The sequence below is a fragment of the Glycomyces sp. NPDC049804 genome (assembly GCF_040674615.1).
Lineage (GTDB): Bacteria > Actinomycetota > Actinomycetes > Mycobacteriales > Micromonosporaceae > Glycomyces > Glycomyces niveus.
This window is the reverse complement of record NZ_JBFAMQ010000001.1, coordinates 57,672-103,287: the sequence shown is the minus strand read 5'-3', so window position 1 is coordinate 103,287 and position 45,616 is coordinate 57,672. Positions and strand designations below refer to the sequence as shown.

Here is a 45,616-nt window from a genome sequence, read left to right as displayed (position 1 = left end):
GCGCCGACATGATGCCCCCGCAACTCGCGAACCACCCTCACATGTCACACCCCCATGCGACCGTGGACCTTTTCGGTTGGTCGGCAGGCGGATGCGGGTGGGAAGGGGCACGCCCTACGCGCCCAGAGCGACCCCGCCGCGCGCGGCGCGGCAGGACGCAAGACGCCGCGCGACGGGCCGCCTCCGCCGCGCGACTCCACCGCACGTTCTAGTCGAACCTCGTCACTACGGCTCGAGAACCTGGCGGCCCTTGTACTGGCCGCAGTGCGTGCACACGTGATGCGGCCGGATCATCTCCTGCCGCGGGCACGGGCACACCTGCAGCACAGGGGCCTTCGCCTTCCACTGCGAGCGGCGTTTGCGGGTGTTGGAGCGCGAGAGGCGCCTTTTCGGAACTGCCATGCCGCGATCTTAACGACAACGATTTTCATTAGCAAAAGAGGGTCCGGAAAACGCCGAAGGGCCGCCCCGGCGGCAGGGCGGCCCCTCTTTCTCGGTGCGAATCCTGGGTTGCCCCCGCCCTAGCAGTCGCGCGCGGCGATCGCCAGGTCCGGGAAGTCGCTGAAGACCGCGTCCACGCCCAGGTCGTAGAACAGCTCGAACTCGGCCTCGTAATCGCCCCACGCGGCCGGGTCGGAGCCCTCGCGCAGGTTCGCCGGCAGGAACGAGTTCTCGGCGCGGAACGTCCAGACGTGCACGTCCAGCCCTCGCTCGTGCGCGCGCTCGACGATGTCGGTCGGCTCCGAGATCGAGCCGTCCGCCGCGCGCGGGAAGATCCGGTTCTTGTTGAGGCTCACCGTGTCCAGCGTCTCGGCGTACTCATCGAGCTGGGCGTCCGGGATCGCGCCCTGGCCGTCGATGTTCAGCCCGATCCGGTTGTCGACGCGCTCGTCGATGTTGAGCAGGCTCTCGTACTCGAACGACTGGATCCACACCGGCGACCGCTTCTTGTCGAGCTTGCGCTCCTCGAGCAGGTCGGCCAGCGCGTCCTCGATGCTCATGCCCTTGTCCTCGTAGTAGGACGGGTGCTTCATCTCGGGGTAGGTGATGACCTTGCGGTCAAGGGTCGCCACGTAGTCGAGGACTTCGTCGTACGTGACCAGCTCGAACTCGCCGTCGTGCTCGGCGCTGCCCGGGCGCAGGGCCGTCAGGCGCTCCTCGGCGCGGAGGGTCTTGAGCTCGGCGAGGGTGAAGTCGTCGGCGAAGAAGCCGGTGACGGGCTTGCCGTCGATGAGCTTGGTGGTCTTGCGGTCGGCGAACTCGGGGTGCGCGGCGACGTCGGTGGTCTCGTCGAGGACCGGCTCGTGGCGGGCGAGGAGTTCGCCGTCCTTGGTGAGCACGAGATCGGGTTCGATGACGTCGGCACCCATCTCGACGGCGAGCGCGTAGGCCTCGAGCGTGTGCTCGGGCAGGTAGCCGCTGGCGCCGCGGTGCGCGATGACGAGGGGTTCGTCGTGGTGGGGCTTGGCGGCGGCCGGGGCGGCGGCGAGGCCGGCGAGGGCTCCGGCGGCGGTCAGCACGGCCGCGCCGCGCAGGAGCACGCTCTTGAGGGACATGAAGGTCCTTTCGTGGGGACGGCGCGGCCTTTCGGCGCGGCTCCATCGGGGATGGGCCTTCAGTCAAGCGGCCGCGGTCGTCACCCGTTCGGCGCGAACATGAACGGTGCCTGAACGATGCCAGAAATCCGGCGCGCGGCGGTGGCGGACACGCGGCACGGGCCGTGCGGGAGGCCGTCGCCTCGGCGGTGGTGGCCACCCCGGCATGCACCACCCTGACCATCGGTACGGTCACCGAGGCGACGGCCTCCCGTTCGACCCCTCCCGGCCGGTCCGATCCCGGCAGGATGCCGCGATCCGATGCCCGGGACGCGAATCCGCAGGTATCGGTTTCTAGATCGACGCTCCGGAAGGGAATCCGGGAAGGCTGGACCTCCCCGAAACGATCCATATATTGATAGGAACCGTTTTCTAAGACATCTTGGCGCATCCGCGCCCGCACGTCAAGCATCGAAGCACTCGAATGTCTCCGGTAGCGCCGAGACGGGCGCGAGGTTGCGCGCAGATTGCCTGCGGCGGAACAACAGAAGTGGCCTCTTCCAGCACTTCCGTACGCCGCCCCGGTCCTGCACACTGGACATTTTCGCGCCCGCAACCGGAACGGAGCCCCCATGGAGCCGACCTATTCGCTGATCGGCTGCTGCGTCAGCCGCGACGCCGCCGACCTCGGCCGCGACCCGCTGCCTCCGCCCGTGCACTTCGTCTCGCGCACCCGCATCCAGAGCCTCGTGTCGACCCCCACCCCCCTCGATCCCGACGACATCAAGCTCGACTCGGCCTTCCAGCGGCGCACGATCGTGGAGGACCACCAGAAGACGGCGCTCGACCCGCTCGCCGGTATCGACCACCCGATCGTCATCGACCTCATCGACGAGCGCTGGCAGCTCATCGACACCGGATCGGGGCTGGTCACCTCGACGATCTACTTCCGCAACGCGGGCCTGGAAGAGCGGCCCGGCAACACGCTCGTGCCCAACGACACCGACCTCGCCGACGACGGCCCGTTCGCCACGGCCACAATGGAGTTCGTGAAGCGGCTCCCCGCCCGCCCGGTGCTGGTCCACCGCGCCTTCTGGGCCGCCCTCGACACGGCGGGCAAGCCGGTCAGCGACCTGCGCCGGACCCGCCGGAACAATGCCTGGCTCGGGCGCGCCTACGACATCCTCGCAGCGGCCCTCGGCGACCGGGCCCTGCCGCCGGTCGAGGTCGACGCATCGCTGCGCGTCGCCGATCCCGGCCACCGCTGGGGCATCGGCCCGTACCACTACGTCGACGAGTACTACACCGAGCTCGCCGACCTGGTCCGCAAGGCGCTCGCCAACGCCCCCAGCCGAAGCTGAGCAGCCGAAGCCGAGCCGCCAGAGGCGGACCCGGCCGGCTCGCCCGCGCAGCCATCGCATCGCCGTGCGGCGCTCCGATACTCGCGGCGCCGGACCCCGGTCGGGGTCCGGCGCTCGCCGGCGCTTTTCCTAAGCGGCCGTGAGCAGCTGCGACGCAGCCAGGTCGCGGTACAGCTCGTCCTTCTCCACCAGCTCCGCGTGCGTGCCGACGGCCCGCACGAGCCCGGCGTCGAAGACCACGATCTGGTCGGCGCTGGTCACCGTCGAGAGCCGGTGGGCCACAACGAGAACGTTGGTGCGCTCCGCCGCGTCGAGCATCACCTGCTTGAGCGCGGCCTCGTTCGCGGCGTCGAGCTGCGAAGTGGCCTCGTCGAGCAACAGCAGGCGCGGCTTGCGCAGCAGTGCCCGCGCGATCGCGACCCGCTGGCGCTCGCCGCCCGAGAGGGTCGTGCCGCGGTAGCCGATGCGCGAGTCGAGCCCGTCCGGCAGTTTGCCGACCAGTTCGGTGAGCCGCGCGACCTCCACGACCTCGTCCAGGTCGGCCTCGCTCGCGTCGGGCGAGGCCATCACGAGGTTCTCGCGGAGTGTGCCGTCCAAGACGGGCGCGTCCTGCTCGACGTAGCCGATCAGGCCGCGCAGTTCCTCGAGCGGCCAGTCCGCGACGTCGACGCCGTCGACCTTCACCGAGCCGGTGGTGGCCGGGTAGAACCGCTCGATCAGCGAGAACACGGTCGTCTTGCCGGCGCCTGAAGGGCCGACGAGCGCGGTGAGCCCGCGCCCGCTCGATGCGAACGAGACGCCGTGGTGGACGTACGGCAGGTCGTCGGCGTACCGGAAGGTGACGTCCTCGAAGACCACCTGCGCGGGCCCGGAGCTCACCGGGATGCGCACGGCCTCGGGCAGGTTGCCCTCGGAGGAGGAGTCCTCGGCGTCGAGGTTCGCGACCTCCTCGACGCGGTGGATCGCGGCCAGGCCGGTCTGCAGCTGCGAGAGCGACGCGACGAGGCCGTTGATGGGCCCCATCAGGTAGAACAGCAGCAGCAGGAAGCCGATCAGGGTGCCGACCTCCATGGCCCCGGAGGCGACGCGCGCGCCGCCGACGCCGAGGACCATGAGGAACGCGATGTTCACCGGCAGGAACGCGACGACGCCCGCGAGCGCCTCCCAGAAGGAGGCCTTCACGCCCGTGTCGCGGGCGACGGTGGCGGCGCCGTTGAGGCGCTCGATCTCGCGGGACTCGGCGCTCGAGGCCTTGACGGTGCGGAACGCGCTGAAGATGCGCTCCAGCAGGGATCCCATGTCGCCCAAGGCCTTCTGCGAGGCGACGGTCGCGTTCTGGATGCGCGGCATGATGAACAGCATCATGACCGTGACGAACACGACCATGGCCATGGTGGTGCCGAACAGGGCCAGGTCGAGCCAGGCCATGAGGGCGATGCCGCCGATGATCATGAAGGAGTCGGTGACGCCGCCGATCACGGTGGTGCTGGCGACGGTGCGCAGGAGGTTGGTGTCGGAGCTGAGCCGGGAGACGAGGTCGCCGGGCTTGAGGCGGTCGACTTCGGCGACCTCGAGGCGCACGAGCCGGTCGATGAGCTGCTTGCGCACGGTCAGGACGACGTCCTGCCCGGCGATCTGCATGAGGTAGGGGCCGAGGGCGCCGAGCGCGCCGCCGACGAGGACGACCGCGCCGAGGTAGAGCAGCGGTCGGGTGAGCGATTCGTTCGCCGCGAGGGTGTCGATGACGTCCATGGCGATGAGCGGCTGGACGAGGCCGACGAGGCCTCCGGCGAAGGAGAGCGCGCCGCCGATGATGAGCAGGCGCAGGTGCTGGCGGGCGTAGGCCCACAATCGGGTGATCGGGGCCCGCGCGGGCGGCGCTTCGGCCGCGTCGGGGGCGGGTGTGGTGGTGTCGGTCATTTCCTGTTTCCTCCGCTGGGTGCTGCGGTCTCCATCGAAGTTACCTGCGGCCCCTGACACCGGCATCGGCCGAAGGTCATAAGCGTCCTACGACTATGGTCGTACGCCGGTCGGGTGACGGTGACCGTCCGCGACGAGAGCCGCTCCCGACCGGCGCGCCCGTTTCAGTCCTCGGCGAGGACGATGACCTTGTCGCCCGGCTGCAGCATGAACTGCACGCCCTTGTCCGGGTTGAGGTGCACCCCGTAGTCCGGGGCCTGCTTGGAGAGGGCGGCCACGCGGTAGCCGATGGCCGTCTCGCCGCGGCGGCGCGCGGACTCGGCGACGGTGTAGAAGTTGACCGGTACCCCCGGGCGCACGTAGTGCTCGGCGGGCTTGAGGTAGATCTCGGAGCCCTCCGGGCTGAACAGCTGCCCGAAGACCTGCGAGAGGTGCGGGTTCTCAGCCGTCTGGGTGAGCAGGAGGCTGATGAGCTTGTCGCTGACGATGAAGTCGTCGGCCTGCGTGACCTGGGCGAGCGTGCGGTTGCGGTCGTCGGCCATCTCCGAGACGACCTTGAAGCGGCTGTTGCTGCGCTGGGCCATGTCGCGCAGGTGCAGCAGGGTCACGAGGGTCTTCGAGTCGGCGAGCTGCGGGGCCACGTCGTCCGAGCACAGGGCGATGATGTGGTTGTACGAGCCGGGGTTGAGCGATTCGAGGAGGACCCGGTCGGTGGTGTCGTCCTCCTTGAAGTTGAGGCCCTGGACGCGCATGGTGGGACCGATCTTGCGGATCGCGTCGGGCGCGTCGGGGTGGTCGGAGACGACGTCGGTGACCGAGCCGGGCGCCACGTACTGGTCGAGCTGCTCGAGGATCATGCGCGACATGGCGTTCCAACCGAGGATGAGGGTGCGCTCGGGCCGGTTCCCGTTCTCGGCGCGGGCGACGATGACGCTTTCGTCGATGACGGGCCGGGAGCCGTCGAGCTGGATCGCGGAGTCGTCGGCGGCGATGAGGATGAGCTTGTCGCCGGGCTGGAGCGCGGCCGAGGACGGCGGGTTGATGATGCAGCGGCCCTCCTTGGTGAGCACGCCGATGAACGACGACGTGCGGTAGGAGTGCAGGGCCTGGCTGAGCGGGCGGCCGAAGAGGCCGGGCTCTTCGACCATGTAGATCTCGTCGCCCCCGAAGTCGAGCAGGTCCGTGTAGACGACGGAGAGGCCGGACTGGCGGCAGGTCTGCACCATCAGGCGGGCCATGAGGTCGTTGGCGTCGACGATGTGGGCCGCGCGGCCGCCGGCGAGGCGGGCCGCGGGGAGGTTCCGGCCCTCGACGACCGCGCCCACGACGTGGCACTTGATGCCGTTGCCGCCCTGGGTGACGGCGAGGAGCGAGCGCACGAGCTGCGCGTCGGGGTCGTCCTCGGCGGAGGTCAGGATGATGACGCTCTTGGCCTGCGAGGCGTTGACGAGGGCGATGCTGTCGGGGTCGGCGGGGTCGCCGGTGCGGCAGACGACGTGCGTGGACTTGAGGTTCGGGATCTTCGTGCGGATCTCGTCCTCCATTTCCACTTTGTCGCGGTCGGCGAGGATGGCGATGACGGCGCGCTTCTCGCTTTCGTTGGCCTCCACCAATTCCGAGATGACGATGAAGACCTGATCGGACCATCCGAGAATGACGGTGTGATCCTTCTCGACGACGAGCGAGCGGCCTTTCCGGAGGTCCTCGAGTTTCGCGTCGAGACCGGTGGTCAGCACACCGACGAGTGACGACAGGATCACCAGGCCGCCGATCGTGGTGACGAACATGACGACCATCGCGGGGCCGCCGTCCTCCTCGCCGGTAATGGTCCCGGCGTCGAGGATATGGATGAACGACTTCCACAATGTACCGCCGAAGCCGTCGGCTCCTCCGGCGACCGCGAGGAATAGCGCGCCTATCGCAGTGAGCGCCAAGGTGATTACGGTCAGCCAACCAATGAGCGCTTTCGTGCCCTTCGACATGGTGTTGTCGAACCAATAGCGTGCCCGCTGCTTGAACGTCGGCTCGGACATGGGGCGTCCTTTCTGGGAACGGCTTTCGACCGGCCGACTCGGGGCGGAGGCGAGTGGGGCCGGGAGTATTTCCGGGGCGTCAGCCACTATTACTGCATTGCATCCACTGCGACCGGTCGCAGCGATGTCGCTACACGGGGTCGCCCGGTCCAGAGGGGGGCGCCAGGGGGTGGACGCGGCGGGAGTCGGGCGACGACGCCTTCCCACCCTAGTTCGAACCGTAAGGCGGGGAACGGGAGGGTTGCGGACAGCCGCTCAGATCGATCCGCCCGCACGGCGCGGGCAACCGCCGCAGCCGCCAATCCTCAAGCGGCCGTGCGAGTCTCGTCCGCTACTCGAGGCCGTTCCCGTCGAAGGCCACCTCGATCGCGAGGCGGGTGTGCCGCTTCGGGACGATGAAGCGCGGCTCGACCTCCGGGCCGGTGCCCTTGCGGTAGGCGGTGATCTGGAGGCTCACGCCGTCGCGGCATTCGCGGTCCCACAGGCGCACCTCTTCGGCGACGCGCGCGGCGAGCGCCGGGCCGTGCGGCCCGTGGCCGCGCACGCCGATCTCGATGCCGCCCCCGGTCCTGCGGCACACCAGGTACGCGAAGTCCTCGCCCTCCACCACGGCCGGGTTCGCCCAGCGCAGCAGCAGCCGCTGCAGGCCGTGGTCGCCGAAGGGCGCGCTCATGCGGCCGTACCCGGCGAACGCGCAGGCCAGCCACAGCGAGAGCTGGGTGGCGTCGTCGTTCACCTTGAGCTGCACCGGGGTCCACACCGTAGTGCCGCGTCCGTCGAGCACGCCGCGCACGCCGTCCGCCTCGACCTCGTGCTCGACGTGGAAGGTCATGATGCGGCCCTCGGAGAGCTCGACGGTCTGCCCCTCCTGGCTGCCGAGGCCGCGCATGGGCATGAAGCCGCAGCTCACGATCGAGCGGCTGCGCATCGCGCCGTCCGCGTAGTCGAACGCGACCGAGTGCTCGCACCCGCGGATGCTCAGGGGCGCAACGAGTCTGCCGCCCTCGGCGAGCTGGTCCCACCAGGCCGGGGGCAGGTCCCAGGTGCCGACGGTGGCGATGATGCGGTCGTACGGCGCGTCGTCGACGAACCCGAGTTCGCCGTCGCCCTGCACGACCCGCACGCGCCCGGAGCCGACCTCCTCGAGCGCCTTGCGCGCCCGCCCGGCCGTCTCCGCATCGATGTCTACAGTGGTCACGGCGCCTTCGGGGCCGACGAGCGCGTCGAGCAGGGCGGCGTTGTAACCGGTGCCGGCGCCGATCTCGAGCACGCGGTGACCCGGCCGCACGTCGAGCTGCTCCAGCATCTCGGCCACGATCGCAGGCTGCGAGGCGGAGCTGACGGGCTCGCCGTCGCGGTTGCGCTTGGTGACGTACACGTCGTCGGCATAGGCGATGCGCAGCGGCGCTTCCGGCACGAACCGGTGGCGCGGCACGGCGAGCATCGCCGTCTCGACCGCCTCGCTCCGGATCACCCCGCGCGACCGCAGGCTCCCCACGAGGCGGGTGCGCAACTGGTGCGCCTCGTTACCGGAAGTATCGGTGTGATCACCCACATCTTCCAGCGTACGTCCGATGTGCCATGTCCGCCTCCCCCAGTTCCAGCGATTGGAACGGTTCCACCGCTCACTCCCGCTCGGCGCAGCGGGCGTCGAGCATCGCCCACAGCGCCTCGCGGCGGTCCTCCTGCACGTCGATCGGGGTGGCGACCGGTTCGCCCCCGTCGATGACGATCCACGCGGTGAACCCGAACGGGTGCTTCGCGTCGCCCACCACGTGCCCGTCGCAGCGGTGCGCGTCGAACATCAGCGGCATGGAGACGCCGCCGCCCGCGAGGGGCTCTGACGCTTCCGCGCGGATCTCGAACAGGACACTGCCGCGCACCTCTGACACATCGAGTGCCGCCTCCCCCAGCGGCGTCACGTTCAGCCTCCCTTCGAGGGTGCCGTCCGCGGCCGCGGCCAGCTCCCCCAGTTCGACGCGGGCGTTCGCGGCCACCGCCTCCGCCGCGCACGCCTCCCGGACCAATCGGTCAAGTGTGCCGTTCGGGTACGACAATTCCAGGGTCACGGTGTGAACCGCCCGGTCCTCGGTGGCGACCTCGAGGACCACTGAGGAGGGGTCGGCCTTCGAGGCGGTGCCGTCGGGGCAGCGGGCGTCGCCGTACTGCACGAAGAGGTCGCGGGCTGCGGCATAGGGCGGGACCTCGGTGTCGAACTCCTGGACGCCCAACGGTGCGAACGACTCCGTGACGACCTCGGCGCTGAGGACCCGCACGGGCGCGTCGCCGCCGTTGGTCACCGCGACCGCGAACTGGCCGGGCTTCATGAACATGCGGCGGATCTCGGCCGTGGCGGAGAGCACGGGCGGGTCGGAGACGACGGCTGGCTCGGCGCCGCGCGGGCTCGCGAGCGTCCCGGCGAGCGCGGCCGAGGCGGCGGCCAGCACGAAGACGCCCACGATGGCGATCCGAACCCAGCGCATGTGGCCTCCCGGCGAGCCGATCCGAAGGCCCGCAGGGGTGCGCGAGCCCGATCGATCTCAGTCTGGCACTGAGGAAGACCGGTGTGAAGAGGTCTCGGACGGTGCCCCCGGGGTCGGGTGTGTCGAAACGCGGCGCCCCCGATCACCAAGGGTGCCTCGCGGGTACGACGTAGTTCGCGGGCGGGCTTGCCGTCGGCACCCCGGGGTCGGGTGTGTCGGAGCGCGACGCCCCCGGTCTTCAGGGTGTCTCAGGGTACGACACTGCGCGGCCCGCAGGTCGGGCCGCGAACGCCGTCAAGCGTTGGGGACCAGGCGTTCCTTCTCGTCGAGACACCATGCCAGGGCCGAGGGCCAGCGGCCGTAGCCGTCGTCGGGGGTGAGGTGGCCGCCGCCGGGGATCACGTCCACGTCGCAGCCGAGGGGCCGGCCGTAGTGCTCGGCGGCGCCTTCGGTGCAGTACGGGTCGGCGTCGGAGCAGGCCAGCCGCACCGACTTCGAGGCGAGCCGGAGCGCGGCGAGGTCGAGGCCGGCCGTGGAGAAGCCGGCGATCACGTCCCAGTCGTAGGCCGCCGGTCCGGGCGGGCTCACGAGCAGGACCCGGTCGGCCGCAAACGGATTGGCCGAGGCGGCGTCGGCGGCCGCGAGGTGCATCCAGGCGGCGCAGGCGAGACTGTGGGCGACGACGACCTTCTCGCCGCGCATGAGCGCCAGCTCGGACCGGATCGCGTCGGTCCAGTCCAAGAGGTGCGGCCGGTCGGTGTCGGGCAGCTGCGGGTAGAAGACCTGCTCGCCGCGCTCGCGCAGGTCCATGGCGAGCTCACGCTCCCAGTGGCCTTCGGGCCGGCGGTTCTCCACGCCGTGGAGGATGAGAAAGCTGCGATTCCACATGCACAGGACGTTAGCGGGAACCGGTAACGGCCGTGTAAACCTTCCCAGCTTGCGGTGTCCTCCCGGAGAGCCCCTGGATCGCGAGCAGGACGATCACCAGCGCGGAGAGGCCGATCGCGGGAACGGTGAGCGCTTCGGCCTGCTCGATGCCGGTGTAGTCGGCGATGCCGACGGGCATGTCAACGTGCAGGTTGATCGTCACGATCCAGTAGGCGCCGCAGACGAGTTCGGTGGCGATGGCGGCGTAGGCGACGCGCCGGTTGCCGATGCTGAGCTGGATCGCGAAGACGAGGCGGAGCACGGTGGCCGCGAGAGTGAGGCCGATGCCGAGGAGCGTGATCTTGCCGTAGTGGGGCGGCAGCACGATCCAGGAGGCCTCGGGTTCGGCGGAGATGACGCTGATGCGTGCGATGCTCGCGTTCATCCCGCTGAAGCAGCCGTAGGCGAGCACGCCCCAGAGCGCGATCGTTCCGGCGATGAGCGCCGGTGGCGTCCTGATCGGCTTCGGGGCGGCGAGGTTCACGGCCGACACCGTAACGCCCGCATGCCAGTCGCCCCGCCGGTCGGCGGACCGGCGGGCGGCTGGAGCTAGACGTTCGCGACCGTCAGCAGGTGGTTGCTCGCGCCGAGCAGCGAGGGCTCGGCTTCGATGATGCGCAGGCCGTCCATGAGGTGCTCCCTGACCCTGGGCTCGTCGATGAGCCGCTCGAGTTCGGGGATGTACCCGGGGAAGCCCTGCACGGCGTACTGCGCCGCGCCGGGGAGGCCGGCGTCGGCGAACTCGGAGGCGACCTCGCCGGGGTGCGAGAGGTACGCGGTGGTGAAGATGTCCTGGTCGAAGTAGCGCAGTTCACCCTCGCGGAGGACGCGGAGGCCGTCTTCGGCGCTGATCTTCCGGTCGATGCCGTTGGCCTGGAAGATGAGCCAGTCGGTCCAGCCCGCGGTGCGGTTGATGGTCGCGGCCGCGACGACGCCGCCGGGGCGGGTGCAGCGGGCGGCTTCGGCGATGGCCTGGATGCGGTACTTCCGGTCGGTGAGGTGGTAGAGGGGTCCCATGAGGAGCACGGCGTCGAAACTCGCGTCGTCCCAGGGCAGTTCACGGGCGTCGCCGACGACGGCGGTGACGCCGGGCAGCTCGGCGGCGACCGCGACCTGGCTGGCGACGGGGTCGATGAGGGTGACGCGGTGGCCGTCCTCGGCGAGCCACTTCGCGTGGGCGCCGGTCGCGCCGCCGACGTCGAGCACGTCGAGGGCCGCGCCGGGGAGCTTGCGGCGCAGGAGGTCCTGCATGCGGGCGAACTCGAGGCGGCCGCGCGCGTTGCGCGTCAGCCGTTCGCGCTCTTCGCCGCGCTCGTAGTACGACTCGATCTCGGTCTCAAGTTCCCAGGTGCTCATGGCGATCATTGTGCATGAGCCGCAGAGAAACCGCTATCGCGTTTGGAGCGCGGCCCTGCCGTCTGCAAGAGCGCGGCGGCCGGTCTGCCGTCCCGTCGCACTCCCGCAAGCGCGAAGGGTCGGTCGGCTGGCCGCCGCGCTGTTATCTCACCTCATGCCCGTGCGGCGCCACCGCGCGGGGCGGGGGTTCAGTTGGCGGCCACTCGCAGTCCGAGGGCGACCATGACCGCTCCGGTGACGCCGTTGAGCCACGCGCGCACGCTCGGGCGTTCGAGCACGGCCCGGAGCAGGCCGATCAGGTTGGCGAGTCCGATGTAGAAGAGGCAGCAGACGGTCATCCCGACGGCCGCGAGCTCGCCGATGAGCACGGCCTGCGAGCCACCGCCGCCGAGGAACTGCGGCATCAGCGCCGTGAACAGCACGACCGCCTTCGGGTTGAGCAGGTTGCACATCAGGCCGGAGCGGAAGGCGGCCCAGTGGCCCATCGGGCGGTCGAGTTCGATCTCGGCGGCCGGCCGCCGCCGCTCTTTGACCGCCGCCCGGATCGACTTCACGCCCAGGTAGACGAGGTAGACCGCGCCCGCGAGCTTGACGGCCGTGAACGCCAGCGCCGAGGCGGCGAGGAGCGCGGCCAGCCCGATCGAGGTGGCCACGACCCACACGCCGATGCCGAGCCCGATCCCGACAGCGGTCCACATCCCGCTCACGCGCCCGGACAGCACGGTGTTGCGCACGACCATCGCGAAGTCGGGTCCCGGGACGATGGCGGCGAGCAGGATCGCCAGGCCGAAGAGCAGCAGCGCGGTCATGGACTCCCCCTAATGCAGTGCCTGGACCACCATGCTCCGCGTTTCGGGCGGGGGCCGCATCAGCACAGTGACGGGGTTCGTCGACCGGGTTCAGGCCGGGTCGGCGAGCCGCCAGTACTGCTTCTTGTCCTTGTCGTGGACGACGACGCCGAGTCCGTCGAGTTCGTCGAGGAGTTCCCGCAGGTCATTGCCGTTGGATTTCTCGAGGGCGTGCTGGCGGGCCTTGAGCACGGGGTCCGCGCCCGGCGGGAGGCCGTCAGCGCCGGGGACCCAGCGCCGGTATTCGGCGGCGTACGGGTCGCCGTCGGGCAGCCAGGGGTAGCCGTGCCTGCGGAGGGCGGCGGCGAGCTCGTCGCGGTCGAGGTCGAATTCGACGTTGGCGAGTTCTTGGCGGCGGTGGCCGAGTACGACGACCCGCTTGTCCTGCACGAAGACGCCGCGCACGTCGGCGCGGTCGGCCCCGCGCTCGTAGTCGCCGCGTTTGAGGTCGATGCGGTCGCGCCCGACGGTGATGGTGAGCATCTCGTGTATCACGAAGAGGGCGAGCACGATCCCGGCGATGAGCCCGACGCCGATACCGACGACGAGCTGGAGGGTCGGGGAGAGGTCGGTGTACCGCTCGATGAGGCCCTGAAGCGGGAAAGTCGGGAGCCCGGTGATCCATTCGGCGATGAACGTGAGCCCCCATCCGAGCCCGGCGCCGAGGAGCGGCAGGCCGGTGAGGAAGGCCGGGCCGAGCCAGGGGGCGTCGGCCACGGTGGTGGTGTCGCCGGTGCGGGTGCTGTCGGTGGGCATTGGGCTCGCCTTTCCGTCGATCTTGAACGACCGTATCCACCCCGCCTGATCTGCGCAAACGATCCGGTTGAGAACGAGCCCAAGGAAGGAGCGGTTTCGCGCGGGTCGATACCGAAGGCGCGCGGGCCGCCGCCGGGCCGATACGAAAGTATCGCCGCCCGCACCCGCAAACCCTCGAAAACGCCGCGAACGGGAGGGGGCTCGGCTAGCGTCCGAAATGTTCGATCCGGAACGCGGCCATGCAGATGCGCCGCGCGCGAGAAAGGCCCGGACCAGTGTCGGGAACTGCGCACCGCCCTGCCGCTTTCGCCGCCGCCATTGCGGCGCTCCTGCTCTGCACCACCGTCGCCGCGTCCGCTGCGGCGTCTGGGGAGACCGCCGACTACGTCGACATCGTGCTGGCCGAAGGGAGCAGCAGGTGCGCGGTCGAGGGCGTCCAGGTCGACGCCGCGCCGCCGGCGACCGTCGCGATCGACGCTGACGAGATCGACTTCGACTGCAGCGGCGGCACCCGGTTCGACTTCGCCGGCGACACCGCGTTCGCGTTCGACGACGCGGCGGGCACCGCAACGGCGGAGGACGTGCGCATCGCCGCCACCAAGTTCGGGGTGACCTGCACGTACGAGGCCGCTCGGGTGGCCTTGGAGCGAGACGGCGCGTCTCGCTCTTATAGCGGCGGCCCGGTCGGCGCCAAGAAGGTCAAGGGCTCGTTCCTGTGCCCCGGCTCCGTGAACCTCGACAGGGCCGAGGTCGTGTTCCACCAGTGAGCGGGCCGGGCGGTCCCGCCCGGCCCTTCCCGTCACAGCACCGGCGGTGTCCGGTCCACCAGGGTGCCTTGCCGCGCCGCGGCGACGGCGTCCCGCCACGGCTGCGCCGCGGCCGGTTCGACGCCTTCGGGGACGCGTTCCTCGAGCAGGTCGAGTTCCAACTGCTGCAGGCGTTCCTGCGCCACCCGGACCGGGCCGAAGCTGCGCAGGAACCGGCGCCGCGAGCGCCGCCGCGAGAGCGTCTCGGCCTCGATCGGGGCGAGGTTCCCGGCCTGGACCTCCTCGGCCGAGACCTCGGCCCAGCGGGTGCGGAAGCGGCGGCGCACCACCAGGTACACGATCACGAGGACCACGAAGTTCACCAGGGGCTTGCCGATCGCGCCCGCGATCCCGCCGAACAGCGGGCTGTCGAACAGCCAGTGCATGCCCATCGCCAGCGCGAGGCACCCGACCGCGACCCACATGCGCCGCGGGAGCGTCCGGCCCGAGGCGCTCACCAGGTACCCGATGCCGGCGCCCGCGACGGCGCTCATCGCCCAGTGGGAGCCGATGCCGGTGAGCAGGATGCGGATCCACAGCACCTGCCCGGTCGCGCCGACCGGGTCCACGCCGCCTGACATGCCGATCGCGTTGAGCCCGTATGTGAAGTTCTCCATCAGCTGGAAGCCGAACCCGACGAGCGCGCCGTAGACGAAGCCGTCGGCGGCGCTGCGCACGAGCCGGGTCGAGACGCACGCGAGGAGCAGCACGCCGGCGGTCTTCACCAGTTCCTCGTTGACCGGGGCGGTCAACGCCGCGGCCCACTCGGCGGCGGTCTGGAGTCCGAGCGCCTCGGTCCAGGCGGTGAGCAGCAGCCCGTTGAGCAGCAGGGCGATGCCGCAGGCGGCGAAGGCGCCCCACATGAGCGCGAGCCAGGTGCCCGTCCACGGCGGGGCCTGCACGGGGCGCAGGAACCGGCGGGCCGCCCAGAGGGCGACCGCGAGGCTGAAGGCCAGCACGACGAGGTCGAGCACGGCGCTTCCGGGGAAGGCGAGCACGACCGGCAGGAAGTTCTTGTTCAGCGTCCACAGACCGAAGGCGGACAAGCCGATCAGGGTCCAGAATCCGACGGTCCGGGCGCTGACGGCCACGGGGCGCGGCATGACGACGTGGTTGTAGACGGTCATGACTCCTCCTCGAACGCGATCGTGTCGATGAGCGCGGCCGCGGCGGCGCGCGCGTCCTCGCCGGTTTGGGCGGGCGCGAGGATCTGCGCCTGCACGGCCCGCACCCCTTCGTCGTCGGGGAGGACGAAGGCCTGTCCGGTCCGGTCCCCGATCTGGAGGTCGCCTCGCACCCCGGTGAGGCCGGCCGCGTTGCGGTACTCGGCGGCTTCGGCGAGCCGCGCCTCGATCCCTTGGTGCCGTTCGATGTCGAGGAGCCGGTCGAGGCCGGTCCACATCTCGTCCGGGGTGGTCCCGTCCGGGAAGGTCACACTGGTCAGTTCGACCATCACGTCGCCGTGCACGAGCACGAGCCGGGAGTTGAGGTCGCTCAGGGCGTTGTCGACGGTCCACCCCTCGCCTGCCTGGACCGAGGCCCCCCGGTCGGCGCCGAACTCGATCACCGTGTCGGGCACCGGCTGCACCGTGTCGGGCTGCGACCGCTCGAAGGCGGCCTCGGCGCCGATGAGCGCGAGCAGCACCCCGACCACCGCGAGCGGCACCCATGTCCGGCTCCTGCCGCGCACTGCGTTCCCCGCGGCCCCTATGTCGTCCATGGGTTCAACATAGCCAGAAACGGGTCGCGTTAACCTGGGAAAACTCTCATCTTCGCGATTATTGGAGTATTCCTCATGATCCTTTTAGGGCGCGCCGTGGACGGCGGCCCCGTTGAGGAAGGTCTGCTGGATGTTCCACACGTCCGGGTTGAGGGCCATCCGCGCCGAGTACCACACCCGGTAGCCGGGCTTGCCGTACTCGGTGTCGGCGTACATGGTCGCCCGGTACAGGTGGTCGTGCATCGCCGGTTTGAGTCTCGGCACGGCCGAGAAGCGCTGGCTCGCGAAGCTCGTGGGCGTCGTTCCGTAGAGGAAGAGCAGGTCGCCGTTGCGGCCGGTGGAGGCGAGGTCGGTGTCGTTCAGCAGACCGATGTACGAGTCGCCGTTCTTGGCGACGTCCAGGTGCCACGGCTCCTTGCCGTTCTGCATGGTCCCCAGGCTCACCGTCTGCATTGGGCCCCAGTTGGCCTTCGCGGGGGTCGCTCCGCCTTCGAAGTAGACCATGCGGTTCGGCGACCGGTTGATCTCGATCGCCCACATGACCCAGCGTCCGTTCTCGTAGATGAGGGCGGGCGACAGCGGGCGGCGATCGGGCATGGAGCTCCGCAGGACCTCCGTGGGCGCCGACCAGTTGACGCCGTCGGTCGAGGTCGAGTACTTGATCCGCTCCTGTGCCGCATCCGGGATCACCACGCGCCAGAACACGTACAGGGTGTTGTTCGGGCCCATCTCCAGGTCGGTGTCGGAGTTGTAGGGGCCGGGCAGTCCTGGCTGGTCGTCGATCGGGTTGGTGAGGCCCGGTGGCACGACCCAGTTGACGCCGTCGTTGGACGCGGCGATGTTCGGGTCCTCCCAGGCCGAGTTGCTTCCGGGATAAGGGGTGTGCGCCATCCAGTACTCGTAGCCGTTCCAACCGCCGGGCACCCGGATGACGCCCGGGTGGGTGGTCTGTCCGCCGCCGGGGTTCTGCTGGGTCGGGATCGTTCGCTTCCCGCCGTAGGGACCCCAGACCCGGTCGGGGACCTCGGCCTGCTCCGGGACGACCGGTGCGCATGCCTTCAGGTCGGCCTCGCCCTGCACCACGATCGTCTCGAGGCGGCTCCCGTCCGCGGTGGTGCGGTCGATCTCCGCTTTCAGCACGACGCGGCTGGTGTCCCCGGGGACGATCGTCATTCCTGAGAGCGCGCCCTCGCCGGTCGGCGGCACCTCGGCGCCGGGTTGCAGGGTGCCCTGGAGGTCGCCTTCGCGCCAGGGGCTCGTTTCGGGGCCGGTCTGGACGTCGGTGCGGGCGACGGTATAGCGGTACTCCGGGTGGACGGGGGCGTCGATGTCATCAGTGAGCAGGAACTCCACCTCGAGTTCGCCCGATCCGCCGCAGGTCGCGGTGGCGAATTCGAGGACCGGTGCGGGGCTCCGCTGGGCTTGGGAGGGGAGGCCGACCATCATGGCGGCGAGCAGTCCGGAGGCACCCACGAGAAGCCGTCCGCGTGCGGTGAAGCGCATGTCGTTCCCTCTCTCCCTAATGGAATGGCGGTTCAGCCGGGGTGGGTGATGGTCAGTTCGAATCCGGTGATGAAGCCGATCGGTTCGGAGCCGGTGACGCCTTGCTCGCCTTCCCACAGCAGCGCCAGGCTCGGTATGGCGAAGGTCTGCTCCAGCGGAGGGAACGCCGGGTCCGCGACGGGTTCGGTCGGCAGCATTCTGATCGGCTGGGTGTAGAGGAAGTCCGTGCTGCTGGTGAGGCCCGGGACCATGTCTACTTTGAATTCGATGCCGGGGTTGAAGATGATCGACTGGGTCGACGTGTCGTACTGGAAATTCACTGGGATGCCGGGGCGCATCGCGAGGTAGACCTGGCCGAAGTCCGCCAGTTCGTCCGACGAGGCCACGAGGTTCGCGGCCACCATCGCCTGGTCCCCCTCAGGTCTCGCGAGGTCGACCTCGCCGGTGATTCCTCCGGTGGTGAACGTCTCGGTCTGCCCGATGATCTCGATCGTCGCCCCTGCAGTGGACAGCGCGACGCGCCGGTAGTTCGGACTTTCGTCCACGGCCTGCTCGGGCTCCCCGAGCATCGAGTGCCATGCGGAGGGAGGCGCGGCGGCGGTCAAGGTGGCGGCGAGCAAGACGACGATCGGCGCCGTGATCGCGACTACGGACACGCGGCGCCCGCGCAGGACGGAGCGTTTGCGTCCGGTGCGCCGTTCGGCCGATTCAGGTGTCATGAGGCCGCCCCTGTTCCCCTTGATGCTCGGTCACGTCGTTCCTTACCGGACGATAGCCACCCCGGCCCCGGGGCAGGTCGATTCGGCGGAAACTCCTGAACATGGGCTTCTCTCATCCTTTCCGGAATCAGGACCGAATCCACTATGTCTAGTTGAATGAGAATCGCCTGTATCGGCATTCGAAGTGGGCTTCGGCCCCGATCACGAAGGAAGAAGCATGGAAGACAGCACCATCCGCGGGCGCCTGGCCGGGTTCCGGCGCCGGTTCCTGATCTGGAGCACCGGCATCGCCGGCGTCGCGGCCCTCATCGTTCCGAACGCGGCGTTCGCCCAATCCCACGACGGCGCCGAAGCGGCCTCGCCCCAGCAGGTCCCCTCCGGGGACTACGACTACAACGGGGACGGGTTCGCCGACATCGTGGCCCGCAGGAACCCGACCGGAGCGCTGGAAGTCTGGCCGGGCAACGGCGACAGCGGCTTCGGCGCCCGCTACACCGTCGGCTTCGGCTGGAACGCCATGAACCTCATCGAGACCGCGGGCGACCTCAACGGCGACGGCCTGGCCGACCTCATCGCCAGGGAGGCCAGCACCGGGCGGCTGTACTTCTACCCCGGCAACGGCAGCACCTTCTCGCCGTTCCAGTCGATCGGCCGCGGGTGGGAGGTCATGAGCGCCATCGTCTCCGGGCACGACTACACCGGCGACGGCAACGTCGACATCATCGCCGTGGAAGCCGGCACCGGCACACTGTGGCTCTACCCGGGCACCGGCACGGGGGTCACCTTCGCCCAGCGGCAGAACATCGGGTCGAGCTGGAACCAGCTGCACGAGCTGACCGCGGTCGGGGACACCAACGAGGACGGCCACGCGGACGTCGTCGCGGTTCGCAACGTCGCCGACTGCATGTACTTCTACGCGGGACCGGGCAGCGAGAAGTTCAAGCCCGGAGTCCTGTTCGACTGCGGCTGGGACGTGCTGGAGGGGGCCGCCGCCGTCGGCGACTTCACCGGCGACGGCCACCTCGACTGGGTCGGCAAGGACCCTGACCACAACCACCTCTACCTGTTCCACGGAGACGGCACGGGCAGCTTCTTCAGCTCGCCCCCGATCGACTACGGCTGGAACTCGATGACGATCGCCTAACGGCGCTCGCCCGATGGCACACCGGCCGCCGCGGCCAGCGGCAGCCGGTCCATGAGGGCCTTCGCCGAGAACCGGTCCGCCAAGTGCGCCCAGGCCACGGCCTGCTGCGCGGCGTACGCGGCGGGGTCTCCGGCCAGCCGCTCGGCGACGGCCGCGACCTCCTCGGGCTCGCAGTAGACCGCGGCCGGACCGAACGCCGGCTCGAACCGGCGGTCCATGATCACCGGCACCCCCGCCGCCATCGCCTCGAGCGGCGCCCTGTCGCACGCCCCCAAGGCATCGGCCTCGGTGAAGCAGACCATCACGTCGATCGCCGCCAGGAACTCCCTGGTGCCCAGGGCGTCCGGCGCGGGCAGATGCACGGTCCAGTTCCCCGGCAGGCCGCCCAGCACCTGCGCCGGCGCCTCCGCGCCGCCCAGGACGTGGATCTCGAACGGCTCCCGGTCCGGATAGCTCGCCAGCAGCAGCTCCCGCTCCTCCGGCCACTTGAGACCGTGGTCGGCGGCGGCGCGGCCGATGCGGACGCTGCCGTCCGGGACCCGGCGGCCGTCCAGCCGCCACTGGTCGACCTCGACGACCTCGCCCCACGGCTCGGCCGCCAGGTCGAGGTCCGCGAACGCCTCCGCATGGTGCTCCCGCAGCACCGCCTGGACGAGCGGCCCGCCCGCGTACCAGGTGTGCTCCCCCAGCCAGTCCGTCACATGCCGGTCGACGGTCTCGACGCTCCAGACCTGGTCGCGCGGACCCGCCTCCCCGTACCGCTTGAACGGCGTCCGGTCGGCGACGACCGCGGTGCGCCCGGCCGCGATCCGCGGCCGCCGCTCGAGCGGGTGCATGAGCGCCAGCGGCGACCGCACGACCGCGAGCGCGCATCGGACCTCGTCGTCAAGGCCGATGCGGCGCACCGACTCCCCGTCGATGAGCGCCTGGACGCGGCGGGGCGGCGGCGGGTTCGGGTGCGTGCGGTACACCGGGTGGTGCAGCACCCCGACGCTGAGGCCGAGGTCCCGGCAGACGGCGATCTGGGCCGCGCTCGCGGCCGCGCCGCCCGGTTCGCCGCCGACGATGAAGACCACGTCGAAGGCCGAGCGCTCCGGCTCGGGCCGCCGCGACTTCTCATGCTCGGCCTGCCACGCGGCGACCGCCTGCAGCACCGCGTACCGGTCGCCGATCGGGATCCGCGTGTTGCGGGAGACGGCCCGCACCTCGCGCATCGCCGACTGCGGGAACCCGCCGTTCAGCGCCTCGAAGATGCGCCGCAGCCGCGGGTCGGCGTCGTCGAGCGGACGCACCCGCTCCGCGGCGGTCCGCTTGGCCGCGATGTCGCGCCGCAGCAGCCGGATGCGCAGCACCGTGCCCCAGTTGAGTCCGATGAGGACGGTCAGCACCAGGCCCGCGGCGAGGGCCGCGTACAGCGGGTCGAGCACGAGCAGCGGCAGCGTCGCGGCGGCCGCCGCGAAGGCGACGGCGGTGCGGCGGTCTACGCGGCGCGCAATGGCAGCGGCTTTCATCGGGCGCCTCCCAGGCTCGGTCGAACAGCGGATTCGGATTCGGTCGCAGCCCCAGCGGCGGCCTCAGGCACCGCAGCGGCGACCGCGCCGCCGACAGGTCCGGGCTTCGCGCCGAACTTGACGCCGAGCCCCTTCACCCTGCGCAGCAAGGCGTCCGGCGAGAACCGCTCCTCCACGACCCGCAGGCCCGCCGCGGCGCGCTCGGCGTAGTACGCGCGGTCCGCGCCCAGCTCGCGCACGCGGGCCTCGACCTCGCCGGGCTCGCAGTAGATCGCGCCGTCGCCGAACAGCTCGGCGAAGTCCGGCGAGAGGATGCACGGCACCCCCGCCGCCATGGCCTCCAGCGGCGCCCGCCCGAAGGCCTCCAGCAGGTTCTCGTCGATGAAGTACGCGTACACGTCGACCTCGCCGAGGAAGTCCACCGCGGACATCGAGCCGAACGGGTGCGAGGTCCAGCGCTCCGGGATGGTGCCCAGGATGCGTTGCAGCGCGTCATGGGCGCCGAGCATGTGCACCTCGATGCCCTCCGCGTCCGGGTACGCGGCGCGGAGGCGCTTGGCCATGTTCGGGAACTTCGTCACGTGGTCGCGGCTGTGCCGCCCCAGCCGGATCGGCTCGCCCTCGGCCCGGTGTCGGCGCCGGCGCGGCGTCCAGTCGGCGATGTCGATGGTCTCGTACCAGAAGTCCTCGGCGAGGTCGATGTCCGCCATCTCCTCGGCGTGGTGGGTGCGCAGCACGTCGCGCACGGCCGGACCGATCGCGTACCAGGTGTGCGGGCCGACCCAGTCGGTGACGTTGCGGTGCACCGCGCCGATGCTCCACGCGGTGCCGTAGCCGCCGGTCGGGCCGTACTCCTCGAAGGGCGTCTGGTTGACCAGGAGCACGGTGCGCGCCGCCTTGATCTCGGGCCTGTCCTCCATGATGTCTTCGAAGGCCACCGGGAAGCGCATGATCGCGAGATCGCAGTGGACGGTGTCGTCGGGGCCGATCTCGAAGACGCCGTCGTCGTCGAAGAGCGCGCGGATCTTCGGGTCGACGGGCCGACCCGCGGCGCGCTCCTTCACCGGGTGGTTGACGAGCCCCACGGTGAGCCCGGCCGACCGGTAGGCGAGGACTTCGGCCTCGTTGGCGGAGGTGGTGCCGCCCTTGAGGTTCAGCGTCGAGACGATGACGATGTCGACGTGCAGCGTGCGGGCCGGACGGCGGACGCGGGCGCGGTACGCGCAGAGCGCGGCGAGCGCGTGCATCTGGGTCTCGGTGTGGCCCCGCGCGGAGCCGCGCGCGAACTTCTCGAGGCGGGCCTTGGCGGAAGTGGACCAGCCGTGGTTCAGCTTCACCTCCCACGGCTCCACCAGGGCGAGCTTCTTGGCGGAGACGGTCGCGATGTCGGCCGCGTTGACCGACTCGGGTCCGGCCGCGTCGGCGCGGCCGCGGTCGAGCAGGCTGACCAGGCGCGACTGCATGCCGGCGGCGAGGAAGCACAGGACGGTGAGCGCGATGCCGGCCGGGAGCCAGGACTGCGGCGCCAGGACGCCGAGCACGGGGAGCAGCGGCGCGATGGCCGCCGTCGTCCACAACGGCCGTTTCTCGACGGCTCTCGCGATCTTGCGCAGGAGCCGGCGCTTGCCGCTGCGCGGCTGGGGCACGATCGGCTTCGGGCGCGGCGGGGCGCTCGGCGGCCAGCCCGCGACGGCGGGGAGGATGACGGCCCGCCACGCGGCCAGCGCGAGCAGCGACCCGGCCCAGACCGCGAGGCCCGCGCCCGCGACCCAGGGCAGGGCCGCGGGTTCGATCGCCTTCGCGGCCAACGCGGAGGCGGCCGCCGACGCGAGTCCGCCGGTGATCAGCAGCAGGTCGCCCCGGCGCAGGCCGCGGAACGAGCTCGGGCGGCGACGGTCCTGCGGTCGGTCTTCCGCCTCGGGTTGCGCCCGTTGCAGCAGGGGACGTCCGGCTGCGGGGTCGGCCGCGGTGGCCGAGGCACCCGCCACGCCCGCCGCGGACTCGGCGCTGCTGCCGGGTGCGGCGCCGTCGGCGGTTGCGGCGCTTGCGGCCGCCAGGGCGACGGCGGCTGTCGCGTCGGATGCGGCTCCGGCGGCGCCGGACGCGGAAACGGCGGCGGCCGCAGATGCGGCGGCGGGGTGAAGGGCATGCCCCTTCCCACCCGCATCCACCTCCGACCTTCCGAAGAAATGGGATGACTGTCCCACAGGGGTCCGACATTCGCCCGAATCCGAGACGGCGTCGGGTTCTGAGGCGGCGTCGGTCGCGGAGCGCGTGTTCGGGGCGCTCGCCGTGCATTCGGGCATGATCTCGATGCGGCGGGCGTCGAGGACGGGATGTTCGAAGCAGAGCAGTTCGGCGTACTCCTCAGTGGGGACGACGACGGGCGCTTTGTGGCGCGCCTCCATCTCCACGAAGTCGAGGCCGTGCGCGGCGGCGACCTTCAGGACCGTCCGGTCCATCAGCGCCTGCTCGGCGCACACCCCGGCCCAGTCGGGGCAGTGCAGCAGCCCGACCGCGACGCCCTCGTCAGCCCGGGTCGCCGCCTCGTCGAGCATCATGCGCCGCTTCGCGTCGAGCGCGCTCCAGTCCGCCGCGTAGATGCGGCCGTAGACGATCGCGCGGTTCTCCGCGTTCGAGCGCGTGATGTCGTTCGCGATCGGGAACGGCCGCGGCCGCGGCATCGACGCCATGAACGGCGACGCTTGCCCCCGCCCGATCGCGCGGTGCCACCGCGAGAACCCCGAGTGGTACGCGAACCGGCTCGGCAGCATCCAGTGCCGCGACACCTCGCCCGCCGACAGCGTGGACCCGTTGTACCGCACCGCGGTCAGCGGCCCCCCGCCCATCCGCAGCGCCGCCTGGTCGCCGAACGCCGCCTTGACGCGGAACCGGTACTCCGAGTCCGCGGTCTTGCGCACCTCGTCGTAGAAGCCGACCTTCTTCAGGACCGCGTCCGCCCGGATCATGATCGGCGTCGACCGCGCCGCGATCAGCGCGATCTGCGGATCGATCATCAGCGACAGGTCCTCCGCGACAGCGATGCACCGCGACTCGACCATCACCAGCCCGTCGTTCGAGAGCATCGGACGCACCTGCTTCGCCAGCCGCGTCGGATGCGACCAGTCGTCCGAGTCGAGCCCGGTGATGAACTTCCCCTTCGCAACGGCCATCGCCCGGTTGCGCGCCTGGTACGTGCCGGCGTTCTCCGGCTGGATGAGCAGCTTCACCCGCGGGTCGAGCGCGGCCGCCTCCAGCAGGATCGGCTCGTACTCGGGGCCGGACCCGTCGTCGACCAGCAGCAGCTCCCAGTTCTGCCACGTCTGCGCCACGACCGACCGCACCGCGGTCAGCAGCCCCTCCCCGGGCTGGAAGCAGGTCATGACGACCGAGATCATCGGCCCCTTCTCGATCGGCTTCAGCGGCGCGGTGCGCAGCCCGTCGAAGTGCAGGGGCGCACCGCGTTCGGGCGCTTCGAGTTCGGGCCAGTCGGTGAACCGCCTGAACTTCCGCAGGTACGCCCGCACGCTGCCGCCGAGGCGGGGGTGGGCGTTCTGGCAGTCGATCGAGTCCACCAGCATGGCGCTGATCCCGCTGTAGGACTGCAGCAGCTGCCGCACCTGCCGCTTGCGGCCGTGCAGGTGCGCGGTCGTCACATGCAGCTCGCGGTACTCGCGGGGCATCTGCGCGCCGAGCCTGCGATAGGCGAGGTCGAACAGGGCGAGCGCGTGCGTGCGCTGGTCGTCGGTCGTGGCCTTCATCGCGACGGATGCGGCGAGCGCGCACAGCGCTTCCAGGTTGAGCGCGGCCTTCGCGAGGCGCGGAACGCGCTCGCGGAGCGCGAGAAGCACATCGGGATCATCGGGGAAAGCGAGCTGCGCCAGAACCCGCAACGCGAGTCGCGAATTGTGGTACTGGCCCCACTCGTGGATGTCCTTGCAGCGCGCCGAACCCAGCGAATCGAGCGCCCGCTCGATCAGGGCATCGACGTTCGTCTGGCGCACCGCTTGCCTTGCATCGTGGCGGTCGGCAATTTCGCTCTGTCTGGTTTCGGGCACAGACTGGCGGCTTTGGATTTCGGGCAAACCGGTCATGGGCAGCTACTTTACGAGTTTTTCTGCCCTGATTCGGCGAATCATGCGGCGTGTTGCACCAATCGGAATCGCATCAAGCGTGCGGGAACGCTACCAATCGAGTGAACCGGTCGGCCCCCACCTGGGCCGACCGGTCGCTATTCGGCGATGAATTCCTTGGCGCGCTTCATGAGCCACGGGCACCACGGATCGCCGTTCCATGAGCCGTGCCATCGCGGCGCCAAATCCGCGCCGTCGAACCGGCAGACCTCGTGCGGACCCACGCCGTCGTCGCAGTCGATCAGGTATTCGCACGGCCCGTTCGGGTAGCGGGTCTGGTCCGGACCGAGCCGGTAGACCGAGAACAGCGCATGGCCCCTTGCGAAGTCGCCGAGGAAGCCGAGGGTCGCGAGACCGCCGTCCGACCGACGCCCGCGCCGCGAGCGCGGCTCCGGAGCCGCCGCCGCAACTGCGGTCTCACCCATCGCAGAACCTCACGGACGCCGGGTTTCGCTCGATCATGTGCCGCCCCATCGGCGACGGACGCCCCGGACGCGTCCGCTCCCCCAGCCGGTCGCCCACGTGCGCACCGACGATCACAAGGCTGAAGGCGCACTCCTCCACCCACACCTTCCAGTCCTCCTCCGCCCCACGCCAACCCGGGCCCCAGGTCGCTTTCAGGTTGCCCGAGTTGATCCCCGAGACGATGAGGACGATGTCTTCGCTCTGCCCGGTGTACACCTGAAACGAGTCCGGTGCTTCATTACTTGACACGCGAACCCGATAAGTGCGCAAGCTATCCCGGAACTCACCCCGCTCCAGACCGTTGCCTTGATTGACCAATGTTCTACCTCCCTTTCGAGCTGTCAGATTGCCGACAGTGCTTTCCCCGGCGACGAATCCTCGATACCTCGAATGTAGGCAGTGCGGTCGTGCAATGAAAGAACCTGCAGGTAGAACTTCTTCTAGCAGGTGCTTCCAGCAAGATCTACCGGAAAGTTTTGCACCACAAACCTTCCGGTCCTTCCTCCCTGTTGATTCGAACGGGCGGCCGAGTGTACCTTTTCCACTACAGTGCGTTCCCGCCAACGAATTCAGGGGGAGTCCGATGCCGCTCTCAAGACTCGCCGACTGGTACGTCCTAGCCGAGCTCAACGCGCTCGTTGAGGAAACCGATCTCACTCATCAGCAGATCGCAACTGAGGTCGGAGTGAGTTCACGGACCATCACGAACTACCTCAGCGGCGAGACCCGGCCAAAAGCAGGCATGGCAGCCTCCCTCGCCAAAGCTTGCGGCGGAACGGAAAAGCGAGCGAACTTCCTCTCTCATGTCATCAAGCAGCTGGACAGCGGAGGGATTGTTTCGGACCTCAGCCAGCGCAACATCTTCATCGTGGAGCGCGCCGAGGCGACCTCGGGCGAATTCTGGAAGTGGGAACCGTGGTACATCCCTGGCCCACTGCAGATCGAGCGCTACCACTTTGAAAAGCTGCCCGAAGCGAGCGCCAACCCCATGCAGAACTGGCAGCGACAGCACCGGCGGTTCCTGACCATCGGCAGCCGCCGCCCCCTGCCTGTCATGAAGTTCCTTACCAGCACCAACGCGCTGCGCCAGCTGAGCAACTGGGAATGGGCTGAGCGCCAGTTCAATCACCTCCTCAAGATCGACCGTTGGCCCAACTGCGAAATCCGGATCGTTGACGGATTGCACCAAGGCATTGACCACTCATTCGAGATCTTTCTTCCAGCCGGCCGCGCTGAGGCGGCACCGCCGTTCGTTTACGTCGAGGCACTGGATCAGAGCCGACACGTCGAGGAGCCCGAAAAGATCAGCTTGTACCATGACCGATGTAAGGGAATGTGGTCTGTTGGTTCAAGAATCGGAGGGCACTTGGATGACTGGATTTAGCGACTGGCGCAAAAGCACTCGCAGCAACAGCGGCGACGACAGCAGCTGCGTGGAATGCCGAGTGACCTGGCGAAAGAGCAGCCGCAGCGGCGGTGGTGATGACAGCCAATGTCTCGAAGCCCGCTCACAATTCGGCGCGTTCCAGGTTCGGGACTCGAAGCTTGGTCATGATTCCCCGATCTTCGACCTCGGGGCAGTCGACTTCAAAGCACTCCTCGCGGCCGCCGAATGATGGACGTCGAAGAGAAGAGCTTCCCGGGCTCCGCCGCGTACTGGGAACAGCGTTACGCCAAAGGGGGGAACTCCGGGGCGGGGTCGCGCGGCGCGCATGCCGAGTTCAAGGCCGAGGTGCTGAACCGGTACGTCGAGTCGCAGGGCATCGAGAGTGTCATCGAGTTCGGTTGCGGCGACGGGGAACAGCTCGCGCTCGCGAAATATCCGCGCTACCTGGGGCTGGACGTGTCTCCGACGCAGCTGCGTCGGACCATGGACCGGTTCGCGCACGATCCGTCGAAGAGCTTCGTGCATTACAACCCCGATGGTTTCTCGGACCAGGCCGGTTTCGTCACGGCCGACCTGTCGCTGTCGCTCGACGTGATCTTCCACCTCGTGGAGGACAACGTCTACGACCTGCACCTCGAGCATGTCTTCGGTGCCGCGCGGCAGCACGTCATTCTCTTCACGAGCGACGCCGACGACCCGGCCATGGCCGGGGAGTTCGCGCCCCATGTGCGGCACCGCCCGGTGCAGCGCGATGTCGCGGAGCGCTTCCCGGAGTGGGAGCTGCGCCAGCGCATCGACAACCCGCGCCCGTGGCGCACTGAAGGCGAATCGGGCTCAATAGCCGACTTCTTCATCTACGAGCGCACCGAGCCAGCGGCAGAGACCAGCTGACCCAGCGCTCCAAGGCGACATGTCGAGGGGCCGTCACCGCGAATCCGCGGCGACGGCCCTCATCGCGCTGGGCCGCTCAGGGGTCAGGGGCATCCCAAGTCGGATCTTCGCCCTATCGCCGGTGACCACCCATGCCCCGATCTCGTCACTCACTCCAGCGCCGCCCACGGATCCGGGGCTTCGTCATCATCTTCCTCATCGTCTTCGCCATCCTGGTCCTCCGCATCGGGCGACCAGAGGCCGATGCTCCAGACCAAGTAGCCGGGACCGTCGTGACCAGGCGGGGCGTATTCCGCGATCGAATGGCGCTGGCCGGCTTCGTAGCCCGGTGGGTGCAGGCCGAGCGAGAGCGCATAGTCGGCCAACCCGTCGCTGCCCAACTCCTCGAACTTGGCCCGCAACTCGGCGGCGATGTTCGGATCGCTGGAGACTACGAATTCCCGGAAGTCCTCGTTCATCGCAGTGCCTCCCCGGTTCCCTTGACGATCACTCGTTGATACCCGCCGTTCTCGAGCTCGGCATGGACGTAGAGGGTATACCCCTTCGGAAGGATCTTCGGAAGGTTCTCGTAGCATCCCTTCGGGTCTGCGCGGTCCAAGCCCTCGCACGGTGGAACATTGAGCCAGAGCGCCATGACCTTGGTCTTCGTGCGCCGCATGTAGGCCGCGACTCCGCCTTCGATATGCCATGTGGTCTTCATGGCGCGGTCGGAACGCCATGGGTCCTTCAGCTCCGGCGCGTCGAACACCTCGCCCCCGCGCTTGGCGCGGAGCAGCTGATGCAGCACTTCGTTTCCCTCGGAGTCGAACAACCCCGCGCGCGCTGATCCGGCCCTTGGCGTTCCTAGGCCACCGAATCGTCGAACCGCTCTCCCGGAGTGCGGGTTCCTCTGGCTGGGATTGAATCCTGAAGCGCCCGAGCTCGTACCCGAGGTAGCCGATGGTGCGGCGAGCGCATCCGGCGGGTCGTTCCCGCTGCCCTTCGTCGCGAGTAAAGCTCCTTGCTTGATGGCGAGGACTTTGGACTGGGCTTCGCCTATCCGATCCGCAAGCGAGGCAGCTTCGGCCATCAGCTCCTCGATGGCGTGCACGGCTGAACTCGCAAGATCTGCCGTGCCTTCCGCACCGAGGGCCGCGATCCGGCCCTGCAGTTCTTCCGCCTGTTGTCGGCACTCCGCGAGCTGCCCGGCAAGCTCTTCAGCTCCAGCCTTGTTGGCCGCGAGCGAAGCCGCGACGGCATCGACACTTGGCATCAGCGGCCTCCTACACATGTGGTGGTCCGTATTGTCGCGCAACGATGCGACTGCACACATCGGGCAGCTGCGCAGGTTCGTGGAGGTTTCAGGCGGGCGATCAGTCTCGTCCGGACTCGATAGAGTCGGTCGATGACCACCTCAGATGCCCTTGTCCGCCTGCCGAAAGCCGACTTGCACGTCCATCAGGAAGCGACCCGTTACCTCGACATCATCCTCGCCGAGCGGGAGGGTCGCGACCCGTACGACTGGGCGGCCTGGCGCCGGCGGCTCGCGGCTGAGGTCCCGCCCGGCAAGGAGCGCCTGCAGCAGATCGGCTCGATGCAGCCGGTCTCGATCGACCACGACGCCGAGGACGAGCTGTTCATCGGGCGGTTCGCGGCCCTGATGCGCGACCACGCCGCGGCCGGGGCGTGCTACGTCGAGATCCGCTGCGGCGGTGAGATCGCCACCCGAGACGGGTTCATGTCGATGTTTCGGCAGGCCGAGCGGCAGGTCCGCGCCGAGTATCCGCGATTGCACGCCGAGGCGATGGCGATCGTCATCGGTGCCGGCCAGGACCCCGAACGCGCCGACGCGTTCGCCGACTCCTGCATCCGCGCCGCCGACGAAGGGCTCGCCGGGATCGACTTCCTCTACTCCCCGTATGACACCGAGGCGGACTGGGCGCCCATGTACCGGCTGGCGGAGCGGTTCGCCGACGCCGGGTTGGGGATCACGGGTGAACTGTCCACGGCCAACATCGCCGCCGCCGCGCGCATGCCGGGCCTGACCAGGATCGGGCACGGCGTCCACGCCGCGGCCGACCCGGAGCTGCTGAAACTGCTGGTCGACCAGAGCGTGACGCTGGAGTGCGCGTTGACGTGCAACGAGTACTTCGGCGTGCTGCCCGAACTCGAGGAGCATCCGCTGCTGCGGCTGGTCGAGGCCGGGGTCGCGGTCACCTTGGCGACCGACAATCCGATCCAGCTCGGCACGACCATCGAGCAGGAGTACATTGCCGCAGCCGAACTCGGTCTGAGCTTGGACCAGCTCACGGGCTTCACCCGTAATGCGATCGAAGCGGCGTTCACCTCGGACGAGCGCAAGGCCACGATGCTCGGATACCTCGCCACCGCCTGAATGCCTCCAACAGCTTCCGGCGAGCTCCCCGGCCGTCGCGGGCTCGGGGTGGGTCGCAACGCTCAGGTGTTCTGGATCTGGTGCCCGCCCTGCTGGGTCCACCAGTCGCGGACCAGGCAGAAGGGGTGGCCGGCGGGGTCGGCGTAGACGCGCCAGCCTTGCTGGTCGTCAAGCAGCACAGCGCCGTTGGCGATGACTTCTGCTTGCGCCTCGTCGAGGTCGGGGACCGCGAAGTCGAGGTGGAACTGCTGCGGGTAGGCGGGGTCGGGCCATTGCGGGGGCCGGTAGTTCTCGACCGGCTGGAACAGGAGCACGAATCCCGATTCGAGGTGGAGGGTCGCGCCGCCGTCCGCGAGCGACCAGCGTCGGTCGGGCCGGTTGACCTCGCCGTCCAGAATGGAGTGGTAGAACTCGGCGAGCGTCGTGGGGTCCGGACAGTCCAGGACCACGCATTCGAAGTGAGCCTTCACCCCGGCATCGTAAGCGCAGGGTTCCGGAGCAGGGAACCGGATTCGGTCGGCGCGGTCAGGTCTGGCTGAAGGTGCGGCGGTACGCGGCGGGGGTCGTGCCGAGGTGGGCGCGGAAGTGGCGGCGGAGGTTCACCGCCGCGGCGAGGCCGACCCTGGTCGCGATGGACTCGATCGGGAGGTCGGTCTGCTCCAGGAGGACTCGCGCCGCTTCGATGCGCTGGCTGAGCAGCCACTGGCCGGGGCTGGTGCCCAGTTGCTCCTGGAACCGGCGGGCGAGGGTCCGGCTCGACATGCCCGCGTGCTCGGCGAGGCGCGCCAAGGTGAGCGGGGAGTCCAGGCGAGATGCGGCCCATTCCAGCAAGGGCGCCAGCGACTCGTCGGCCCTCGCGGGGACCGCCTGCGCCGCGTACTGCAGCTGGCTGCCCTCGCGTCGCGGCGGGAGGACCATGTTCCGGGCGACCTGCGCTGCGTACGCCGCGCCGTGGTCCGAGCGCACCAAGTGCAGGCACAGGTCGATGCCCGCGCCGGTGCCGGCGCTCGTGGCAACGTCGCCGTGGTCGATGTAGAGCACGTCCGCGTCCACCTCCACATCGGGGAACGCGGCGGCGAGGCGGGCCGTGTGGCGCCAGTGCGTGGTCGCGCGGCGGCCCGCGAGCAGTCCGGTCTGGGCCAGGACGAAAGCGCCGGTGCAGATCGCGGCGATCCGCGCTCCCCTCCGGTGGGCGGCCCGCAGCTCCTCGATGACCTCCTGCGGCACCGGCGAGCCGTGGGGCAGCCAGCCGGGGACGATCACGGTGTCGGCCTCCCGCAGGGCCTCGAGCCCCGCGTCGACGAGCATCGAGAAACCGACGCTGGTCGGCACCGGGCCGGGTCGCTCGGCGCAGGTGCGGAAGGTGTAGCGGGTCGGCACCCCGGACTGGGCCGTGCCGAAGACCTCGGCGGCGCAGCCGAGCTCGAACGGCGATTGGGGCGGACTGACCAGTGCCACCACGCGGTGCAGGCTCATGGCAAGAATGTACCTGTAGATGTCATTCGAGACTCTGGGCGCGGCCTCGATGCGCGGCGATAGTGGGCGGCATGGATCAGAACGATGCGACGAACGCGCTGCGAACCTCGGTAGCAGTGGACGGCCACCAGGCGAGCTACCTGACCGTGGACCGCGACGGCCCGCCGGTGCTGCTGCTGCACGGCACCTACTGGAGCCGCGTCTGGCTCCCGGTGCTCGACGGCCTCGCCGCCGCGGGCCTGCGGCCCATCGCAGTGGACCTGCCGGGACTCGGGCACTCCGACGGCGAGCTCGACCTGGAGACCGGCACCGTCCCGGCGCTCGCCGACTGGGTGGGCCGGTTCGCGACCGCGCTCGGGATCACCGGGCCGGTCGCCGTCGCGGGGCACGACATCGGGGGCGCGGTCGCCCAGCGCCTCCTCGTCCACGGTCCGGTGGCGGTGAGCAGGCTGGCGCTGGTCAACTCGGTCACCTACGACTCGTGGCCCGTGGGCAGCGTCGCCCGGTACCGCGACCCCGAGGCCGTCTTCACCGCTGAGGAGCTGCTCGGCGCGCGTCGGCAGGCCGTCACGACCGCATTGGCCGGTGCCGCAACGGAAGCATTGGTCGGCGAGTACCTGGAGCCGTGGACCCGGGAGGAGGTCCGCCGCAACTGGGTGCGCTACGTGGGCGCGGCCGACTGCCGCTTCACGATGGAGCTGCTGCCCGCGCTGTTGCGGTCCGAGACCCCAAAGCTCCTGGTCTGGGGCGAGGACGACCAGTTCCAGGGCGTTGCGTACGCCGAGCGATTCGTCTCGGAGGTCCCGCGCACGACGCTGGTGCGCGTGCCGGGCGCGGGACACATCCCCATGGAGAACGCGCCCGGCCGGGTCGCCGAGGCGCTCGCCGCGTTCTTCACCGCTTGGGGCTGCCCTGTGGATCAGGCCGGTCGCTGCCCAGTAAGTGCGCCCGCTCGCTGCGTGGCCGGCCCTCCGAATGCAGCACCGGAGTAGCCGCGCCACAGGCTCGGCGACGCTTGCGAGCCGTCAATCGGCGCTGCGAGCGGACCGACGGACTCGGATACGGCCGGTTCCCCGATGTACAGGACACGCCGGCCCTCACCCGATTGCGTCGATCAATGCGCGGGAACCCTCCGATCGGAGCGCGACGAGCCGCGAAGGAGGCCGCGATGGCGGACCCCGGAAGGCGTCCTTCCCCGGAGGAAGGCCGCAGCGACATCCGTCTGGCCTGGATCTCGCTGGCCGCAGTGCCGGTCGCGTACGCCGCGGCGGCAGTGCTGGGCAGCCTGATCCTGGAGGCCCAGGGCTACGAGATCGGTTCGGACCGCGCCGCACCGGTCGGGGCGAGCCTGATCGCCGGGATCCCCGCGACACTGGTGCTCCTCGCGCCTTGCGTCGGAGCGATCTGGTTCGGCTCCCGCGCCCGCCGTCGCGGGCGCCCCTCAGGCAAGGCCGCGGTCATCGCCGGATATGCGACCCTCGCGTTCCTCATCCTCACCAACATCCTGGGGTTCTTCATCGGACGCTGAAACGGTCGATCTCGGTCCGCGTCCAGGAAGCGGCGATTGCGGCGTCCGGCCGTGACGGAGCCCTGTCGCCCCCAGAATGAGGGGAGCAGGAGCGGACCGCGGAGGGCACGGCATGCGAGACGACAAATACGCCGACATCGGCATCCTGGTGGGCGTGGACGGCTCGACGTCGTCAGTGCGCGCCCTGCGCTGGGCGTTGAAGGAGGCCGAAGCCACTGGCCGGCGGATCACCGCACTCCGGGTGCTGGACCTGGCCACCGACACCGGAATGGCGATGACCGTGCCGCGCACCTCCGACATCGTGGCCGAGGCCAAAGCGGCGCTGGACGACACCGTGCACCGGGCCGCGTTCGGCGAGCCCCGCGTCCCCCTGCAGACGCGCGTGGAGCACGGCCATCCGGCCGCGGTGCTCATCGACTACTCCGAACACGCCGACCTCCTCGTAGTCGGCCGTCGCGGCCGCGGCGGGTTCGCCACGGCCCTGCTCGGGGCGGTGAGCCAGTACTGCGTCCACCACGCCCGGTGCCCGGTGGTCGTCATCCCGAGCCCGCCGGAGACCGGACCCGGGGAACTCGCGGCTGAAGGCCGCGCCTAGGACCGGCCATGGTCGGGTCGGCGCGATCGCGCCGCAGACGGGCACCTGGGACGGACCTAGCGGGCCGGGCGCATGAGGAGGAGGCCCTCTCCCCACTCGTCGAGGGTCTTCTCGTGGCCTGCGTTGCGGGCCAGGGGCTCCACCTGGGCGAAGACCTGGCGCTGCAGGGTCGTGTCGCCGGTGGCGGTGATGCGGCCGATGGCGTCGAGGAGCGCGGCCGAGTCCCAGTCCCGCAGCGGGTGGCGCTCGAGCTCCCATTCGAGGGCCTTGTTGTAGGGTCGCGGCCGCAGCTCCAGGGTGAAGAGCAGGTTCAGGAGCCAGCCGACGCTCTCGGCCGCGTCGAGGCGGGACGCCAGGTCGCGGCCGTCGCGGTGGTTCTTGACCGAGCGGTACAGCAGGTTCTGGTAGCCGTCCAGGAACTCGGCGGCCTCGTCGAAGGCCTTCCGTTCATCGAGGCGGCCCTTGGCCGCGAGGTACTCGGTGACGGCGCCTCCGGTGCGGTCCAGGACCACTCGGCTCCTGGCGAGCGCGTAGCGCGTGTACTCCGGGAGGACGTCGCCGAGGAGGTCGTTGAGCGGCAACACGTTCAGGTCGAGCGTGGAGCTGCGCATGCCGTGGAGCCGCGCGAGTTCCGCCTGCGCGCCTTCGGCGGTGATCACGAACAGGTCGTGGTCGGAGTGCGCGGTCGTCAGGCCCTCCATGGACTGGGAGCCGATGAGGAAGAGCCCGACCACGGCGGGGTCGGCTTCGGCGATGCGGACGGCGTCGTCGTACGTGAGCGGCTGCGTTTCGGTCATGCCCGTTGTCTAGCAGTCCCTGCGCGGCAGGGGAAGCGGTTTACCGGGCGGTCAGCCGACAAGGTCGCGTTTGGGGCGGACCACGCAGAACTCGTTGCCCTCCGGGTCGGCCAGGACCGTCCAGGACTCGTCGCCGGTCTGTCCGATGTCGACACGGGTGGCGCCGAGCTCGATGATGCGCTCGATCTCCGCGAGCCGGTCCTCCGCGCTGTCGGCGTTGAGGTCGAAATGCAGGCGGTTCTTCACCCGCTTGGGCTCGGTGACCGGCATGAAGCACAGCCCCCAGGCCGCGTCCCGGTCCGGGCCGACGATGACCTCGCGCTCGCGTTCGGAGACGACCTGCCAGCCCAGGACCGCGGCCCAGAAACGGGAGAGACCGGGCAGGTCGTGCGCGTCGATGACGATGTGGTGGATAGCAACTGCCATCGCCGCAGTATGCGCCGCCGCGTTGCGCGGCGCGGCGCGGGTTCGCTTGCGGGGCTTGGGTTGCGGAAAACAGGCGCGAGGAGGGCTCGCGATCCTTAGACTGCGGGGATGGCGATTCGATGGACGACCGCGTTCTGGGACTACCCCGCTGAAGGTTTCGAGAGCGGCATCGCGTTCTGGCTCAAGGCGACCGACTCGACCCTGTCGGCGCGGCGCGGCCCGGACGGCGAGTTCGCGACCCTCATTCCGGCCGGGGGCGACCCGTACCTGCGGGTGCAGCGCATCCGGGAGGGCAAGGGCGGCAGCCACCTCGACCTGCATGTGGACGACGTCGAAGCCGAGGCGGAGCGCGCGGTCGAGCTCGGTGCGAGCGCGGTCCACCGCGAGCCGGGGCTCGTCGTGCTCCACTCCCCTGCCGGGTTCGCGTTCTGCCTGGTCAGGCATTATGGCGAGACGACGGTGCCGCCGTCGCTCGGCTGGCCGGGCGGGCAGCGCAGCCGCACCGACCAGATCTGCGTCGACATCCCGCCGCAGGCCTTCGACCACGAGCTGGCGTTCTGGCAGATGTTCACCGCCTGGCGGCAGACCCTCACCGATTCCCGGGAGTTCCGGCGGCTCCTGCCGCCGCCGGAGCTTCCGTTGCAGTTCCTGCTGCAGCGCTTGGACTTCGCCGAGAAGGGCCAGGTGGCGACCGCGCACATGGACCTCGCCTGCTCGGACATCGACGCCGAGACCGAGCGGCACGTCGGGCTCGGGGCCGAGACCGTGCGCCGCCACCACTGGTGGCAGGTCATGCGCGACCCCGGCGGCCTCGAGTACTGCATCACCGCCCGCGATCCCGAGGTCGACCTGCACCCGATCGCTTGAGCGCGAACGCCTCCCGCCGCGAGCGGGAGGCGCTGCCGCGCCTCAGGACTCGGGGAGGCGCCTCCCGAGGACGGGGATGAGGATCGCCGCGACGATCAGGTGCAGGACCGCGAGGAACACCTTCGTGCCCCAGGTGGCGTCGGTGAGGATCACCGGGAACCACTCGAGCACGAAGACCGCGCCCGCGCCGATGCGCCAGACCAGGACCGCGCGGCGCTTCGCGAAGCGGTCGAGGACCGCGCGGGCCAGCCAGCCCAGGCCGCCGAAGAGCAGCACGGAGGCGGCGACGTTCACGATGCCGATCGGCACCGCGTCCATGCCGGGCTGGCTCGCGGTGAGCTCGACTCCCGCGAGGTACGCGACGACCCAGGCGAGCGCGGTCGCGACCAGTGCGGCGCCGAGGGCGAGCAGGCGGGTGCGCCAGACCGGGGCGGCGGCCCGCACGGGAACTTGTTCATCCAATTTGGACATATATCGACTCCACTGCCTTGAGATACGTTTCGGGGGAACGCTTTCGAAGGTAAGGCGGGGAGCCGGGGCCGCCCATCATCGAGCGTCCCGGGTTCATACGCGATCGTCCTCGGCCCTCCCGCGCGGCGTCACCGCTGGCTAGGGTTGCGGCATGGATGTGCTCAGCGACGTACTGGCAGTGCTGCGGACCGGACGGCCCTTCGCCGCCCGGTTCTCGCTCAACGCGCCCTTCGCCGACCACCGGCGCAGCCACCCCCACGGCTTCGGCGTCCAGGTCATGGTCCGCGGCGACGCGTTCGTGACCACCGAGGACGGCGAGGTCATCGAGGTGCGGGAAGGCGACGTGCTCGTCACGCCCCGCGGCAGCGCCCACACCGTCGTCTCCGATTCGCTTGGGGCGCAACCCGTCACCGAATGCGAAGACGAGACCCCCGCCGGGCTCATCGTCCGCTCCGCCGACGACCCGGACGCCTCGCACGTGATGGTGTGCCTCGCCTACGACCTCGCGCCCGGCCGCGCCCACCCCCTGCTCGGGGCCATGCCCGACTTCACGCGCATCCCCGCCGACCCGGCCGCGCGGCCCGGGCTCGCGGGCGCGATCGCCATGCTCGAGACCGAACTGCGCGCCGAACGCGGCGGCGGCGACACCCTCGTGCCCGCCCTGCTCGACGCGGTCCTGATGTACCTGCTGCGCGCCGTCCTCGAAGGGAACGACCGCCACTGCGGCTTCGACGGCTGGGCCGCCGCGCTCACCGACCGCTCCATCGGCGCGGCCGTCCAGGCCATCCACGCCGAACCGGCCCGGCAGTGGACGGTCAGTTCGCTCGGCGAGGTCGCCGGGCTCTCCCGGTCGGCGTTCTCGCGCCGGTTCACCGAGCTCGTGGGCCAGCCCCCGTTGAGCTACTTGACGTTCTGGCGCCTCACCCTCGCCGCGCGGCTCCTCGCCGACACCGACGCGCCGCTCGCCGCGGTCGCCCGGCAGGTCGGGTACGCCTCCGAGTTCGCGTTCGCGGCCGCGTTCAAACGCGACTTCGGGCAGCCGCCCGGCCGCTTCCGCAAACGCGCCCCCGCCTGCGACCCGGCGGTGCCGGCGTTCCAGCGCGAAGCCGTGCCCGTCTGACGCGTTCGGCCCGGCCGCGCGCCTCCCGGCCCGTATCGTTTCCGCAGGCAACGAGCGAACGAGGGGAGCTGGGCATGATCGTCGACAGCGAGGTCCGCGCGAGCGCGCAGCGGCTCGGGGCGCGCCGGGCCTGGTACGCCGCGGTGGCGGTGGTCGTCGTCGCGGCCCTGGTCGGACAGGTCGTGCTGGTCGTGCAGGGCGGGACCGACGTGAACGCCGCCGACGGCGCGCCGGAGGCGGGCCTGCCGGTGCGGCTCGTGCGGCTCTTCAGCTACTTCACGATCCAGAGCAACATCCTCGTGCTCGCGGGCGCGCTCGCTTTGGCGCTGCGGCCCGGCCGCGACAGCGCGGCGTTCCGCGTCCTGCACCTCGATGCGCTGCTGGGCATCGCGATCACCGGGATCGTGTTCGTGACCGTGCTGCTGCCGCTCGTCGAACTCGAAGGCGCGTCCCTCGCCGTGAACGCCGGGCTCCACTACTTCGCGCCGCTGGCGACCGTGCTCGGCTGGGTTCTCGTCGGCCCGCGCGGGTGGGTCGACCGCACCGCTATCGCGCGGGCGTTCGTCTGGCCGGTCGCCTGGATCGCGTACACGCTCGTCCACGGCGCCTTCACCGGCTGGTACCCGTACCCGTTCCTCGATGTGGCCGCGATCGGCTACCTGCGCGCGCTGGTGAACATCGCGGCCGTCCTCGCCATCGCGTTCGCACTGGCGCTGCTGGCCGCGTGGGCGGACCGCAAGCTGCGGCGCTTAGGCCTCGGCGCGCTTGCGGGCCTGGATCGCGATCAGGACGACCGGGACGAGCAGGAGCGCGCCGATCCACAGCACGCCGCTCGGGGCGATCGCGTCCACGACGTAGCCGCCCGCGAACGATCCGACCGCGATCGAGAGGTTGAACATGACCGTGTTCAACGAGGTCGCGATCTCGACCTCGCCGGGCTCGACCGAGTTCATGTACCAGGTCTGCAGGACCGGGGAGACCAGGCCGTATCCGATGCCCCAGAGCACGAGCACGGCCGTGGCGGAGAACAGGTCGCCGACGGCGAACGCCATGATCGCCATGCCCGCCGCCATCGCGATCCCGAGCGCCGCGAGCGTGCCGCGCAGGCGGGTGCCGATGAGCGAGCCGGACGCGACCGTCGCCACCAGCGCGGCCGCGCCGAACGCGAGGAGCAGCCCGCTGACCTGGCCCGCGGCGATGCCGTTGGCCTGGAGGATCGGGCTGACGAACGTGTAGGCGATGAAGTGGCCGGTGACGATGAAGAAGGTCAGCGCCAGGCCGATGCGCACGCCCTTGTTGGCGCGCACCAGCTTCGGGAGGGAGGCGAACGAGACCGTCGTGTTCGACGGGAGCTTCGGCACGAGCAGCGCGATCGCGGTCATCGCGACGATCGCGAGGCCCGCGAGCGCCCACATGGCGGCGCGCCAACCGAAGTGGTCGCCGATGAGGGTGCCTGCCGGGACGCCGAGCACGGTCGCGGCGCCGATGCCGCCGTAGACGGCGGCGGTCGCGCGCGGCACGTCCCGCGCGGGCACCAGGCGCAGCGCGATGCCGCCCGCGACGGCCCAGAACGCGCCGATCGAGAGGCCGACGAGGACGCGGGCCGCGAGCAGCAGTTCGAAGCCGGAGGCGAGGGCGGCGCCCACGTTCGCGCCGGCGACGAGCACGGCCAGGCCGATGAGCACGAGGCGGCGGTCGACGCGGCGGGTGACGACGATGCTCAGGGGCGCGGCGACGGCCGCGACGAGACCGGGGACGGTGACCATGAGGCCCGCGGTGCCGGCGGTGACGCCGAGTTCGGAACTGATCGGGGTGAGGAGGCCGACCGGGAGGACCTCGGAGGTCATGACGACGAAGACGCCGAGAGCGACGGCGGCGACGGCGAGCCACTGCTTGACGGTGGCGCGCTCGGGCGCGGCGGTGTCGATCGCGGTGGGAAGCGGGGTCTGGCGTTCGTCGAGGGTGGTCACGGCTGCGGCTCCAAGCGGTTTCGGTTCGGGTCGGAGTCCTGAGACTCGTTGCCGGAACCGGTCCACCACTCGGTCCGCGCTCGGTGACACGGGTTTCAGCGCGTACAGGGGCTGTGGGCCTCGCGAGGAGGCGTTCGGCCGGGAGCGGGGCTCCCTTGGCGGTGTACGTGCGTTTACCCTGGCCAGAAGCTCGATGTACTTCTGGGGCGTCGCCTTCATCCAGGGTAGCGCCGCCGCGGCCGAACCGGAATGGTGAAGTTCGTCGCATCCGCCGCCCGCGCACCTGGCGGGAAGCCGCGGCCTCGTCGCGTCGGGAGTGGCGAGGCCATGACAGACTCCTTTCTGCGTGTCACGCACACATACGGAAGGAATGGCGAGCAGATGTCAGCAGAAGGCGGCACCAAGGCGATCGTCGCGGCCCTATTGGCCAACACCGGGATCGCGGTCAGCAAGTTCGTCGCGGCGGGGATCACGGGTTCGGCGTCGATGCTGGCCGAGGGCGTCCACTCGGTGGCCGACGCGTCCAACCAGGTCCTCCTGCTCATCGGCGGCAAGGCCTCGCGGAAGGCCGCGAGCCCGGCCCACCCGTTCGGTTACGGGCGGGAACGGTACATCTACGCGTTCATCGTCTCGATCGTGCTGTTCTCGATCGGTGGCGTGTACGCGCTGTACGAGGGCTACCACAAGTTGGGTGAGCGCAGCCACGGCGAGGAGCTGCACAACCCGCTGGTCGCGGTGGTCGTGCTGGTCATCGCCATCATCCTGGAGTCGTTCTCGCTGCGCACCGCCGTGAAGGAGTCGAACGCGGTCCGCGGGAAGCAGTCGTGGCCGCAGTTCATCAAGGGCTCGCGCTCGCCCGAGCTGCCCGTGATCCTCCTGGAGGACATCGGCGCGCTCGTCGGCCTCATCTTGGCGCTCATCGGCGTCGGCCTGTCGTGGCTGACCGGGGACCTGCTGTTCGACGCGCTCGGCACCATGGCGATCGGCGTGCTGCTGGTGCTCATCGCGATCGTGCTCGCGATCGAGATCCGCTCGATGCTCATCGGCGAGTCCGCGACCCTCGAGGACATCGCGGCGATCGAGAACGCCATCAACGACGGCGAGGGCGACACCCTCATCCACCTCAAGACGCTCCACGTGGGCCCGGACGAGCTGCTGGTGGCGGCGAAGGTCGGCATCGGGACCTCGGCGACCGGCGAGCAGGTGGCCTCGCAGATCGACGCGGCCGAGGCGCGCATCCGAGCGGCCGTGCCGAAGGCGACGATCATCTACATCGAGCCGGACATCCCGCGCACGGGCGCTTAGGCTCGGACCATGGCCAAACTGGTGCTGGACCTGCACGACATCTTCAACAAGGGCGACCAGATCGAGAAGGCGCTGCGCGACGTCATCGACGAGGCGGTCGCCAAGAAGATCGACCTCGTGGAGATCATCCCGGGCAAGGGCTCGGGGCAGTTGAAGAAGAAGGTGCTGCGGTTCCTCGACCAGAAGGAGGTCAAGGCCCTGTACCACCGGGTGGACAAGGACTCGAAGAACTTCGGTCGGCTCTTCGTCCACTTCCGTCATGAGCACAGCCAGCACAAGGACAAGCGCAAGAAGCGATAGGGCTCGCAGAACGGCGGCGCGGCTTCCTCCCCCGAGGCGCGCCGCCGTTTCGCGTGCGGTTCCTAGTTGATCAGCACCCGGTCGCGCTCATTCGCCGAATCGGGCGCGCCGAGCAGTTCCAGCAGCCGCAGCACCGGTACCCGGTAGCTGTGGCCGATCCGGAGGACTTGGACGGGGAACTGCCCGTCCTTCGCCAGCCGGTAGGCGACCGTCCTGCCGATCCCGAGGATCTGCGCGGCCGTCTCGACATTCGTCATCACGCCGAGCGACTTGACGCGCTCGACGGTCCAGACCTCGTCGTCGATGACGACATCCGAAGGCCCCACCTTCGCATTCGGTGTCATGTTGGTCCTCTCTGGCGCGCCGGGCCGACACGGGGTGCATCGGCCGGGTGACGCCTAGGACCAGTCGACCCCACCCGGCACCGCCAAGTCCAGAGTGCCGCGCCGGAATTCACTCTTACGCGTGGTATCCGATTCCTCACTTGGAGGAGATCGTTTGGGCGCGAATGGGACTCATTGCCCATAACACACCGCGCTCATCACGGTGGCCTGCCGAGATGCGCTCGAACGCGAGATAGGTTAGCCTTGCCTACATGCCAGACGATGCGGGCTTGCGCGGCCGCGCCCTCCGACTCGCCTACTTCGGCGACACCGTCGTGCACGACGCCGACATCACCCTCCACGGCGGGCAGGTCACGGCCCTCCTCGGCCCCAACGGGTCCGGCAAGTCCACCCTCCTGCGCTCCCTCGCCCGCCTCCACAAGGCCGAGGCCGGGGGCGTCGAGTTCACCGACGGCACCGACGCCGCCGCACTGAGCCCCAAGGACTTCGCGCGCCGCGTCTCCCTCCTCGCCCAGTCCCGGCCCGTGCCCGGCGGCATCCGCGTCCTCGACGTCGTCGGCTACGGCCGCCACCCCCACCGCGGCCGCTGGCGCCAAGGCGACCCCGAAGGACCCGCGAAGATCCAGCGCGCCATGGAGATCTGCGGCGTCGCCGACATGGCCGAGAAGGGCGTCGAAGCGCTCTCCGGCGGCGAACGCCAGCGCGTCTGGTTCGCCTCCTGCCTCGCCCAGGACACCGCCGTGCTCCTGCTCGACGAGCCCACCAACCACCTCGACCTGCGCTACCAGGTCGAGATCCTCGACCTCGTGCGCGACCTCGCCGACGAGCACGGCACGGCCGTCGGCATCGTCCTGCACGACCTCGACCAGGCCGCGGCGGTCGCCGACCACGTGGTCCTGCTCCACGACGGCCGCGTCAAAGCCGCCGGCACCCCGGCCCAGGTCCTCACCGCCGAGCACCTCACCGCCGCCTACGGCATCGACATCCGCGTCGACGCCGACCCCGCCACCGGCCTGCTCACGGCCCGGCCCATCGGCCGGCACACCCGCAGGTTCGCCGGCACCGCCACCGAGTAGAAGGAACCCGATGCGAATCCCCCACCTCAAGCGCTCCGCCGTGCCCGCGGCACTGGCCGCCGCCGCGCTCTTCGCCGCCTCCGCCTGCGGCACCACCGAAGCGGGCGCGGGCGACGAGGCGACCACGGCCGAGGCCGGTCCCGTCTCCGTCACCGACTTCCTCGGCCGCACCGTCGAACTCGACGCGCCCGCCGCGAAGGTGGTGACCCTCGAGTGGGCCGAGACCGAGATCGCCGCCAGCCTCGGCGTCATGCCCGTCGGCGCGGCCGACCTGGAGGGGTACAACACGTGGGTCGGCGCGTCCGAGCCCATGGACGACTCGGTCGTGGACGTCGGTACCCGCCAGGAGCCGTCAGTCGACGCGATCGCCGGGCTCAGCCCCGACCTCATCATCATGGAACCGGACGACGAGAAGCTCATCGCCGGCATCGAGGAGTTCGCTCCCGTGCTGGTCGTGGAGGGCTCCAACGCGACCGACAACCTCGAGCGGATGCACCGCGACGTCGACATGATCGCGGCCCTCACCGGGAAGACCGCCGAGGCCGACGCGCTGTGGACCGAGTTCGAGGCGAAGGTCGAGGCGACCAGGACCGCCATCGAGGCCGCCGGGACCGGCAGCGTGCCCTACCTGTACGCCGACGGCTGGGTCGAGGGCGACGCGATCTCCATCCGGCCCTTCGGGACCGGCTCGCTCGTGGGCTCGCTCGCCGCGTCCGTGGGCCTGCAGAACGCGTGGACCGGCGAGACCGACCCGGCCTGGGGCCTGGGCGGCACCGACGTCGAGGGCATGGCCCAGTTCACCGACACCGAGTTGAAGTTCATCTACAACAACTCGTACAACGACAACATCTTCAACGAGAAGCTGGTCGGGAACCCCATCTGGGACGGGCTGAAGTTCGTCGAGGACGGCTCCATGTACGAACTGCCGCACAGCATCTGGACCTTCGGCGGCCCCCGCTCCTCCGGCGCGATCCTCGACTACTTCGCCGAGGTCTACGCCAGTTGAGCACCGTGAGCCCGCCGGCGCGCACCGAGGTCGCGGGGCCGAAGGCCCCGCGCCTGCTCTCGGCCGCGGCGGTCTTCACCGCCGCGGCCGGGGCGCTGGTCGCGCTGGCGGCCCTCCACCTCACCCAGGGCACGTCCGCTGTGGACGGTGGGGATCTGCTGCGGCTGCTCGCCGGCAGCGCCGATCCGGCCGTGTGGAACGTGCTCGAAGGCGCGCGCCTGCCGCGTCTGGCGGGCGCGGTGCTCACCGGCGTCGCGCTGGGCGCTTCCGGCGTGCTGCTGCAGTCGGTGGCGCGCAACCCGCTCGCGAGCCCTGACACGCTCGCGGTGAACGCGGGCGCGCACCTGGCCGTGACCGCGGTGGCGGCATTCGGGTTGACGCTGCCGCTGCTGTCCGGGATCGGCGTCGCGTTCACCGGCGCGCTGCTCACCGCGGGACTGGTGCTCGCGCTCTCGGCGGGCGGCGGCGAGTCCACCACGACCCGCCTCATCCTCGCCGGGTCCGCGACCGCGATGGCCGCGAACTCGCTCGTCTCGCTCCTCGTGCTCTTGTTCCAGGAGGAGACGACCGGCCTGTTCGCCTGGGGCTCAGGCAATCTCAACCTGGCCGGGTTCGGGAGCATCGGGCAGGCCGTGCCGCTCGTGCTCCTCGCGGTAGCGGTGGCGATGATCGCCGCGCCCCGCCTCGACCTGCTGCGACTCGGCGACGACACCGCCTCGAGCCTCGGCGTCCACGTGCGCCGCGTCCGCCTCGTCGCCGTCGTCTCCTCGCTGCTCCTCGCCTCGTGCGCGGTGACCGTGGCCGGCCCGATCGGCTTCGTGGGCCTCGCCGCGCCCGTGATCGCGCGCCAAGTGGCGGTGCGCCTGCCGGCGCTGCTCGCGCACCGCGTCCTCATCCCGTTCAGCGCCCTGTGCGGCGCGATCGTCATCGTCGCCGCCGATCTGGCCGTGCGCGCGGTCCTCGGCGCCGAGAAGAGCATCGAAGTGCCCGTGGGCGTGGCGACCACACTCCTCGGCGCGGGCGTCATGATCTGGCTCGCCCGCTCGATCGCGGGCGGCGGGGCCGAAGAGCGGCCCGCGATCCTGCACGGCGCGGCGAACCGCAGCCGGACCGCGTTCGCCCTCATCTGGATCGGCCTCACCGCCGCCGCGGTCGCCGCCCTCATCGGCGGGATGCTCGCCGGCGACACCATGCTCCTCGGCGGCGACCTCCTCAACTGGCTCGCCGGGAAGACCGGCGACTCCTATACGTGGATCATCGACCAGCGCTACCCGCGCGTCCTCGCCGCGATCCTCGCGGGCGCGGCGCTCGCATGCGCGGGCGCGGTCACGCAAGGGCTCCTGCGCAACCCGCTCGCCGAACCGGGCCTCCTCGGTGTCACGGCCGGGGCCGGCATCGGCGCGGTCGCGCTCATCACGTGGGCGCCCTCGGCGGGGGCGTGGACGGTGACCGGCGTTGCGGCCGTGGGCGGCCTGGGCGCGTTCGCGCTCGTGTACGCGCTCGCCTGGCGCGGCGGGCTGAACACGTCCCGGTTGGTGCTCATCGGCATCGGCGTCTGGTCCCTCGGCATGGCCGCGATCACCCTCATCATCCTCGCCTCGGACCCCTGGAACATCCCCAAGGCCATGACCTGGCTCTCGGGCACCACCTACGGCCGCACGGCCGACCGCCTCATCCCGCTCGCGGCGGCCCTCGTCGTGGTCCTGCCCCTGATCCTGGCCCACCGCAAGGAGATCGACCTCCTCGCCCTGGACGACGACACCCCGCGAGTCCTCGGCGTCCGTCTGGAGCGCACGCGCCTGCTCCTGCTGGGGGCGGCGGCGGTGCTGACCGCCGCCGCGGTGGCGGTGGTCGGCGTGATCGGCTTCGTAGGCCTGGTGGCCCCGCACCTCGCCCGGGCGCTGGTCGGCAGCCGGCACGCCCGCGTGCTGCCGGTCTCGATCCTCCTCGGCACCCTGCTCGTGAGCCTCGCGGACACGGTGGGCCGCACCGTGATCGCCCCCGCTCAGATCCCGGCGGGTCTCGTCTGCGCCCTCATCGGCACCCCCTACTTCATCTGGCTCCTGTGGAGGACCCGGACGAGGACGTGAAATGACCGCGCAGCCGCTCGGCGTACACCCGGCGGTCCGCCGGGTCGGCCCAGCCGGGCAGCGGCGGGCTCTGGTAGAGGCGGTCGCCCTCATAGCGCGGGAAGACGTGGACGTGCAGGTGCCAGACGTCCTGGTTCCCGGCGGGCTCGTTGTGCTGGCGCGTGGAGACGCCGTCGCAGCCGTACGTCGCGCGGATCGCGACGGCGACCTCCCGCACCAGGTCGCCCACGGCCCGATAAGCCTCGGCGGGAATCGAGTACAGGTTCTCGTGGTGCGCGGTCGGCACCACGAGGACGTGCCCGGGGTTGCGCGGCCACCAGCGCGGCGACACGAACGCCGCCGCGTGCTCGGTGCGCCGCACGATGTCCTCCAC

Annotated in this window: 45 protein-coding genes and 1 pseudogene (1 of these 46 running past the window's edge); 18 read left to right on the top strand and 28 right to left on the bottom strand. The window is 70.3% G+C overall.

The annotated features are described in order from the left end of the window. Nucleotides 1-225: 225 nt before the first annotated feature. Entirely contained in the window at nucleotides 226-402 is a 177-nt protein-coding gene (gene rpmF / locus AB0K52_RS00490; protein ID WP_363524062.1) for a 50S ribosomal protein L32, read from the bottom strand. A gap of 119 nt (nucleotides 403-521) precedes the next feature. Then, nucleotides 522-1,556, bottom strand: a complete 1,035-nt coding sequence (locus AB0K52_RS00485; protein WP_363524060.1) for a glycerophosphodiester phosphodiesterase family protein — start codon at nucleotides 1,554-1,556, stop codon at nucleotides 522-524. 611 nt (nucleotides 1,557-2,167) lie between these two features. Between AB0K52_RS00485 and AB0K52_RS00480 the strand changes: the two genes are divergently transcribed. Then, nucleotides 2,168-2,896, top strand: a complete 729-nt coding sequence (locus AB0K52_RS00480) for a DUF6270 domain-containing protein (protein ID WP_363524058.1) — start codon at nucleotides 2,168-2,170, stop codon at nucleotides 2,894-2,896. Nucleotides 2,897-3,025: 129 nt separating this feature from the next. Here the strand turns inward: AB0K52_RS00480 and AB0K52_RS00475 are convergent, their stop codons facing one another. The 9 genes from AB0K52_RS00475 to AB0K52_RS00435 all read right to left on the bottom strand — a co-directional run bounded on the left by AB0K52_RS00475 (nucleotide 3,026) and on the right by AB0K52_RS00435 (nucleotide 13,219). Continuing rightward, nucleotides 3,026-4,816, bottom strand: coding sequence for an ABC transporter ATP-binding protein (locus tag AB0K52_RS00475; RefSeq protein WP_363524055.1), 1,791 nt, complete (start codon nucleotides 4,814-4,816; stop codon nucleotides 3,026-3,028). 164 nt (nucleotides 4,817-4,980) lie between these two features. Further along, nucleotides 4,981-6,849: a potassium transporter TrkA gene (locus AB0K52_RS00470; protein WP_363524053.1), complete on the bottom strand. Its 1,869-nt coding sequence runs from the start codon at nucleotides 6,847-6,849 to the stop codon at nucleotides 4,981-4,983. Nucleotides 6,850-7,180: 331 nt separating this feature from the next. Next, nucleotides 7,181-8,404, bottom strand: coding sequence for a methyltransferase, FxLD system (fxlM, locus tag AB0K52_RS00465; protein WP_363524050.1), 1,224 nt, complete (start codon nucleotides 8,402-8,404; stop codon nucleotides 7,181-7,183). Between the two features lie 70 nt (nucleotides 8,405-8,474). Next, nucleotides 8,475-9,332 carry a hypothetical protein gene (locus AB0K52_RS00460; protein ID WP_363524047.1) on the bottom strand — a complete coding sequence of 286 codons (858 nt, stop codon included), beginning with the start codon at nucleotides 9,330-9,332 and terminating at the stop codon, nucleotides 8,475-8,477. A gap of 294 nt (nucleotides 9,333-9,626) precedes the next feature. Beyond that, complete coding sequence (locus AB0K52_RS00455) at nucleotides 9,627-10,220, bottom strand: alpha/beta hydrolase (protein WP_363524044.1); 594 nt, start codon at nucleotides 10,218-10,220, stop codon at nucleotides 9,627-9,629. Nucleotides 10,221-10,230: 10 nt separating this feature from the next. Further along, nucleotides 10,231-10,743: a hypothetical protein gene (locus tag AB0K52_RS00450; RefSeq protein ID WP_363524041.1), complete on the bottom strand. Its 513-nt coding sequence runs from the start codon at nucleotides 10,741-10,743 to the stop codon at nucleotides 10,231-10,233. Between the two features lie 65 nt (nucleotides 10,744-10,808). Continuing rightward, nucleotides 10,809-11,615, bottom strand: a complete 807-nt coding sequence (locus AB0K52_RS00445) for a class I SAM-dependent methyltransferase (RefSeq protein WP_363524039.1) — start codon at nucleotides 11,613-11,615, stop codon at nucleotides 10,809-10,811. A gap of 188 nt (nucleotides 11,616-11,803) precedes the next feature. Then, complete coding sequence (locus AB0K52_RS00440; protein ID WP_363524036.1) at nucleotides 11,804-12,424, bottom strand: LysE family translocator; 621 nt, start codon at nucleotides 12,422-12,424, stop codon at nucleotides 11,804-11,806. A 90-nt stretch (nucleotides 12,425-12,514) separates the two neighbouring features. Continuing rightward, entirely contained in the window at nucleotides 12,515-13,219 is a 705-nt protein-coding gene (locus tag AB0K52_RS00435; protein ID WP_363524033.1) for a hypothetical protein, read from the bottom strand. Nucleotides 13,220-13,494: 275 nt separating this feature from the next. Here AB0K52_RS00435 and AB0K52_RS00430 point away from each other — a divergent pair, with 275 nt between their 5' ends. Continuing rightward, a complete protein-coding gene (locus AB0K52_RS00430; RefSeq protein ID WP_363524030.1) occupies nucleotides 13,495-13,986 on the top strand; it encodes a hypothetical protein in 492 nt (163 codons plus the stop codon). Nucleotides 13,987-14,018: 32 nt separating this feature from the next. On the opposite strand, the gene AB0K52_RS00425 is transcribed toward AB0K52_RS00430, so the two are convergent. From AB0K52_RS00425 to AB0K52_RS00410, 4 genes are all read right to left on the bottom strand, one after another. Next, nucleotides 14,019-15,152 carry a PrsW family glutamic-type intramembrane protease gene (locus AB0K52_RS00425; protein WP_363524027.1) on the bottom strand — a complete coding sequence of 378 codons (1,134 nt, stop codon included), beginning with the start codon at nucleotides 15,150-15,152 and terminating at the stop codon, nucleotides 14,019-14,021. Beyond that, complete coding sequence (locus AB0K52_RS00420) at nucleotides 15,149-15,745, bottom strand: hypothetical protein (protein WP_363524024.1); 597 nt, start codon at nucleotides 15,743-15,745, stop codon at nucleotides 15,149-15,151. Before AB0K52_RS00420 ends, AB0K52_RS00425 begins: the two co-directional genes overlap by 4 nt. An 84-nt stretch (nucleotides 15,746-15,829) precedes the next feature. Further along, complete coding sequence (locus AB0K52_RS00415; RefSeq protein WP_363524021.1) at nucleotides 15,830-17,248, bottom strand: hypothetical protein; 1,419 nt, start codon at nucleotides 17,246-17,248, stop codon at nucleotides 15,830-15,832. Between the two features lie 32 nt (nucleotides 17,249-17,280). After that, complete coding sequence (locus tag AB0K52_RS00410; RefSeq protein WP_363524018.1) at nucleotides 17,281-17,967, bottom strand: hypothetical protein; 687 nt, start codon at nucleotides 17,965-17,967, stop codon at nucleotides 17,281-17,283. A 217-nt stretch (nucleotides 17,968-18,184) separates the two neighbouring features. Between AB0K52_RS00410 and AB0K52_RS00405 the strand changes: the two genes are divergently transcribed. Then, nucleotides 18,185-19,111 (top strand): VCBS repeat-containing protein, encoded by a 927-nt coding sequence (locus AB0K52_RS00405; protein ID WP_363524015.1) that lies wholly within the window; start codon nucleotides 18,185-18,187, stop codon nucleotides 19,109-19,111. On the opposite strand, the gene AB0K52_RS00400 is transcribed toward AB0K52_RS00405, so the two are convergent. From AB0K52_RS00400 to AB0K52_RS00390, 3 genes are all read right to left on the bottom strand, one after another. Beyond that, nucleotides 19,108-20,622: a hypothetical protein gene (locus AB0K52_RS00400; RefSeq protein WP_363524012.1), complete on the bottom strand. Its 1,515-nt coding sequence runs from the start codon at nucleotides 20,620-20,622 to the stop codon at nucleotides 19,108-19,110. The genes AB0K52_RS00405 and AB0K52_RS00400 overlap by 4 nt on opposite strands. After that, the gene (locus AB0K52_RS00395; RefSeq protein ID WP_363524009.1) at nucleotides 20,619-24,626 is read right to left on the bottom strand and encodes a glycosyltransferase; all 4,008 of its coding nucleotides are present in this window, start codon (nucleotides 24,624-24,626) and stop codon (nucleotides 20,619-20,621) included. The genes AB0K52_RS00400 and AB0K52_RS00395 overlap by 4 nt, the downstream gene beginning before the upstream one ends. Nucleotides 24,627-24,853: 227 nt before the next feature. Then, complete coding sequence (locus tag AB0K52_RS00390; RefSeq protein WP_363524006.1) at nucleotides 24,854-25,180, bottom strand: hypothetical protein; 327 nt, start codon at nucleotides 25,178-25,180, stop codon at nucleotides 24,854-24,856. Nucleotides 25,181-25,803: 623 nt separating this feature from the next. Here AB0K52_RS00390 and AB0K52_RS00385 point away from each other — a divergent pair. The 3 genes from AB0K52_RS00385 (at nucleotide 25,804) to AB0K52_RS00375 (ending at nucleotide 27,498) form a co-directional block, all read left to right on the top strand. Further along, complete coding sequence (locus AB0K52_RS00385) at nucleotides 25,804-26,604, top strand: Scr1 family TA system antitoxin-like transcriptional regulator (protein WP_363524003.1); 801 nt, start codon at nucleotides 25,804-25,806, stop codon at nucleotides 26,602-26,604. Between the two features lie 61 nt (nucleotides 26,605-26,665). Continuing rightward, a complete protein-coding gene (locus AB0K52_RS00380; RefSeq protein ID WP_363524000.1) occupies nucleotides 26,666-26,836 on the top strand; it encodes a DUF397 domain-containing protein in 171 nt (56 codons plus the stop codon). Then, nucleotides 26,833-27,498 (top strand): class I SAM-dependent methyltransferase, encoded by a 666-nt coding sequence (locus tag AB0K52_RS00375; RefSeq protein WP_363523997.1) that lies wholly within the window; start codon nucleotides 26,833-26,835, stop codon nucleotides 27,496-27,498. Before AB0K52_RS00380 ends, AB0K52_RS00375 begins: the two co-directional genes overlap by 4 nt. Nucleotides 27,499-27,647: 149 nt before the next feature. Here AB0K52_RS00375 and AB0K52_RS00370 read toward each other — a convergent pair whose 3' ends face one another. Together AB0K52_RS00370 and AB0K52_RS00365 are read right to left on the bottom strand one after the other, a co-directional pair. Next, a complete protein-coding gene (locus AB0K52_RS00370) occupies nucleotides 27,648-27,956 on the bottom strand; it encodes a hypothetical protein (protein WP_363523994.1) in 309 nt (102 codons plus the stop codon). Further along, nucleotides 27,953-28,750 carry a DddA-like double-stranded DNA deaminase toxin gene (locus AB0K52_RS00365; protein ID WP_363523991.1) on the bottom strand — a complete coding sequence of 266 codons (798 nt, stop codon included), beginning with the start codon at nucleotides 28,748-28,750 and terminating at the stop codon, nucleotides 27,953-27,955. Before AB0K52_RS00365 ends, AB0K52_RS00370 begins: the two co-directional genes overlap by 4 nt. Before the next feature lie 132 nt (nucleotides 28,751-28,882). Here AB0K52_RS00365 and AB0K52_RS00360 point away from each other — a divergent pair, with 132 nt between their 5' ends. Next, nucleotides 28,883-29,872 carry a hypothetical protein gene (locus tag AB0K52_RS00360; protein WP_363523988.1) on the top strand — a complete coding sequence of 330 codons (990 nt, stop codon included), beginning with the start codon at nucleotides 28,883-28,885 and terminating at the stop codon, nucleotides 29,870-29,872. Nucleotides 29,873-29,934: 62 nt separating this feature from the next. On the opposite strand, the gene AB0K52_RS00355 is transcribed toward AB0K52_RS00360, so the two are convergent. Both AB0K52_RS00355 and AB0K52_RS00350 read right to left on the bottom strand, forming a co-directional pair. Beyond that, on the bottom strand, nucleotides 29,935-30,342 hold the full coding sequence (locus tag AB0K52_RS00355) for a VOC family protein (RefSeq protein WP_363523985.1): 408 nt from the start codon (nucleotides 30,340-30,342) through the stop codon (nucleotides 29,935-29,937). 55 nt (nucleotides 30,343-30,397) lie between these two features. Further along, entirely contained in the window at nucleotides 30,398-31,348 is a 951-nt protein-coding gene (locus AB0K52_RS00350) for a helix-turn-helix domain-containing protein (protein ID WP_363523982.1), read from the bottom strand. A gap of 71 nt (nucleotides 31,349-31,419) precedes the next feature. Between AB0K52_RS00350 and AB0K52_RS00345 the strand changes: the two genes are divergently transcribed. The 3 genes from AB0K52_RS00345 (at nucleotide 31,420) to AB0K52_RS00335 (ending at nucleotide 33,471) form a co-directional block, all read left to right on the top strand. Next, complete coding sequence (locus tag AB0K52_RS00345; protein ID WP_363523979.1) at nucleotides 31,420-32,340, top strand: alpha/beta hydrolase; 921 nt, start codon at nucleotides 31,420-31,422, stop codon at nucleotides 32,338-32,340. Between the two features lie 176 nt (nucleotides 32,341-32,516). Continuing rightward, nucleotides 32,517-32,876, top strand: coding sequence for a hypothetical protein (locus AB0K52_RS00340; protein ID WP_363523976.1), 360 nt, complete (start codon nucleotides 32,517-32,519; stop codon nucleotides 32,874-32,876). A gap of 112 nt (nucleotides 32,877-32,988) precedes the next feature. Further along, nucleotides 32,989-33,471, top strand: coding sequence for a universal stress protein (locus tag AB0K52_RS00335; RefSeq protein ID WP_363523973.1), 483 nt, complete (start codon nucleotides 32,989-32,991; stop codon nucleotides 33,469-33,471). Nucleotides 33,472-33,527: 56 nt separating this feature from the next. Here the strand turns inward: AB0K52_RS00335 and AB0K52_RS00330 are convergent, their stop codons facing one another. Further along, nucleotides 33,528-34,268 carry a hypothetical protein gene (locus AB0K52_RS00330; protein WP_363523970.1) on the bottom strand — a complete coding sequence of 247 codons (741 nt, stop codon included), beginning with the start codon at nucleotides 34,266-34,268 and terminating at the stop codon, nucleotides 33,528-33,530. 51 nt (nucleotides 34,269-34,319) lie between these two features. Further along, a complete protein-coding gene (locus AB0K52_RS00325; RefSeq protein ID WP_363523967.1) occupies nucleotides 34,320-34,694 on the bottom strand; it encodes a VOC family protein in 375 nt (124 codons plus the stop codon). A 108-nt stretch (nucleotides 34,695-34,802) separates the two neighbouring features. Between AB0K52_RS00325 and AB0K52_RS00320 the strand changes: the two genes are divergently transcribed. Next, nucleotides 34,803-35,561: a VOC family protein gene (locus AB0K52_RS00320; protein ID WP_363523964.1), complete on the top strand. Its 759-nt coding sequence runs from the start codon at nucleotides 34,803-34,805 to the stop codon at nucleotides 35,559-35,561. Nucleotides 35,562-35,603: 42 nt separating this feature from the next. Here the strand turns inward: AB0K52_RS00320 and AB0K52_RS00315 are convergent, their stop codons facing one another. Beyond that, nucleotides 35,604-36,032 (bottom strand): DUF6069 family protein, encoded by a 429-nt coding sequence (locus AB0K52_RS00315; protein WP_363523961.1) that lies wholly within the window; start codon nucleotides 36,030-36,032, stop codon nucleotides 35,604-35,606. 151 nt (nucleotides 36,033-36,183) lie between these two features. Between AB0K52_RS00315 and AB0K52_RS00310 the strand changes: the two genes are divergently transcribed. Further along, entirely contained in the window at nucleotides 36,184-37,152 is a 969-nt protein-coding gene (locus tag AB0K52_RS00310; protein ID WP_363523958.1) for an AraC family transcriptional regulator, read from the top strand. 74 nt (nucleotides 37,153-37,226) lie between these two features. Then, nucleotides 37,227-37,877, top strand: a pseudogene (locus tag AB0K52_RS00305) (Pr6Pr family membrane protein); the annotation flags it as partial. 24 nt (nucleotides 37,878-37,901) lie between these two features. Here AB0K52_RS00305 and AB0K52_RS00300 read toward each other — a convergent pair. Beyond that, complete coding sequence (locus AB0K52_RS00300) at nucleotides 37,902-39,122, bottom strand: MFS transporter (protein ID WP_363523955.1); 1,221 nt, start codon at nucleotides 39,120-39,122, stop codon at nucleotides 37,902-37,904. Between the two features lie 381 nt (nucleotides 39,123-39,503). Here AB0K52_RS00300 and AB0K52_RS00295 point away from each other — a divergent pair, with 381 nt between their 5' ends. Continuing rightward, nucleotides 39,504-40,427 (top strand): cation diffusion facilitator family transporter, encoded by a 924-nt coding sequence (locus tag AB0K52_RS00295; RefSeq protein WP_363523952.1) that lies wholly within the window; start codon nucleotides 39,504-39,506, stop codon nucleotides 40,425-40,427. Between the two features lie 9 nt (nucleotides 40,428-40,436). Then, a complete protein-coding gene (locus tag AB0K52_RS00290) occupies nucleotides 40,437-40,727 on the top strand; it encodes a Smr/MutS family protein (protein WP_363523949.1) in 291 nt (96 codons plus the stop codon). A gap of 62 nt (nucleotides 40,728-40,789) precedes the next feature. Here AB0K52_RS00290 and AB0K52_RS00285 read toward each other — a convergent pair whose 3' ends face one another. Next, nucleotides 40,790-41,071, bottom strand: a complete 282-nt coding sequence (locus AB0K52_RS00285; protein ID WP_363523946.1) for a helix-turn-helix domain-containing protein — start codon at nucleotides 41,069-41,071, stop codon at nucleotides 40,790-40,792. A 251-nt stretch (nucleotides 41,072-41,322) separates the two neighbouring features. On the opposite strand from AB0K52_RS00285, the gene AB0K52_RS00280 reads away from it, so the two are divergent. From AB0K52_RS00280 to AB0K52_RS00270, 3 genes are read left to right on the top strand one after another with little or no spacing between them, the layout of a single operon-like run. After that, nucleotides 41,323-42,147 carry an ABC transporter ATP-binding protein gene (locus AB0K52_RS00280; protein WP_363523943.1) on the top strand — a complete coding sequence of 275 codons (825 nt, stop codon included), beginning with the start codon at nucleotides 41,323-41,325 and terminating at the stop codon, nucleotides 42,145-42,147. 10 nt (nucleotides 42,148-42,157) lie between these two features. Continuing rightward, nucleotides 42,158-43,153 carry an iron-siderophore ABC transporter substrate-binding protein gene (locus tag AB0K52_RS00275; RefSeq protein ID WP_363523940.1) on the top strand — a complete coding sequence of 332 codons (996 nt, stop codon included), beginning with the start codon at nucleotides 42,158-42,160 and terminating at the stop codon, nucleotides 43,151-43,153. A gap of 5 nt (nucleotides 43,154-43,158) precedes the next feature. Beyond that, on the top strand, nucleotides 43,159-45,243 hold the full coding sequence (locus AB0K52_RS00270; protein WP_363525005.1) for an iron ABC transporter permease: 2,085 nt from the start codon (nucleotides 43,159-43,161) through the stop codon (nucleotides 45,241-45,243). On the opposite strand, the gene AB0K52_RS00265 is transcribed toward AB0K52_RS00270, so the two are convergent. Next, nucleotides 45,206-45,616: the 3' portion of an HIT family protein gene (locus AB0K52_RS00265; RefSeq protein WP_363523937.1), read on the bottom strand. Its footprint extends 78 nt past the window's final position; the window shows 411 of its 489 coding nt (coding positions 79-489); its start codon lies beyond the right edge, outside the window; the stop codon is at nucleotides 45,206-45,208. The two genes, AB0K52_RS00270 and AB0K52_RS00265, sit on opposite strands and share 38 nt — an antisense overlap.

What these genes read in the sequence shown, in the direction of transcription:
- AB0K52_RS00315 (WP_363523961.1), bottom strand. Translation starts at nt 36,032, where the DNA reads ATGTCCAAATTGGATGAACAAGTTCCCGTGCGGGCCGCCGCCCCGGTC.
- AB0K52_RS00335 (WP_363523973.1), top strand. Translation starts at nt 32,989, where the DNA reads ATGCGAGACGACAAATACGCCGACATCGGCATCCTGGTGGGCGTGGAC.
- AB0K52_RS00285 (WP_363523946.1), bottom strand. Translation starts at nt 41,071, where the DNA reads ATGACACCGAATGCGAAGGTGGGGCCTTCGGATGTCGTCATCGACGAC.
- AB0K52_RS00400 (WP_363524012.1), bottom strand. Translation starts at nt 20,622, where the DNA reads ATGAAAGCCGCTGCCATTGCGCGCCGCGTAGACCGCCGCACCGCCGTC.
- rpmF (WP_363524062.1), bottom strand. Translation starts at nt 402, where the DNA reads ATGGCAGTTCCGAAAAGGCGCCTCTCGCGCTCCAACACCCGCAAACGC.
- AB0K52_RS00425 (WP_363524027.1), bottom strand. Translation starts at nt 15,152, where the DNA reads ATGACCGTCTACAACCACGTCGTCATGCCGCGCCCCGTGGCCGTCAGC.
- AB0K52_RS00340 (WP_363523976.1), top strand. Translation starts at nt 32,517, where the DNA reads ATGGCGGACCCCGGAAGGCGTCCTTCCCCGGAGGAAGGCCGCAGCGAC.
- AB0K52_RS00445 (WP_363524039.1), bottom strand. Translation starts at nt 11,615, where the DNA reads ATGAGCACCTGGGAACTTGAGACCGAGATCGAGTCGTACTACGAGCGC.
- AB0K52_RS00310 (WP_363523958.1), top strand. Translation starts at nt 36,184, where the DNA reads ATGGATGTGCTCAGCGACGTACTGGCAGTGCTGCGGACCGGACGGCCC.
- AB0K52_RS00405 (WP_363524015.1), top strand. Translation starts at nt 18,185, where the DNA reads ATGGAAGACAGCACCATCCGCGGGCGCCTGGCCGGGTTCCGGCGCCGG.
- AB0K52_RS00280 (WP_363523943.1), top strand. Translation starts at nt 41,323, where the DNA reads ATGCCAGACGATGCGGGCTTGCGCGGCCGCGCCCTCCGACTCGCCTAC.
- AB0K52_RS00365 (WP_363523991.1), bottom strand. Translation starts at nt 28,750, where the DNA reads ATGCCAAGTGTCGATGCCGTCGCGGCTTCGCTCGCGGCCAACAAGGCT.
- AB0K52_RS00420 (WP_363524024.1), bottom strand. Translation starts at nt 15,745, where the DNA reads ATGGACGACATAGGGGCCGCGGGGAACGCAGTGCGCGGCAGGAGCCGG.
- AB0K52_RS00455 (WP_363524044.1), bottom strand. Translation starts at nt 10,220, where the DNA reads ATGTGGAATCGCAGCTTTCTCATCCTCCACGGCGTGGAGAACCGCCGG.
- AB0K52_RS00385 (WP_363524003.1), top strand. Translation starts at nt 25,804, where the DNA reads ATGCCGCTCTCAAGACTCGCCGACTGGTACGTCCTAGCCGAGCTCAAC.
- AB0K52_RS00290 (WP_363523949.1), top strand. Translation starts at nt 40,437, where the DNA reads ATGGCCAAACTGGTGCTGGACCTGCACGACATCTTCAACAAGGGCGAC.
- AB0K52_RS00435 (WP_363524033.1), bottom strand. Translation starts at nt 13,219, where the DNA reads ATGCCCACCGACAGCACCCGCACCGGCGACACCACCACCGTGGCCGAC.
- AB0K52_RS00360 (WP_363523988.1), top strand. Translation starts at nt 28,883, where the DNA reads ATGACCACCTCAGATGCCCTTGTCCGCCTGCCGAAAGCCGACTTGCAC.
- AB0K52_RS00320 (WP_363523964.1), top strand. Translation starts at nt 34,803, where the DNA reads ATGGCGATTCGATGGACGACCGCGTTCTGGGACTACCCCGCTGAAGGT.
- AB0K52_RS00370 (WP_363523994.1), bottom strand. Translation starts at nt 27,956, where the DNA reads ATGAACGAGGACTTCCGGGAATTCGTAGTCTCCAGCGATCCGAACATC.
- AB0K52_RS00275 (WP_363523940.1), top strand. Translation starts at nt 42,158, where the DNA reads ATGCGAATCCCCCACCTCAAGCGCTCCGCCGTGCCCGCGGCACTGGCC.
- AB0K52_RS00325 (WP_363523967.1), bottom strand. Translation starts at nt 34,694, where the DNA reads ATGGCAGTTGCTATCCACCACATCGTCATCGACGCGCACGACCTGCCC.
- AB0K52_RS00415 (WP_363524021.1), bottom strand. Translation starts at nt 17,248, where the DNA reads ATGCGCTTCACCGCACGCGGACGGCTTCTCGTGGGTGCCTCCGGACTG.
- AB0K52_RS00350 (WP_363523982.1), bottom strand. Translation starts at nt 31,348, where the DNA reads ATGAGCCTGCACCGCGTGGTGGCACTGGTCAGTCCGCCCCAATCGCCG.
- AB0K52_RS00440 (WP_363524036.1), bottom strand. Translation starts at nt 12,424, where the DNA reads ATGACCGCGCTGCTGCTCTTCGGCCTGGCGATCCTGCTCGCCGCCATC.
- AB0K52_RS00375 (WP_363523997.1), top strand. Translation starts at nt 26,833, where the DNA reads ATGATGGACGTCGAAGAGAAGAGCTTCCCGGGCTCCGCCGCGTACTGG.
- AB0K52_RS00480 (WP_363524058.1), top strand. Translation starts at nt 2,168, where the DNA reads ATGGAGCCGACCTATTCGCTGATCGGCTGCTGCGTCAGCCGCGACGCC.
- AB0K52_RS00475 (WP_363524055.1), bottom strand. Translation starts at nt 4,816, where the DNA reads ATGACCGACACCACCACACCCGCCCCCGACGCGGCCGAAGCGCCGCCC.
- AB0K52_RS00295 (WP_363523952.1), top strand. Translation starts at nt 39,504, where the DNA reads ATGTCAGCAGAAGGCGGCACCAAGGCGATCGTCGCGGCCCTATTGGCC.
- AB0K52_RS00485 (WP_363524060.1), bottom strand. Translation starts at nt 1,556, where the DNA reads ATGTCCCTCAAGAGCGTGCTCCTGCGCGGCGCGGCCGTGCTGACCGCC.
- AB0K52_RS00470 (WP_363524053.1), bottom strand. Translation starts at nt 6,849, where the DNA reads ATGTCCGAGCCGACGTTCAAGCAGCGGGCACGCTATTGGTTCGACAAC.
- AB0K52_RS00460 (WP_363524047.1), bottom strand. Translation starts at nt 9,332, where the DNA reads ATGCGCTGGGTTCGGATCGCCATCGTGGGCGTCTTCGTGCTGGCCGCC.
- AB0K52_RS00345 (WP_363523979.1), top strand. Translation starts at nt 31,420, where the DNA reads ATGGATCAGAACGATGCGACGAACGCGCTGCGAACCTCGGTAGCAGTG.
- AB0K52_RS00410 (WP_363524018.1), bottom strand. Translation starts at nt 17,967, where the DNA reads ATGACACCTGAATCGGCCGAACGGCGCACCGGACGCAAACGCTCCGTC.
- AB0K52_RS00390 (WP_363524006.1), bottom strand. Translation starts at nt 25,180, where the DNA reads ATGGGTGAGACCGCAGTTGCGGCGGCGGCTCCGGAGCCGCGCTCGCGG.
- AB0K52_RS00330 (WP_363523970.1), bottom strand. Translation starts at nt 34,268, where the DNA reads ATGACCGAAACGCAGCCGCTCACGTACGACGACGCCGTCCGCATCGCC.